This window comes from Hymenobacter sp. IS2118, from assembly GCF_000715495.1.
Taxonomy (GTDB): Bacteria; Bacteroidota; Bacteroidia; order Cytophagales; family Hymenobacteraceae; genus Hymenobacter.
The window spans coordinates 1-54321 of the sequence record NZ_JNLX01000197.1 but is presented as its reverse complement, the minus strand read 5'-3'; the positions used below and the strand labels follow the sequence as shown (position 1 = coordinate 54321).

The following is a 54321-nucleotide window of genomic DNA, read 5'->3' as shown; positions in this document are numbered from 1 at the left end:
TCATGCGCTGCACTTCGCCCGCCGTGATGGTGGTTTTGTTGCCCATGGTATCCTCGTGGCTCACCTCCCCTTCGAGCACCAAGGTCACAATCTCCATTTCCGAATGCGGATGCTGCGGAAAACCCGACTGCGCGGCCACACTGTCGTCGTTGAAAACCCGCAGCGGGCCAAAATGCATGTTGTCGCGGTCCAGATAATCGGCGAACGAAAACAAGAAATAGCTGCTAAGCCAGGAAGCCGGCGCAGCGTGGTGACGGTCGGCGGAGGAAATATATTTGAGCATAAAGCGAGAGCAAAAAGGTGGTCGTGCTTCGCATACGCGGTTGTGCGCGCCTTAGTTAGTGAAAACCCAAAAGGAAAGCCCTTCCGCTACCGCAGAAGGGCTTCATAAAAACAGGGCCTTAGCCAAACACGGTGGCTAATTTGCCCGGCGGCACGCTACGCTTTTCTCAGGAGCGCCACTTGCTGCTGCAAGTCGAGCACGAGGCTGGCCACGCGCTCCAGCGAAAGCTCCGCGATGGGGAACGTGCTGCTAATGTAGCTTTTGGCTTCCCAGATTTCGAGCACATCGTCCACGTTAATGTCGTAGGGCGAGAAGTGGGGGTTATCGGAATGCAGCACCAGCATGCCGCCCGAGCGCACTTTGTTGAACACGCGTTTGAACACGATGCCGTCTTTGCTGCTCACCACTACGCACGGCGTGCCATCCTTCACAGTAGCCCATTCCTCCACGTAGCGACCCACGATGACGGTGCCGCTGGCAATGGGAAGCATGGAATCGCCGGCAATTTCGAAGGCCCGGTAGGTGCCCGTTTGCGAGAGCATGGGCAGGCGGAACTTGGGCAGCACCTCCAGGTATTCGCGGTCGGCGTAGCCGTTGAGGTAGCCGGCAGCGGCTTTCTGGGGCACCAGCTCGATGTTCTCGTTCTGGTCCTTGTCCACGGTGAAGGCCAGCACGCGAAGCTGGCCGCCGGCGGGCGTGGTGGGCGGCTCGGTGTCGTCGTCGGCCGGGGCATCGGCCGCGGCCGCCTCCTGCGCGCGCATGCTGCCAATGGCCTTGGCGTTTTTGCGCTTGCTAAAGTCGGTGGTCACCAGCTGGTCGAGGGTGATGCCGAACAGCCGGGACATGTTAACGAGTGTAGCAAGGCGGGGCTCGGCGCGGCCTTCTTCGTAGGCGCCCACCAACGAGCGTTTGATGCCGAGCTTTTCGGCCATCTGGGCCTGCGTGAGGGCAAGCTCGCGCCGGCAGAATTTGAGGTTGGTATTAATCATCGGGAGAAGCAGCAGTCGGGAATAGCGTTTGGTTCAACGCAGATTCGGCTGGTGAAGTTAGCAACGCAGGCGCAAAGTTACTAATTCATTTAGCTAATAATTTTATGCCCACTACTTTAGCGCAGAGCTATTTGAGTTTCGGCGGGGTATTCATTCTTTTTTCGGAAGTTATTCCGGCCGGAGGGCTACTGCCCTCCCGTTTTTTGCAGGTAGAGCAGCTTGGTTTGGTAAGGGCGTTGCGGCGTGTACTTGTCGTTCATCACAAAATAACCCTGCTTGTAAGCAGTCAATCCCTCCCAATTGTAGCCCATGTACTGGGCCGGAAACTCCCACAGCGGCTGCCAGCTGAAACCGTCATCCCGCAGTTCCAAGTCAATCAGGCGGCAGTAGTTTTGATAGCCCGCTTTGGTCTTGATGAGGCTGGCGTTGGCCGCTTCCCGAGCGGGCGCCCTGTAAATCGAGTCGGCGCCGCCGCCCTTGAAGAAGTAGTTGACGGCCGTGAAATGGTTTTTGCCCGTGGGCGTGATGTCGGTAATTCGGAAAGGAACCTTGGCTATTGGTACTTGGCTGAGCGCAGTTTTACCGGACAGCGCCTGACTATCAAATTCATAGACGCTATTGGCGCCGGGGAAATAGTTGTACTCGAAGAATGCCAGAATGCGGTTGTTACTAATTGCCAGCGCCTCGAAGCCCGCGTTGTAGATGTGGGCGCCATTGGCCGCTACCGGCTTGGGCAGAGGCATCAAAAAATCGGGGTCCAGCACCACGGCCGTATCGCGCAGGCTGCCCTTGAGCAGGTAGCAGCTGGTGGAAGGCGTAGCGGTTTCCACGGAAAAATAGACCGTATTCTGGTCCACCACCAGGGCTTCGAGCCCTTCGTAGCTTTGGCCAGCAGCCTTCATTTTCACCCGCACAATATCGAGATTGTAGATGGGCAACTTTTTGAAGGGCAGCACATAAGCCGTGTCAGCCAGCTTGCGGTCCAGGTCGGCGGTGGCTATCTGGTAGAGCTTGGCGGGCGCTTTGTCCTGCAGCCGGCTTTCGGAAAGCAGCAGCAAGCTCGCGCCGCTTAGGCAGAGTCCGGAAAACTGGTTGTCGTAAAATTTCAGCTCTGCCGGTAGCGAAAGCTCCCGTACTATAAACTGAGGATTTTGCGCCCAGACGGTAGTTGAAAAGAGGCTTAAGAAAAACAGTGTCAGGCACTTCATACCACTTAACAACGACGCGTTTATAAACTGAATTTTCCAGATAATTCAGTTTTACTGGCCGCGCAACCGCTTGTGATACAGCGCAGCCATACGCAGCTGGAAGTAGTCGTACTTCTCGCGCAGGTGGTCGAAGAGGTCGCGCAGGGTGGGCTCGCCGCCGAGTTGGGCGCGGGCGGTGAAGATTTCGGCCAGCTCGGCGTCGGTGATAAAATCGTGGATGCGCAGCTCGCGGCCTTTGGCGTAGGCGTTGTAGAGATGGGTTTTCACAGTGCTCAGGGCCAGGCCGCGGCGCTCGGAAATATCCTCCGGCGTGAGGCCCATCTGGTGGAACTGGATGGTAGCGTCCTCGGAGTCGCTCACGGGCTTTTCGGCCACGGCCACGCGGGGGCGCGGCTCGCTGAACATGTTGTCGGAATCGGCGGGAATAGCGCCGCCGCCGTCCTCCAGAATGAGGCGAATGAAGCTCTCGCCGTAGGTCTCGAATTTCTTCATGCCTACGCCTGAAATGCCCAGCATGCCCACGCGGTTGACGGGTCGCTCGTTGGCCATTTCCTGGAGGGTGGCATCCGAAAACACCACGTAGGGCGGTACGCCCTGCTCGTCAGCAATCTGCTTGCGGAGCTTGCGCAGCTTGTCGAACAGCTGGGCTTCGGGAGTGCCGAAAGCGGCGGTAGCGGCGGCGTTGGCGGCTTTTTTGCCGGCGCGGGTGGGGCGCTCGGCCTTCTCACTGGGCTGAAATTTCTTGAGCGGCAGGGCGAGCTGGCCCTTGAGTACTTCGTGGCCGCGCTCGGTGATTTTCAAGGCGTAGCCTTCCTCGTAGGCGATGTAAAACAGGCCGTCGTTGAGCATCTGATGCACGTAGCTGTACCAGTCGAGGTAGGGCAAATCGGAGCCCGCGCCGTAGGTTTTTATCTGGTCGTAGCCGCCTTGCAGCACGGCTTGGTTGCGCATGCCGCGCAGCACGTCAATCAGCAGATTGATAGCCACTTTCTCGCGGCTGCGAAACACGGCCGAGAGGGCTTTCTGGGCAATAAGCGTCCCGTCGAACGTGGTGGGCGGGTTGCGGCAGATGTCGCAGTTGCCACAGTCCTGGGGCAGGGTTTCGGAGAAATAGTTGAGCAGAATTTTGCGGCGGCAGCTGGCGGCTTCCGCAAATTGCTGCATGCGTTCGAGCTTGGCGGTGTTGAGCTGGGCCTGACGGGCGGGCACGTCCTTGGTCACCATCTCGCGCATCTGCATCACGTCGGCGAAGCTGTAGAACAGGATGGCCGTTGATGGCGCGCCGTCGCGCCCGGCCCGGCCGATTTCCTGGTAGTAGCCCTCGATGTTTTTGGGCAAATTATAGTGCATTACCCAGCGCACGTTGCTTTTGTCGATGCCCATGCCGAAGGCGATGGTGGCCACAATTACCTGAATATCATCCTGCAAGAAGGCTTCCTGAGCCTTACCTCGCTGCAAGGGCGTGAGGCCGGCGTGGTAGTGCGCGGCCTTGATGCCCTTGGCCACGAGCTTGCCCGAAATGGTTTCGCAGGTTTTGCGCGAGAGGCAGTAGATGATGCCGGGGTCCTCGGGGTGGCGGCCGATGTAGTCGATAACCGAGCCCACCCGGTCCTGGCCCGGCCGCACGTTGAGGTTGATGTTGGGCCGGTCGAAGCTGGAGAGGAATACCCTGGGCTCGCGCAGGTTGAGCTGCGTGATGATGTCGCGCTTGGTGAGGCGGTCGGCCGTGGCTGTGAGGGCGATGATGGGCGTTTGGGGAAAGTGCGTACGCAAGGTTCCCAGCTTGGTGTACTCGGGCCGGAAGTCGTGGCCCCAGCTCGAAATACAGTGCGCCTCATCAATGGCAAACAGGCTGATATTGACCCGCGTGAGAAACTGCAGAAATCCGTCGCTCAGCAGCTTTTCGGGACTCACGTAGAGCAGCTTGAGGTAGCCACCCGTGGCGGCGCGGGCAATGTCGTTGGCCTCGCTTTGGCCCACGCTGCTGTTGATGTAAGCCGCCGCGATGCCGTTGGCTTTCAGGGCTTCCACCTGGTCTTTCATCAGGGCGATGAGCGGCGAAACCACGATGCAGGTACCCTCCGACACCACAGCTGGAATCTGAAAGCAGACCGACTTGCCGCCGCCGGTGGGCATGAGCACCACCGTGTCTTTGCCGGCCAGAATGTGCTGGATGATGTCGCCCTGCATGGGGCGAAAATTGTCGTAGCCGTAATACCGTTTCAGGGCCTGGCGGGCGGCTTGCAGTTGCGGGGCAGGGGCTAGTTCGGGCATATTGGTCGGACGGGTCACCTCACCCCCCGGCCCCCTCTCCAAAAAAGAGGGGGAGCCTGACGGCTGGTCTAAGTGGTTTTCTTTCAGGAATTGAGCTATTGTGGCTAATACTTCGTCTAAGCTGGTTAGCACTTGCTGGTTGGTGAAACGCAATTCGCGGTAGCCTAATTCCGTTAGCGTGAAGGTACGGCCGGTGTCGTATTCGGCGTTCTCGGGGACAAGGTGGATTTCGCCATCAACTTCAACAATGAGCTTGGCCTCAATGCAAATGAAATCGACGATAAAAAAGTCGATGGCGTGCTGGCGACGGAATTTCGCGCCCTGTTTTGAACCGCGTAGTTGCTGCCAAAGTCGGTTTTCAGCGGGCGTAGGGGCTTTGCGGTTTTCGCGGGCGTAGGTCTTCAGCCGCTTTTCCCAAGTGTGCCGGTCAGTGGTATAGATGTGCTCTTGCGGCCCGCTGAGTTTGGGCGGGACTTCCATACGGGGAAGGTAGCTTCGCCGGGCGCCACCTCACCCCCCGGCCCCCTCTCCAAAAAAGAGGGGGAGCCAACCGTATACGCTATGACATGTCGAAGCTCGACTAAATAATGTCTGGCTCCCCCTCTTTTTTGGAGAGGGGGCCGGGGGGTGAGGTGGCGCCCGGGGAGTGAGGTGCCGCCCGCCGGCTCCCCCCGTACAGCTCATACTTCAGCAGCCGGCAGTCAATCGGCCCGTTGAACAGCGGCACGCGCCGCGCCGGCTTCAGCCCAATGCGCTTGGCCGCCTCCAGATTTCCAGTGAACACGAACGCCTCGTAGCCCTGAAAACCGGTTTTCAGCGTGTCCCCAATTGTCTTATACAAAGCGTCCATTTCGGCCTCCTCCCCTATTCGCTCGCCGTAGGGCGGGTTCATCAGCACGATGCCGGGCGCCTCTTTGACCGGAGCCGCGGCGTCCTTCACGTCGCGCACCGAGAGACGAATGAAGTCCTCCAGGCCGGCGGCGGTGATGTTGACCGCCGCCATGTCAATGGTTTTGGGGTCGAGGTCGGAGCCGGCGAGGTAGGCCTGGGGCTCTTCGAGGCGCTGGGCTTTGGCTTCCTCGCGCACTTGGTTCCAGAGCGCGGAGTCGAAGTCGTACCAGTTTTCGAAGCCGAACTTGCCCTGGTGAAACAGGCCGGGCGCAATGCGCTGGCTGATAAGCCCGGCCTCAGTGAGGATGGTGGCCGAGCCGCACATGGGGTCGATGAGGGGCTGCTTGCCATCCCAGCCTGAGAGCAGCACCAGGCCGGCGGCCAGCACCTCGTTCAGGGGGGCCTCGTTGGTGTGCTGGCGGTAGCCGCGGCGGTGCAGCGAGTCGCCGGCCGCGTCGAGGCTCAGGATGACTTCGTTTTCCGTCATGCGCAGGTGCAGGCGGATGTCAGGGGTTCGGGTATCGATGCTGGGCCGCTCGCCGGTGCGCTCCCGGAACTGGTCCACGATGGCATCCTTAGTGAGCTGGGCCACGAAAAGCGAGTGCTCAAATGTGGAGCGGTTCACGACTGGCGTAATGGCAAAGGTTTGGCCGGGGCCGATGAAATCCTGCCAGTCGATGCGGCTTACTTCGCGGTACAGCGCCTTTTCATCGGCGGCGTAAAAGGCGGCGAAGGGCCGCAGCAGGCGCATGGACAGGCGGCTCCACAGCGCCGTTTCATACAGCAGGCGGTGGTCGCCGATGAACTCCACGGCGCGGCTGCCGACGTGGGTGATATCAGCCCCGAGGGCGTAAAGCTCGTCGGCGAGCAGTTCTTCGAGGCCGAACTGGGTGGTGGCGGTGAGGTGCATAAGTAGTGCGGGCGTTGGAGTTCGCAGTGGCAAAGGTCGGGCATAGTGTGCGGGTATGAGCCACCAGCCGTTCCCACAATACCTTGCGGCTACCTTTTCCGCCATACCTCGCGCCTTGGGAGCAGCGAATGACCCTTAGACGCAAGCATTCCTTATCCGCATTCCGACCATCCGCCTTGGCCTGGGTATTCCCTTCGATTTGCTAACCTTGCAACAAACCAAGCTCCTGTAGGTAATCAGCCACAACTATAGCTTCAGGAATACGCAGGCTAACCTGAATGCTGAATGACCATTCAGGCGTTTAACCAATAACTTAATGATGACCAGCAGAATCCCCCGGTTTGCTATGTTGCTAATGGCTGTTACGCTCACAGGTTGCGGCCATTTAACCGGTTCAAAGCCGGAAGAGGTAAGCGCCACCCAAAACCAGGCAGGCAATACCAACGTCGAAGCTAAAAACTCATCAGACAGCTCAATTTCAGCAAATAAGGCACGCACTAAATCCCACGTAAACCCGGACAGTGTTGAACTAACAGCGCTGGTTAAAAACCTATATGATTGGCACGTAACCCAATATCCAAACTACGGATTTCCACTAAAAGTCAACACACCCTCCGACGGCCTGTTTACCGGCATCGATTGGCCCGCATACAACAAAGATTATGCAGCCTTCGAGCAGACCGATTTTTTTCTCCGCTGAGTTTTTGACAAGGCACCGAGCAATTGCCATGACGATTGACTCATCTGTTAGACGAGCAAGTGTTGAATGGCGTAACTCAAACGATGGCATTCCATTGTGGTACAGCAATGCGGATGACTGGTGTAATTGCCAGGACAATCCCGATAATTACTGGCAGCGGCTTACCCTCAACAACCTAAAAATTGGCGACAACACGGCAGCATTTAATTGGACCTGGGACGAAGAAGACAGCATTGAGTTTCCTTTCAAATATGAGATGAAAGCAAAAAAGGTGAATGGCACCTGGAAAATAAGTTACCTGGAAGGGTTTCAGCATTATGGTACAGTTGCCGATTACGACGAAAGAATGAAACCCGCCGAGCGACCAAGCAGTCGCTGACCTAGCCATGCCGCGAGCGGCGGTTCAGCGGTTAATGCAACATGCCTGCTTTGCACTTCCGCCTTCGCCAAACCTCGTTTCGTATGCCGAAACCGTCACTACCTCCCTCCCCTGGCCGGTCCCTATGTGGCCGGTTTTTTTGTACCTTCCGCCGCGTATGGCTATTCCTGTTTCTTCGCCGGCGATGACCGCCGCGCCCGCTCGCTCCTACGCCGGCCCGATGGTGCTGATGACCACCCTGTTCTTCCTGTTTGGGGCGGTCACCAACTTTAATGGCGTACTCATGCCTTATCTTAAGGACGTGTGCCAGCTCACGGATTTGCAGTCGTCGCTGATACCGTTCGCCTTTTTCATTGCCTATTTCCTGATGTCGCTGCCCGCCGGCTACGTGCTGGAACGCATCGGCTACCAGCGCGGCATCGTGCTGGGGCTGGTGATTATGGCCGGCGGGGCCTTGCTGTTTGTACCAGCGGCCGAAGCCCGGGCCTACGGCCTGTTTTTGGCCGGCCTGAGCTTGCTGGGGGCAGGTATTACGCTGCTGCAGGTGGCGGCCAATCCGTACGTTTCGGTGCTGGGGCCGGCCCGGCAGGCGGCCAGCCGCATCAGCATCGTGGGCGTGGCCAACGGCCTGGGCGGCACGCTCTCGCCGCTGGTGGGCGGGCTGCTGCTCTTTGGCAGCGCCGAGGTTCTGAAGAAACAGCTCGCGGCCTTGCCCCTGGGCGAGCGGCTGACCCAGGAAGCGGCTTTAGTGAAAACGCCTTATCTGGGGCTGGCCTGTTTTCTGGCGGCGCTGGCGCTGCTTTTCTTCATCGTGCGCCTGCCCAAGCTCGAAAGCATTCCGGCCGATGAGGAAGCCGTGCAGGCCGACGCCGCTCTGCTGCAAGGCCGCACTTCGGCCCTCGACTTCCGGCACCTGGTATTGGGCGTGGGGGCCATTTTTTTCTACGTAGGCGTCGAAGTAGGGCTGGGCGACTTCCTCATTCGCTACGGCCAGTCGCTTCAGATTTCCCAGCTCAGCCCCTTTACCCAAACCCTGGTGCAGTCCCTGAACGCAGTGACTAACTACGGCCTGCTCGTCATCGGGCAGGCTCCCCTGCCCATCGATACCACGCACGGCTTCACGGCGGCCGTGGGCGCGGTGCTGGTGGCCTCCTACTGGTTTGGGCTGATGCTGGGCCGCCTTGTGGGCATTCCGCTGCTGCGCCGGCTCAACGACCGCCGCCTGCTGGTAGGAGTGTGCGGTGCGGGCATGCTGCTGGTGTTGGGCTCCATTGTGCTGCGCGGCGAGGCCTCGCTCTGGCTTATTGTGCTCTGCGGCTTGTGCAACTCCATTATGTGGCCGGTCATTTTTCCGCTGGCCATTAAGGGGCTCGGCCCCTTCACCAAGAAAGGCTCTTCCTACCTCATCATGGCCATTGTGGGGGGCGCGCTCATACCGCTGCTGATGGGCTGGCTGGCTACCCACGGCGGCGGACTGCGCGTGGCGTTTCTGGTGCCGGTGGCCTGCTACGCCTACTTGCTGCACTACGCCGTGAGCGGCTACCGCGTGCGGTAGAATGGGTTGCGCGGTGAGCCGGAGCTAGGACAATTTATCGGCACGATTCTTCCTTGGTTTTTTTTCAACTTAGCCGAACAACTTTTATTGCGTTATGAAAAACCCGTTAACCTCGCTGAAAACGCTTTCGATTGTCCTGCTTTTCCTACTAGTACTCGTGGGAGCCAGCAGCTGCAAGAAGATTAACGACCTGCTCACGTTTCAGGTCAGCGACTCTTCCAGCTTTGTGGTACCGGGGTCGGGCATTCTGAGCACGGCGGTGCTGGCGCTGCCGGGCACCACGGTTCAGTCCTCGTCGTCGGCCACCTACTCAGCCAATAACACCAGCGCCGACTTCGTGCAGGACGTCACCCTCGACCGCCTGTCGCTGACGGTGACCGACCCGGCCGGACAGAATTTTGACTTCCTGAAAAGCGTCAAAATTTACATTTCCTCTGATAACTCGGGCACCAACAAAACCCTACTGGCATCGCTCAGCCCGGTGCCCACCGGCCAGACTACCATCAACCTGACCCCGGCCGGCAACAAGCTGGATGTGTACCTGAGTTCAGGGTCCTACTCCTTGTTTACGGAGGTGGAATTGGCCCAGGCCCTGCGCCAGAACACCACCCTGCGCGCCGACTCCCGCTTCAACGTGAAGGCCAAGCTAAAGTAGCCGGGGCACGCATTCGGCAGGACCGGGCTGCATCGTCCGTTACCTTTGCGGCCATGATGCCGCTCCTCGAAGAAAACGTTTCCCTCCGCCCCTACAACACCTTTGGCCTCGACGTGCGGGCCCGCTACTTTGCCCGCTTCACCTCGGCCGATGAGCTGCGCCAGCTCCTGCGGCTGCCCGAGGTGCAGGCCGCCGAGAAGCTCGTGCTGGGCGGCGGCTCCAACCTGCTCTTCACCCAGGACTTCGACGGCGTGGTGCTCAAAAACGAGATTTGCGGCCTGCAGATTCTCAGCCAGGATGCCACCGATAACACCGCTTTGGTACGGGCCGGCGCCGGCGAGAGCTGGCACGGCCTCGTGGAATACGCCCTCGACCAGGGCCTGAGCGGCATTGAAAACCTCTCGCTCATTCCCGGCACGGTGGGTGCGGCCCCGCTCCAGAACATTGGCGCCTACGGGGCCGAACTGCGCGACACCTTCGACCACCTCGAAGCTCTAGCGCTGGCTACGGGCGAGGTGCGGGTGTTCAGCGCGGCCGAGTGCGGCTTCGGCTACCGCGAAAGCGTGTTCAAAAACGTGCTCAAAAACCAGTACGTGGTGACGGCCGTGGCGCTGCGCCTGCACCGCATGGGCCAGCCCGCCGGCTATGCGCCCAACGTGCGCTACGGCGCCATTGCCGAGACGCTGGCCGAACTGGGCATTGAGGGCGAGCCCACGCCGCAGGAAGTAAGCCGCGCCGTGGTCCACATCCGCCGCAGCAAGCTGCCCGACCCCGCGCAGGTGGGCAACGCCGGCTCGTTCTTCAAAAACCCGGAGGTATCGCAGGCCAAATTCGACCAGCTCAAAGCCGCGCACCCCGACCTGCCCGGCTACCCCGTGCCCGGCGGCGTGAAGGTGCCCGCCGGCTGGCTCATTGAGCGGGCCGGCTGGAAAGGGCTGCGCCGCGGCCCCGGCGAAGGCACCCACGGCGTGCACGACCGCCAGGCCCTGGTGCTGGTGCACCACGGCGGCGCCACCGGCAACGACCTGCGGCAGTTGGCCCAGGAAATAATCACCTCCGTCAGCCAGCAGTTCGGCATCGAGCTGCACCCGGAAGTTAATATTTTATGATTGGGTAGCACTTTGAATACTTGTGGGTTACCAAATTGAATTCAAGGAAAAGCGGAGGATTTGTAACGAACTTTGCGATGGCAATGCCAGTGCCTTTCTTTCTTTTTTTACAATTCATAAGATGACCAAACTGCTACTATTGGCTGGCCTGTTGGCCGGCACGTCGGCGTCTTTCGTGGCAGCTGCTCCGGTCCCTTTTGAGTCGGTAGTACCCGCCGTGCTCAGCGTGAAAGCGGCCCGGGCCCTGGGCGCGGGCAGCACCGTCACGGTGCGGGCGGTGGTGCTGAATGGCGCCGAGATGGGCAACATCCGCTACGTGCAGGATGCCGAGGCCGGGCTGGCGCTGTACGCGCACCCATCCAAGCTGGCTGGCTACGGCGAGCTGCGGGCCGGCGACAGCATTCAGGTAACCGGCCAGCTGAAAATGTACAACGGCTTGCTGGAAATGGACCCTATCACTTCCTTTCATAAACTGGCCACGGGCCAGCGGCTGCACGCGCTGCAAGTGCCCGTAGCGCAAGCCACCACCGCCTTTATCGAAGCCAACGAAAGCCGGCTGGTAGAAATAACGGGCGTCACAAAACTGCTGACCCCGGCCGGCAACCTGGCCCGGCGGCTGGCCGGCAACGCCAACTACCTGCTCGATGGCACGGCCGGGGCCCTGGTGCGCGTGGCCGCCGCCAGCACCGGCCCCAATGGCCTGGTGGACCTACTCCTGCCCCAAGGCGAAAACTTCGACGTGCGCGGCGTGCTGAGCCAGTTTGCGCCGGGCGGCACCGGGGGCTACCAGCTGCTGCCCCGGCTGGCTACCGACGTAGTGCGCGGCGGCGGCCGGCCCCGCATGCTCGAAGAGGCCGTGGCGGTGGACGTGAGCGCCACGGGTTTCACGGTGGCGTACACTACCCTGAACGCCGGCGACACCCGCGTCCGCTACGGCCTCAACGCCAACGCCCTGAAGGAAACCCGGCGTGAGGCCGTCCCCACCACCCGCCACAGCCTGATGCTGACCAACCTGCGGCCCGCCACCACTTACTACGTGGAGGTGAGCTCACGTAACGCGGCCGGCGTTGAAACGGCGCCGGCTGTGCCCTTTAAAACGGGTGGCAGCCGCCCTGCCAAAAGGTAGCCCCGCGGCCACTGGTTCGGCCGGGAAGCGCCATCTTTGTACTTCCATTACCGTTCGTTTTTCGTAATTAATTCACTTTTAGCGTGTATATGAAGAAGTTTACTTTGTTGGCCTTGCTGGCGCTTGCTACTTCGTGGCAGGCCGTGCAGGCCCAGTCCATCATTACCATTGCGGCGGCCCGGGCTCAGGCCCCCACCGCCAACAACGTGGCCGGGCCCACCGTCACGGTCACCGGCATTGTCACCAACGGCCGGGAGCTGGGCTCCTCGGCCAGCATCATCCGCTACATTCAGGACGGCACAGCCGGCATTGGCGTGTATAGCTTCGGGGGCGCCAGCGCGCCGCTGGTGAGTGCCCTGGTGCCCGGCGACAGCATTATTGTGACGGGCGGGCTGAAGATGTTCCGCGGGCTGCTGGAAGTAGACCCCGTGACGTCGGTGACGGTGGTGGCGGGCAACCGGCCCCTGCCCGAGCCGGTGGTTTTCACTACGGCCAACTTCACGGCCGCCTACGCCGAGCAGTACGAAGGCCAGCTGGTGCGCCTCAATGGGCTGACGTCGGTAAACACCACCAGCGGCGGAGTGGTCACCGCATTTTCGGCTAACACCGTGTACCGCCTCAACAACAGCGCGGCGCTCGCCACCTACGTGCCCACCAACTCCGGCGGCGCCGACGGCCTCATTGGCAAGCCCAGCCCCACCGGCACGTTCGATGCCGTGGGTATCATGAGTCAGTACGCTTCGTCGGCCACTGGCACCACGGGCGGCTACCAGTTGCTGAACCGCAAGTACGCCGACTTTATCCAGGGCAACACGCCCAACCTGACCAGCAGCCCCGTGCCGAGCGCCATCAGCACCACTGGCTTCACGGTGAGCTTTACGACGCAGAATCCCGGCGACACGCAGCTGCGGTTTTCAACCTCGCCCCTGCTACCGGCCGCCAGCACCACCACCCTCACCGATGCCACCCAGGGCACGGCCCACAGCCTGGTCCTCACGGGCCTGCAGCCAGCCACGGTGTACTACGTGCAGGCCGTTTCGGTGAATGCCACGGGCCGGTCGGAGTCGCGCGTGACGCCCATGATTACGGCCTCGCTTTCGGCGGGCACGATGAAAACCTACTTCACCCGCCCGGTGGATAACACCCTGGCCCTGCCCAACAACAACGCTACTTACACGCCCAATGGCAGCATTGCCGACACGCTGGCCAAGTACATGGGCCGCGCCCGACAAACGCTGGACGTAACCATCTACAACTGGAACAACAACGTGATTCTGAACGCCGTGAACGCCGCCTACGACCGCGGCGTGCGGGTGCGCGTCATTTACGAAGACGATAACAACAACTTCAGCGTGCCCAACCTACGGGCCGCCATTCCGCGCGTGTTCCGGCCCGCCGGGGGGGCGGTCAACACCACCAGCATCATGCACAACAAGTTTGTGGTGATTGATGCCAACAGCACCGACCCCAACCTGCCCACCGTGTGGACCGGCTCGACGAACTGGACGGGCGCCCAGCTCAGCACCGACCGCAACAACGCCATTGCGGTGCAGGACCAGAGCCTGGCCCGTGTGTACACCATGGAGTTTGAGGAAATGTGGGGCAGCAGCACGGCCACACCGGGCGCGAGCCTGTTTGGCTCGCGCAAAACTGACAATACCCCGCACTACCTTGTCATTGGCGGCAAAGCCGTGGAATCGTGGTTTTCGCCCACCGACAACGTGAACTCGCGCCTGATTGAGACGATAAAGACAGCCGATTTTGACCTGCACGTGCTCTCGATGCTGGTGACGCGCTCCGACGTGGGCCGCGCCCTGGCCGAGCAAGTGACCCTGCGCAACATCGGCCAGTGCTCCGATGGCCTCACCAACGACACCAGCGGCGTGGCCGGCTTCGTGTTCCGCACCGTTCGGGCGGGCATGGGCACGCGCTACCTGCTCGACAAGCTGCCGGGTATCATGCACCACAAAACCCTGATTGTGGACGCCGGCGCGCCGCAGTCGGACCCCACCGTATTTGTGGGCTCGCACAACTGGACGGCCTCGGCCGATACCGAAAACGACGAGAACACGCTGGTTATTCACGACAACCTCATCACCAACCAGTACTACCAGGAATACGCCGCCCGCATTGCCGAGCAGCCCAACACCGGCTTCACGTTGTGCCGCCTGGCGCTGGCCACCCGCACCGGCACCGTGCAGGCCAGCACCATGCAGGCCTACCCCAACCCCACCCGGGGCAGCTTCCAGCTGCACCTGGCCCGCACTTCGGCCCGCACCGCCACCATCGTGCTGCGCGACGCCACCGGCCGCGTGGTCCTACAACGCACCCAGCCCTACAACGGCACCGACCTAACAGTAGACGCTACGGCACTGAAAGCGGGCCTGTACCTAGTGCAGGTAACCACGCCCGAGGCCACGCAAGTGAGCCGCGTAGTGGTGGAATAATCCTACCTCAGTTCATACAAAAAGGCGGCTCCTGGTTCAGGAGCCGCCTTTTTTGCTTGTGAATAGTCCAAGGTTCTATTAGTAGTTGGTTGGTTCGGGCTTGGGATTTTGCAGGGTGTCGCGGGTGTTCTTTTGCACGGCGATGGCGGCGAACAGGCTCAACAAGAAGGACATGGCGTAAAAGCCTTTCTCGCTCAGGGTGAGGGTGGCATTCCAGAGGCCCACGGTGAGCAGGCCCACTGTGAGGAGCACCGACACCCAGCTGATGCCATAATAGAGGTTGGTAACCGGAATGCCTTCGAGGCGGTCGCGCACGCTTTTCTGGACCGAAATGGCCGAAAACAGACCGTACATCAGCACCGTGAAGTAGTAGCCCTTTTCGTTGAGCGCCATTTCGGCGTTCCACAGGCCGATGTTGAAGGCGGCGAAGCCGGCCAGCAGGGCCACCCAGGAAGCACCTATAAAGGCCGCAGAGGTTTGTTGGACAACGGTTTGGCTGGTGTTTTGCGGGTTCATAGCAGGAGGAAATGAGGGTTGAAGAGGTTTGGGCGGGCTAAGTACCGCCGCCTCCGGTGAGGTTCAGCAAACCTACTGCTTACCAGGATACTTCCCTACCCTAAATCTGAATACTTCAGACTTCTCGCCATTGAATAAAACCCAAGTAAACGCTTCTCAAACCACCTTAAAAACCAAGCCCAGGCCTTATTCAGACCTGGGCTTGGTTCAATTAATGGGACTTTTGAAATATTTTCCCAACCGCTGCCTTCCCTACTTTAGCACGGCAATGGTTACGCCGTCGCCGCCGCGGTCGGCGTGCTCATCGGCCACGCTGGCCACGGCGCGCTGCGAGCGCAGGTAGTCGCGCACCACCTGACGGAGCACGCCATTGCCGCGGCCGTGCAGGAACTTGATTTCGGGCATGCCCAGCATCACGGCGTCGTCCACGAAGCTCATGGTTTTGGTGAGGGCGTCTTCGGCCCGCTCGCCGCGCAGGTCCAGCGTGGGGCTGAAACCGGCCATGCGGTCGGTGATGTTGATGCCGTTGCCGCCGCCGCCGGAGCTGCCGCCGCCGAGGCGGCCGCTTTTGGCCTTGGCCGCCTGCTCCCGCTCGCGGATTTCGGCCCGGCCCAGCTTCTCCAACTGGTTGAGCTTGGTGAGCGTTTTCATGCCGCCGAACATGACTTCGGCGGTGTTGCCTTTCACGCTCACCACCTCGCCGTGCCCGTCCTGACCAAACAGGGCCACTTTGTCGCCGGGCAGCAGGCCGCCGGCCTCGGCGCGCTCGCGGGTGGCCTTGGGCTTGGGCGGCTCAATCTGCAGCTCCTGGCGCACGAAGGTTTCGAGCTTCTCGCGGGCGGCTTTATTGGTCTCCTTCTCGGCATTGCCACGGCGGATTTCGCCAATCGTAGCTTCGATTTGCTGGTTGGTGTTCACCAGCAGCGCTTTGGCCTGCTGCTTAGCGGTGCGCAGGGTTTCGAGCTTGGTGTCTTCGAGGTGCTGCTTGAGGTCGGTGTATTCCTGGGCAGCGCGCTTGAGGCGCTTTTCGGCTTTGGCGGCCTCGGCGGTGCGGATTTCCAGCTCCAGCTTATCCTTTTCCAGCCCTTCGAGCAGACGGTCGTAGCGGATTTTATCCTTGCCCACCAGCTGGGTGGCGCGCTCCACTACCTCCTTTGGCAAACCGATTTTGCGGGCAATTTCAATGGCGAACGACGAACCTGGCTTGCCCACTTCGAGGCGGTAGAGGGGCTGCAGCTTGTCGGGGTCGTAGCGCATGGCGCCGTTCACGAGATGTGGCGTGCGCTCGGCAAAGTTTTTCAGGTTGGTGTAGTGCGTGGTAATTACGCCGTATACCCGCGCCTTATTGAGCCCTTCGAGCACGGCCTCGGCGATGGCGCCGCCCAGGCTGGGCTCGGTGCCGGTGCCGAATTCATCAATCAAAACCAGGCTTTTCTTGCCGGCCAGCAGCAGGAACTGCTTCATGGCCAGCAGGTGCGAGGAGTAGGTACTGAGGTCGTTTTCCAGGCTCTGCTCGTCGCCGATGTCCAGGAAAATATCTTCGAACACGCCGGCTTCGGAGTTGTCGGCGCACGGAATGAGCAGGCCCATTTGCAGCATGAACTGCACGAGGCCCACGGTTTTCAGGCTCACGGATTTGCCGCCCGCGTTGGGACCAGAAATCACCAGAATACGCTGCTCGGCGTTCAGCTCCAGGTCAAGCGGCACCACTTCGCGGGCATCGCCGCTGTCGCGCTTGTGCTGGGCAAAGGCCAGCTGCAGCAGCGGGTGGCGCACGCCGTGCCACTTCAGCAGCGGCTTGTTGTGCAGCACGGGCAGCTGGCAGTCGAGCGAAACGGCCAGTCTGGCCTTCGCCCGAATAAAGTCAATCAGGCCCAGATAAGAGTACGCCCGGCGCAGGTCCGGCAGGTGCGGACGCAGCTGGTCGGTGAGGGCCGTAAGTATGCGAATCAACTCGCGGTGGTAGGCGTTGTCGAGGTCCTTGATGTCGTTATTGAGCTCAAAAACGGCTTCCGGCTCAATATACACGGTTTGGCCCGAGGCCGATTCGTCGTGAATCAGGCCCTTCACCTTGCGCTTGTGCTCGGCAATGACCGGCAGCACCAGCCTCCCGCCGCGAATGGTGGGCTCGGCATCGCCGGGAATCCAGCCCTCGTTTTTGGCGTGGCGCAGGATGCCGGCAATCTGCTTGCGCAGCTGGCCCTGGCGCGCAATCAGCTCCTGCCGAATCTGGCGCAGCAGCGGGCTGGCGTCGTCGCGCACGGCGCCCTCATCGTCCACCACCTTGTCCATCGCGGCCAACAAATTCCGGTCTACCTGCACGCCAATGCCCAGCAGGCGCAGCGTGGGGTACAGGCTGGCATCGGCCTCGCTGAAGAAGGTGAGGGCCTGGCGGATGGTGCGCAGGCTCATCTTCACTTCAAAAAACGCGGCCACGTCGAGGAATGCGCCCGGCAGGGCAGCGCGCTTGAGGTGGGCTTTGGGGTCGTAGTAGTGCGAGGCCGGAAAATCGGCCCCGGAGCGCAGCAGGAAGGTGAATTCGTCGGCCTGCTGCAGCAGCTTCAGCAGCGGCTCGTGCTTGGTCTGGAACTCCATGCGGGCCACGTATTGGCGGCCCAGGGCGCTCAGGCAGTTGGCTTCGAGCTGCTCGCGCAGAGTGGTGAAGCCGATTTTTTGTTCGAAGTGTTGGGGTAAGAGCAAGTAAGTAGTCTTTCGATAGTCAGATTAGGATGCGAAGGTAAACAGCGGGCGGGGCGGGAAAGATTCGCCGGAATCGTTAAGAAATAACTAGACAATCACAATAATGCCCCGCTGCTGTGTCAACAAGGAGCGTTGCGTACGTATTTAACTTCTACGCTGGTTGCGGGTAATCCACCAGGTTGTGGCGTAAGAAACATAGCCGCTATAAGCCAAGAACATACTTCCTTTAATGGGTCTGGAACTTACGAACAATGAACACGTCAGCAGGACCAGCGCCAGTGACATCATTGTCATAACAACTGTGGATATTTTCTTTTCAAAAAAGGCCTTTTCACGAAGGACAGATAGAACATTCCCATCAACTTGCTTATTTTCGACTGCATCACCTACCTTTTCTAAAGCAGTGAGTGAAACGGTTGTTTTTTGTTGATAAAGAGTAATAGCCGTTTCGAATTCTTGAACCATCGCAGCGAATTGTTCGCTTTTATCCGACAGGTTAAAAGATGTGAAATCCTTTCTTTTTATGCGCAAGTTCTTGCCCCCACTATAAACTGAGTACTTGTAGCTGGCAATATCACTGAACAGCACACGACGCTCTTCACCTGAATTTTTGTTTAAGACAATAATTCCATTGACTGCAATGGTTACGAGTGAGGGCTCAATGCTATTTTTTTTTATTGAATTGAGATGAGTTACATAATATAATGCGACAGCTACCGGAAAATACAGAATAAATCCTTCCACTACTGGGCTGAATTCAACATAGGTTAGGCCCACGATAATAGCCAATATGCCAAAAGACGTTGCTAAGACAAACATGGCCGCCAGCCAGCCTAGTTTACGTTGGTTTGTTAGTACTAAATCGAATTGCTTCTCCACAAAATCCGTGATGTAGTAGCTGAGTAATATACTTGTCCACCCCCGCCCCAAACAGCGCGAAGTTATACTTCGCCGGGTCGTCCGCGTCAAACAGACGCAAGGTAGCCGTCAGCTCCTCGGCGGCCCGTTAGTCCACCAGCTTGCGGACGGGCATATCGCTCTACGGGGTGCGCCGCTGGTGCAACAATTTCGACCGGATGAGCGCAGCCTTGGCCATGCGTGCGAATGCTCCGGCCGTTTAGGGCACGTACACCGGCACCGAAAAGGCAAAGCACGCCCCCTGGCCCAGCGTGCTGCTCACGGTGAGCTCGCCGCCGTGCAGCTCCACTATTTTAGAGGCAATGGCCAGGCCCAAGCCCGTGCCGCCCCGCGACTTGCGGCGCACCTGGTCGGTGTGGTAGAACCGGTCGAAGAGGTGGGGTAGGTCGGGCGGAGCGATGCCCGAGCCGGTGTCGCGCACCTGCAGGGTGAGGCGGCCGGCGCTGGGGGCCAGGTGCACGCAGACCTGGCCACCCGCCGGGGTGTAGTTCAGGGCATTGTCGAGCAGGTTTTGCAGCACCCGCTCCAGCAGGCCCACATCGGCGTAGGCGAAGGGCAAGGCCACGGGGCTGGGCTCGGCCCGGAGCGTGACGGCGCGGGCCCGGGCGGTGGGCTCCAGCTGCTGCACCACATCGTGCACCAGCTCGGGGAGCGAAAAGGGTTCGGGCTGGGGCACGGTCTGCCGGGCTTCGAGCTTTGAGAGCTCAAAGAGCTCGGTTATCAGGCGTTTGAGGCTGTGGGTGTTTTTGAGAATGGTTTCCAGGTACTGCTGCTGCTCGGCCGGACTCAGCAGGTGCCGGCGCAGCAGCACAGTTTCGGTGTAGCCCTCAATGCTGGCCAGCGGCGTGCGCAAATCGTGGGAGATGTTGGCCACCAGCTCGCGGCGCAGCTCGTCGGTGGTGCGCAGCTCGTCGAGGGCCTGCTCGGTGCGGGCCGACATGTCGTTGAAGGCCGCGGCCAGCTCGCCCAGCTCGCTGTTGGCCCCAATGCCGGTGGCCCGTGCCGCGTAGTCGCCGGCGTGCAGGCGGCGTACGGTGGCCACCAGGCGCTTCAAATCGCGGGTGAGCAGCGAAATAAGTATCAGCCCCACGACCAGCACCGCCGCGCCGGCCACCAGCAGCGTGCGCAGCAGCATGCCCAGCAGGTGGCCCTGGCGTAGCATGGCCGGCTCGGAACCGGCGGCGGCCGGCCCGCCAAGGGTGATGTAGAGGTAGCAGTGCACGGTGCCGCCGGCGCCGTGCAGCGGGGCCACCGAAAAAGGCCGGGGCTGGCCGGGGTGGCGCGGGTCGGTGCCGTAGAGGGGCAGCGGCTGGCGGCCGTCCAGCAGCGCCCGCACCGGGGCCATGGCCACCGTTTGCGCCCGGAGCTCGTTGGGCTCGGCGGAGGCAGCCAGCAGGTGCCCATCAAGCCCGATGAGGTAGAGCTTGATGTTGGGGTTGATGACCATGGCCGCGTGGAAGGTCTCCGTGATGGCGGCGGGCGGAATTTCGTTGGTCGCCGAGTCGATGCTGAGCACCTTGGCCACCGACGCGGCCAGGTCCAGGTTGCGCCGCTGCATGTCCTCGGCCAGGTAGTCGTCGGCGCTGCGCGAGAGCAGCAGCAGGTACACGCCGCTCACGGCCACCAGCAACACCACAAACAGCAGCGAGAGGCGCAGCTGCAGGCTCCGGGGGCGGGGCCAGCTTAGCATGGCAGCGTGTCGGCCAGCTTGTAGCCCACGCCCCACACGGTCAGCACGTAGGTGGGTTGAGCGGGGTCGGCCTCGATTTTGAGGCGCAGGCGGTTGATGTGCGAGTTCACCGTGTGCTCGTAGCCCGAGTAAGAATAACCCCACACCTGGTCGAGCAATTGGGTGCGCGAGTACGTGCGGCCGGGGTGGCGCATGAACTGAGCCAGCAGCGCAAACTCCTTGGCCGTCAGCTCCAGGGGCTGGCCCCGCAGGCTCACGCGGTGCAGCTCAATGTCCAGCTCCAGCGCCCCGCAGCGAAAGCGCGACGGCGCGACTTCCCCCGCGAAGCCGGGCTCTTTGTCCGGAACCGAGCGGCGCAGGCGGGCTTTCACCCGGGCCAGCAGCTCGCGCACGCTGAAGGGCTTGGTCAGGTAATCGTCGGCGCCCAGGTCCAGGGCCAGCACTTTGTCGATTTCCTCGGCCTTGCTGGTGAGCATCAGAATGGGGGTGCGCACGTGCTGCTCCCGAATGCGGCGGCACACCTCAATGCCGTTGAGGCCGGGCAGCATAATATCGAGAATGATGACGTCGTACTCGCCCTCCGTGGCCTGGCGCAGGCCGTCGAGGCCGTTCACCGCCACCGTCGCGCCGCAGTCGATGTCGCGCAGGTTCACCGCCACCAGCGCGGCAATGTCGGCGTCGTCTTCCACGATGAGGGCGTGTTTGCTAGGCATGTTGGAAGGTAGGGCTTTTTGTGATTTAGCTGTTAGCCGTTAGCTGTTAGCCGTTAGCTTTTGAGCGAACAGTGCCGTACCTACCACTTTCAGACGCTAGGCACGGCATTAAACCAGGGGCAAACGGGAAGGCAATATTCAGCACGAAAGCTAACAGCTAACAGCCAACACTTACTTCCACTCCCAGGCCACGCCCACCGTGAACTGGCTGCCGGCGTACACGTTGCGCAGCTTGCCGAAGCCGGTGGCCCATTCGGCGGTCAGCCAGAGGTGGTCGGTGGCGGCGTAGTTGGCCCCCAGCGCGGCCGTGGAGTAGGCAACACCCTCGCCGATGCCAATGCTGGCCAGGCCACCGGGCCGGGGCGCGCGCACGTTGTCGAGGGTGCGCACCGTGCCCGTGAGCCAGGCTTTGCCCAGCAGTTGGTAACCCAGCTGCCCGCTGTAGCTGTACTGGTTGGTGAAGCCCTCGGTGCGGGCATTATAGCCCGCCTCCACCGTTGCGTACAGCTTGGGGGAGAAGCTGTGCGAGAGGGCCACCTGGGTCCAGACGTTGAACTCGCCGTCGCCGGTGGGCAGGGCAATTTCCAGCTGGGAATTGTTGGTGTTCGTGCCACGGGCCTTGGGGTTGCCGGTGGGCAGCTCGGCACTCACGCTCAGGGCCATCGGCCAGGCCCCGCGCAGCACCCCGTAGCGCAGCCCGAGTTGAACATCGCCCACGCCCTGGGTGGCCGTGGACGTGCTGAACTTGGCCCGCCGATAGGCCGGGAAGTTCAGCACGGCTTCGAGGTGGTGGCCCAGGCCAGCTTCGGCGTAGAGGCTGACTACCTGCTGGCTGAAGGGGTTGGTGGTGAGCTCGGTGCCGGAAAGCGTGTAGTAGCGGGAGGTGTTCACGGCGGTGAGGCCGACTTTCGCATATGCCCCGCCGGCAGGTCGAATCCAGCCGCCCCCAGCGCAGGCGGGCTGGGCCGCGCCCAGCAGCCAGCCAGCAGTGAGTACCCCCAACCCGGTACGGGCGGCCACGCGCATTATTGCAGCGGGGCCGCCCCGAAATTAATGGCGGCCGTTTCGCAGTAAAACACCACGGTGGAGAAAGATTCCAGGCCGCGGTCAATCAAAAAAGCCTGTTTGCCGTCCTTGTTTACGAGGCCCACTACTTTCACGCTGGTGGCATCGGCCCGGCGCTGGGCGCCGATGTTGGTGGTGGCTTTGGCCAGGTAGATGGTGACGGTGCCCGTATGAAAGTCCGATTTGAAGTTATCGGCCAGCTGCACGAACTCGCGGTTGTCGGCGTCGCGCACGATGGTGAGCATGCCCGTGGTGGGGGTCCCGCTCTGGGGCGCAATGGTGCCGGTTTTGAGCGTGCTCACGGCACCGTTGGGCGTCACGGTGCTCGTGGTTGGCGCCTGGGGAGCCGGGTCGTTATCGCTGTCGGAGCAGGAAATCAGCAAGGCCGGGGCGGCGAGCAAGACGGCGAATAGAAGGGGGAAAGTGCGGTTTTTCATGAGCAGTAGGAACTACGTGAGGAACGAAACGAATTTCGCCTTTACATCTCACAGAAGTATCACGGCCAGATTACATGTTCGTAACCGCCGCCAATGAAGCCCACCAACCCGGTTCGCCGCCCTGCAAATCCAGCAAGTGCCCGACCGGTGGGTCCGGAGGGCACCTGAACTTTCCCGAGAAAAGCGCACTGACTACCCCACGACGCTGTCCTACTTATCCACCCCCGCCCCAAACAGCGCGAAGTCGTACTTCACCGGGTCGTCCGCGTCCAGCAGGCGCAGGTTGGCGGTCAGTTCCTCGGCGGCTTGCCAGTCCACCAGCTTGCGGGTAAGCAGGCCCAGCGGACGGGCTTGGCGCTCGACGTGCAGGTCGATGGGCATTATTAAATCGGCCATGGAGAGGCGGGTCCAGAGGCCGAAGTCCACGCCGTGGGCATCGCGGCGCACCAGCCAGCGCAGGTACATATTCACCCGCTTGCAGGCCGATTTGCGGGCCGGCGTGGCCACGTGCTTGCGGGTGCGGCCGGGCGCATCAGGCAGGCTGAAGAAGGTATTGTGGAAGTTGATGAGCCGCTCGCGCTGCGTGTGACCCTCCAGAAACGCGGTTTCCAGCGACTCGTGCTGCCCGTACCAGTGGCGCAGGAAATGCACAAAGTACAGCAGGTCGGTATCGCAGAAGGTGCGGTGGCAGAAGCCCAGCAGCCGCTTCAAATCCTCGTCCTGATGCTGGGTGATGAACTGGTGCGGCGCGTCGTCCATGCGGCGCAGCAGCTCGTTGCATTTGTTGATGATGGTGGGCCGTTGCCCCCAGGCCAGCAGCGCCGCAAACAGGGCGCTGATTTCAATATCCGACTGCTGCGTGAAGCGGTGCGGAATCTGAATAGGGTCGTTTTTAATGAATTCCGGCCGGTTGTAGCGCTCATACTGAGCGTCTAGCTGGCGGCGGAGCTGGGCGATGTTCAAAGTGAGGTAAGCTTTAGCTTGCCGTAATGTCTTTCAAGTTTGTTCCACGACGGCAAGCTAAAGCTTACCTCACAAGGCTACTGCGGAATGTAGTTCGTCTCGACCCGGAAGCGGGAATCACCCGTGCCCAGCTTCTGCATGGCGCGGGGCGAGAGGCGCACCAGAATGTTGTTATTTTCGCCGGTATCGGGCAGCTTGCCGATAACGCGCACGTACACCGACTGGCCGTTCATGTTGTTTTTCACCTGCATGATGGTGCCCACGGGCGCGGTTTTATGCAGCGCTAAATACTTGTCGGTCACGCTCTTGTCGATGGGCGCGCCCAGGCCGGCTTCGGTTACGCGGGCGAGCAGCTCGGCGGCGCGGTTGGGCGTCCGCTCCTCGTTCTCGGTTTCCTGCTTCTCCTTTTCCGTCATGGCCGGGGTCACGGTTGCAATCTGGGCGGGCTTGTCGGGGGCGGCGGGCGTTTTGGGCGTAGGCACGTCTTCTACCTCCGCGGCGCGCACGGGCTTGGGCGCGGCGGCGCTGGCAGCGGGTGCGCCGGCTTCGGCCGCACGCAGCATCAATTCCTGGCCAACGCGCACGGCGCCGCCGGCAGGCAGCTTGTTGAGCTTAATGAGTTCGTCGGGGGTGAGCTGAAAGCGGCGCGCGATGCCAAACAGCGTTTCGCCCTTCGCCACAGTATAGCTGGCGGGCATAGCGCTGGCAGCGGGCGAAGCTGCGGCCGGGCGACTGGGAGCCGCAGCGGCGGTGCGGCCCGTCAGGGGGCGGGGCACGTACACAATCTGGCCGATGCCCAGGCCGCTTTTAACCTGTGGATTGGCGGCCATAAGCTGGTCGAGGGAAACCCGGTAGCGGCGCGTGAGGGCCGAGAGTGTTTCGCCAGCGGCTACCCGGTGCTTCACGAAACGCTGGCCGCCGCGCATTTCTACGCCAATAGAGTCGCTGGGAGCGGCGGGCAAGGGTGGAAGGTTGTCGGAACCGGGGCCACCCAGGGCCAGCAGCGTAATGAGCGAAAGTATTGTAGTCATAAAATCAACCTTGCGAAATCCATACCAGCCCCGCCCGGAGCGCCAGCCCAGTGGCTAACAATGACAAAATAACGCAAAAACCGGCGGGGAATTCGCTTCTATTTTCTCTGGCCGCGGCCAAAGCGCTTTATTTGAAGCCGGATTCCTTGTTTCGCTCCGCTTTCCGTTCCGCTTCTCTTGCCCGCTCCGATGGTTATTGGTCTCATTCCCGCCCGTTTTGCTTCCACGCGCCTCCCTGGCAAACCTTTGGTTGACTTGGGCGGCATGAGCATGATTCAGCGGGTGGTGGCGCAGGCCCGGCAGGCCAATCTGACGCGCGTGGTGGTGGCTACTGACGACGAGCGCATCCGCCAGCACGTGCAGGATTTTGGGGGCGAGGCCGTGCTCACCCGCCCCGACCACCCTAGCGGCACCGACCGGCTGTGGGAAGCCTTCCAGCAGCTGGGCAGCCCGACCGGGGTGCGTTGCATCGTCAACATTCAGGGCGATGAGCCCTTCATTCACCCGGCTCAAATCAACGCGCTGGTCGATTTATTTGCCGACGAAGCCACCGCGCCTGGCATCGCCACGCTGGTGAAACCCGTGGTTTCGGAGGAGGAATTATTCAGCCCGCACCTGCCCAAAGTGGTGCTCGACCAGCAGAACCACGCCCTGTATTTCAGCCGGCACCCCCTGCCCTACCAGCGCGGCCGGGCGCCCGCCGAGTGGCTGGCCCACCACCGCTACCTGCGCCACCTGGGCCTCTATGCCTACCAGCCGGCCGTACTGGAGCAGCTCACCCGGCTGCCCGTTTCGGCCCTCGAAGCGGCCGAGAGCCTGGAGCAGCTGCGGTGGCTGGAGGCCGGTTTCCGCATCCGCTGCGCAGAAACCGGGCTGGACGCTTTCGGCATTGACACGCCGGAGGACGTGGCCAAGGCGCGGGCCCGACTCGGCGTTTAAACGTCGGCGCGGTTCACAACTTCGTGTTCGGGGGTGGCTTCCCGGCGCTCCTCGTGCATTTCCCGCGACAGGAAGTAGTTGAGCGCCGTGCGGATGACGGCAATGGCGCCAAGCTTGCCAATCTGCTCCCAGCTGGGCGCGATGGCCGTGGAGAGAATGTCGGCCCCGAGCTGGAACTCGAGCGCCAGCGCCAAGTAACGCGCCAAAGTGAGACGGATGGCCGTAAAGTCGGCGGTTTGGTGCTTAGCCAGGGCCTTGAGCAGCAGCCAGCCCGCGCTGAGAATGCCCAGCGCGATAATGGCCGCCCCTACTGTTTCGATTCCGAGCTTGAGCCACAGTACGGCGTCGATGACACCGCTTTCGGCCCGGCCGTGCAGGGAGGCCACGTCGCGGACGGCTTCAGGAAGGGCGGGAAACGGAATCATGGAACGGGGGCGAAATCAACGGAAAACGAATAAAAAGCAGCTCAGAGGCAGTTTCTAGGCCCAGCGCTGGCAATCAGCCGCCAGCTTTTTTGGCTTTGTAGCCCGCTTTCAGCAGCACTTCCAGCACCTTGTCGCGGAAGTCGCCCTGAACCACTACTTCGCCGTCTTTGGCGCTGCCGCCCACGCCGCACTTGGTTTTGAGCAGCTTGCCCAGAGCCTGCAAATCAGCATCGGTGCCCACAAAACCCGTAACGAGCGTTACCTGCTTGCCGCCGCGCTGCTTCTTGTCGAGCTGCACCCGCAGCTGCTGCTGCTGGGGCGGCAGTGTAACGGTGGCGGCCGCCTCATCGGTTTGGTAGGAAAAATCAGGGTTGGTGGAGTAGACCACGCCCTGCCGTTGGTTTTTATCAGCTTTCATACAGAATACACACAGTTGTCATTGCCCTCGATTACACGGCCACGGCCAGGGCCAGAGGGAGCAGCTCAATCGTAAATTCGGTGGCGTGCCCCAGGTAGTCGCCATCGACGTGAAAGCCGATAGGGGCCTTCGCCGTTACCCGCCCTCGCGGCACCCGAAAGTACTCGGCCGCTTTGGATTGCGGCAAGTTGCCCAGCGCCATGCCCAGGCTCACCTTAATGGCGCGGCCCACCGGCAGGGCATCAATCAGGCACACGTCGAGCAGGCCGTCGCGTAGGTCGGCCAGTGGGGCAATGTAGGCGTTGTTGCCATATTGCGAGGCATTGGCGAAGGCCAGCACGTAGCAATTAGTTTGGGTAATCTGGCCGTCCAGGTCCACGCGCACGGGCACGGGCTGGAAGTGGCGGTACTCGCGCAGCGTCACGCGCAGGTAGGTGCTCAGGCCGCGCGAGCCGGCTTGGGCAAAGTGCTGGCTCACGTGGGCATCAAACCCCAGCCCGGCGGTGCAAAAAAACGGGTGGTCATTTATTACCCCCACATCCATGCGGCTGAAGGTGGGCGCGGCCAGCTGCTGCAATGCCGCCGGTAGCGCCAACGGCACTTTCAGGTGGCGCGCCAAGCCATTTCCCGAGCCCTGGGGCACAATGCCCAGCGCGGCAGCGGTGCCCAGCAGGCCCCGGCCCACTTCGTTCACGGTACCATCGCCGCCCACAGCGGCCACCACCCGAAAGCCCTCGGCCGCAGCCGTGCGCGCCAATTCCACGGCGTGCCCGGCGTATTCGGTGGGGCGAATTTCGTAGTCGGGTTCCAGCGCGCCGAAGTGCCGGGCAATCAGCGCCGGCATGTCGAGGCGGCGGCTGGGACCGGCCTTGGGATTCAAAATAAAACAGGTTTTGGGCATCACTGATTTACGCTGATTAACCGTGATTCCGAATCGTTGATTTTCACTGATTAACCGTGATTTCGCTGATTCGCAGGTCAGGTTAACGCGAGTTTATTTGTTTACGAATGTTTGGATTTACGGATGGAACAGCCGAAAAAAGAGAAAGCCCACCTTACGGCAGGCTTCCTCACTAGCGCTTTCAATCTAAGTATCTCGCCGTATGAAATCAGCGAAATCATGGCTAATCCGCGAAAATCAGCGATTCATCTGCTCGCCGAGCTTCTGAATCAAATCAGCCGTGCGAGTGGAGTAGCCGGTTTCGTTGTCGTACCAGCCAATAACCTTCACCAGCGTGCCGTTGGCCGAGGTCAGCTCCGAATCGAAGATGCAGCTGTGGGGGTTGCCCACGATGTCGATGCTTACAATCGGGTCGGTGGTGTACTCGATGATGCCTTTCATGGGGCCTTCAGCGGCCGCCTTCAGCACGGCGTTGATTTCCTCCTTGGTGGCTTCCTTTTTGAGGATAACCGTCAAGTCGGTCATCGAGCCGTTTGGAATGGGCACGCGCATGGCGAGGCCGTCGAGCTTGCCCTTGAGGTGGGGCAACACCAGCCCCACGGCCTTAGCGGCGCCGGTGCTGGTGGGGATGATGCTGTAGGCGGCAGCGCGGGCGCGGCGCAGGTCTTTGTGGGGCGCGTCCTGCAGGTTCTGGTCCGAAGTGTAGGCATGCACCGTGGTGATGTAGCCTTTCTCAATGCCAAAGGCATCGTCCAGCACCTTGGCCATGGGGGCCAGGCAGTTGGTGGTGCAGCTGGCGTTGCTGAGAATGGTTTCCGAGCCGGTGAGGATTTCCTCGTTCACACCCAGCACAACGGTTGGGATGTTGCCGGTGGCGGGAGCCGAAATCACTACTTTTTTGGCACCAGCGGTGAGGTGCTGGCCAGCGCCGGCCTCGTCCACGAAGCGGCCGGTGGATTCGAGAACCACGTCAACGCCCATTTTGCCCCAGGGGAGCAGCTTGGGGTCACGCTCGGCCAGGGCAGCGATGCGTACCCCGTTCACGGTGATGCTCTCCTCGTCGTAGGTCACGGTGCCATCGAAACGGCCGTGCACGGAATCATACTTCAGCAGGTGGGCCAACGTCTTGTTGTCGGTCAGGTCGTTGATAGCGACAATTTCCACGTTGTCGCGGCTCAGCAGCGACTTGAAAGTGAGACGGCCAATACGGCCGAAGCCGTTGATGGCGACTTTGATTTTTGCCATAGCAAAACAAGAAAAAAAGGTGACTGACTGCCCCAGTGGTAGCCAGTTGAAACGCGGGGCGAAGATAGTAGGTCCGCGTTGGGGAAGCTAATGCCCGGCCCTTTGTTGAGAGACGTTGTGGTTTCCGGGCAGTTTTCACCGAGCGCCGGCCGCCAGAGCGTGCATCGCCCGGCTATTTTGAGGACAGATTAGACAGCTTGAAAATCTTTCAGCCTGAAAAACAAGGTGGTTTGCTTCTTTGAGCACTTTTTTTTCGCCTTTTCACTTGCACGGAAAGGCGCACGCCGTACCTTTGCATCACCAAAACAAAAAACGGTCCGTTCGTCTAGGGGTTAGGACAGTAGATTTTCATTCTACCAACAGGGGTTCGATTCCCCTACGGACTACAATAAAGCCACCTCCAAAGGGTGGCTTTTTCTTTTTCTAACCTGTCAGCAACGCGGAGTTTAACACCGAAATACCGGGCCGTATTTTACTAGCTGGCACTGGCTTTCAGTTATAATTCAGCGCTACAGCCGAAACGCACTCTTTTCCGCTTGCCGTATTCGGCGGCCTCCAAACGACGCAAGCGCCGCCACTACATCATCACGGACAGAGCAAATTCCGGATTTAGAATTCCGCCGTTTTTGCCCGGCGGAGTTTGGTAAAGCGTGCTGGCGTCGGGCTGCCGTAGCGGTATGCTTACTCCACGCGCCGCACCCGCAGGTAGTCCAGCAGGGCCTGGTTTACGTCGCCGCTCATGTTCTCATTGGCCGGCTCGAAGCTCAAAACCAGCAGGTGGCCGCCCTTTCCCAGACGCGCCAGCACCGGATTCGAGAAGCCCCAGTTCGACCATTCACCCTCGCCGCGCTGGGGCAATACCACGGTACCCAACAGCTCCGGCCCGCGGCGCAGCGTGCGGAGGGCGCACTTGTTATTGGTATTGATGGGCCCGTTGCCGTTGGCGTAGCGGAAATCCAGGGCGTAAAGGCCGGCTTCGGCCACGGTCACGGGAATGGTGAGAGTTGGGTTCTTGGTTTTGGTGATTTCCACGTAGCCCTGACCACTGAAGCCCTTGTAAACCAGCTTCTCTTTGGGCGCTACGGCTTCGAGCTGCACTTGCCGGTTGGTAGTTTCGGCCCCGGTTTCCACAGGTTCGCTAGCGAAGGATTCGAGGCCGGCGGCGGCCACGGCCACCACTTGGTAGGCGGCGAAGGGCCCGGCCGGAATGGCAAACGCGAGGCTGCTGCTAGTGGTGAGCGGGGCCCCGTTTTTCAGTACTTTGTATTCCTTCGCTCCTGCTACCGCAGCCCAGCTCAGAAGGTTATTCGCCAGACTCACTTCCGGGGCCGGGGGCGCAAACGCATTGGCCACGCGGTTTAAGGACTGCATGGCCGGGGCCTTGCTGCTGAGTACGATGCGTACGGCATGGCGACCGCTGAGGCTGGCCGGAATGGCGGCATCCGGCAGCGGCTGGCCATCAAGCGTGATGCTGCTGATTTCGTTGCCGAAGCCTTCCATCGCTATATCGAGCACGGCACGCCGGTACGGGAAGTTGGTGAGGCGGCGGCGGCCCTGAAAAGCCTGCGGCACAAAGGGACGAAACACCAGCCGCTCGGCCTGCCAATCCATCCCAAACAATACCTTATACACAAGACCCAGGCTACCCGACAAGCTCCACAGCATGTTGCTGGAATTGATTTGGGTACCGGCAAAATCCCCGTTGCCAGCCGCGAAATTCTCCTTGTTGGTGAGAAACAGCGCGGCGGGCCGGTAGATGGCGGCCATGCTTTCCAGCACCGCCTGCTCGTTGCCGGCCCGGGCGGCAGCCAGCGTCCAGAAACTTTGCACAAAAGGCCAAACGGCGTCGTTGTGGTAGGCCGGAATTCCCGGAATCTGGGGGTAGATGCAGGGAATACCGAAAGGCACGGTGGGGGTTTTGGCCACCACTTCCCGCGCCCGCTCGCCCTCGGCCACGCCGTAAAGCACGCTCAGGGCCTCGCCCAGCGCCTCGGCTTTGGGCGAGAGCATGAGGGCGGTGCGGCCGTAGCGGTACTGGCCGTAGTAGCCTTTTTCGGGCTGCCAGAGGTGGGTGTTGATGGCGGACTTGATGGCTGCGGCCTGGCGCTGGCCCTCGGCCGCCGCGCCAGGGTCGCCCAGCCTGGCCGCCATCTGGGCCAGCACTACGTTGGCCTGGTAGTGCAGCACATTGGTGCCCAGGTTTTGTGATTGGTAGATGTCGGCCGGCTGCATCCAGCGCGGGTAGGTTTGCTCGCGCCAGTCCAGAAACGACGACTCGCCGCGCACCAGCCCGGTGGCGGGGTCGTAAGCATTCTGGCGGTCGTCGGCCAGGGATTTTTTGATGATGGGATACACCTGCCGCAGCCAGGCCTCGTCGCCGGTTACCTGGTAGATTTCCCAGGCGGCCACGGCCCACACCACGCGGTCGGTCGAAACGGGGTAGGCGCCGCCGGTACCGGTGTCCTGAATGATGCGGCCTTCGGGGCTCACCTTGCGCAGCAGGCTTTTTATGGCCGACCGGGGTTGCAGGGCGGCCTGCGCCAGAATAATGCTGTAGCTGATGTCGCGCGTCCACACGCCGGCCCACTCCTTGCCGGTGCGGAAGGTGCTGTCGGGCTCCACGGCGCGGCGGGCTTCCTCCAGGGCCAGATTGTAGAGCGCATCGGCCAGCGGGTAATCAGAGGAATATTGCGGAAAATCGGCCGTGTTGATGGTTTGTTTCCACTGCTGGGCGGTGGTTTTGGTGGCCGCGGGCTGGTTCAGCACCAGCGTTGCCTCGTAGATGCCGTCGCCGTCGGGGTCCTGCATTTCCAGCTCGGGCCGGTTCACCAAGCTGTCGAAATCCCAGCTCAGCGGGGCCGCGCCGCCAGCTACGTGCACGTGCTTGAAATCCTGCTGGTAAATTTTTTCACCCTTGAAGGTGGTGAAATAGCCCTGCTTTTTGAACGCCGCCAGCACCGCCCGCAAGTCGAGCCGGATTTTCACTGCGGTATTCGGCGCCAGGTACGCGGTAGCCGCCGCCGGCGTGGCATCCTCGTAGCGCTGCCCAAACACAATGGGTGGCGTTTCGAGCGCGGCCCCGCCGGGCCGGGGCACGGCCACGAGCAGGTGGTTCAGGCCCGGCGCCATCTCGTTGTCCTTGCCGTTGAGGCTGAACTTGAACTCGATGCGGGGGCTCTGCGCCTCGTTGGCCGGGCTCTGGTAGTTCGAAACCAGCTCGATGGCCGACAAAGCCCGGGCCTCGTGCGGGCCCTGCACCACCCGGTCGCGGTACAGAGTGTAGGCATCGGATTGCCAAATCGGCGTCATGGCGGCAGCGGTAGTGGTTTCGGCCGTGGGGCGGGCGCTCTGGCAAGCCGTGAGCAGGCCCAGCGTAAGCAGGAAACCGGTGGAAAAAAGGCGGGAATTCATCACGAGCAAGCAAGGAGCGAAAGAGGCGTGGGCCCGCAAAGTACGGCCGCACGAATGTTACCATTAGCACCTCCGATGGCTGGCTGCGTATATGAACCCCATGCCTCAACCTGCCACCCATCGCCCCCGCTTCCGGGCCCCGCTCCTGCTGCTGGGCCTACTGTGGCTGCTCAGCGCCCAAACCCCGAAACCCATGCCCCTGGAACAGACCCTGCGCGCCAGCCGCTGGCAGCACCGCGTGCTCCTGCTGGCCGCCCCCACAGCTGCGCACCCCGATTTCAAAGCCCAAAAAGCCCTGCTGGCCACCCAAAAAGCCGAGTTAGCCGACCGCGATTTTGTAGTGGTGGAAGCGCTCTATGACCAATTATCGGCCGCCGACCTGGCCTTTCTCAAGCAGAAAACCGGGGCCCAGCCGCCGCAGTTTGCCGCCGTGCTCATCGGCAAAGACGGCGGCGTGAAGGAGCGTCGCGCCCGCCCCATTCCGCCCGCCGACCTGTTTGGCACGGTGGATAAAATGCCCATGCGGCGGCAGGAAATGCGCCGGAAATAGTAGCCAAGACGCAAGCCCCAACGGTCATGCTGAGCTTGTCGAAGCATCTCTACCGCACCGTTGAAACTGTCCAACGGTACGGTAGAGATGCTTCGACAAGCTCAGCATGACCGTTTTTATTAATTCAAACAACTGCTCAGCAATTAGCCCAGGCTTTTAGTAAAGCCCACCTTAATCTTGAGCTGGAAATCGGCAATGACCTTGAAGATTTCCTTTAGCGTGACCTGCTCCACTTTAGTCATACTCTTGGGGTCCAGATAGTTATCGGGCGTTGCGTTGTCGTTGATAATCTGGGCAGCCTGCTTTTTCAGGCGCACGCCCATGAGGTAGTAGTAGGACTGCAGCAGCTCCTGCGCCTCGCGCTCCGTGAACACGCCCAGTTCTTTGAGCGCTTCCAGCCGCTCGCCGGTGTTGGTGGCAAAAATGCGGTGCTTGAGGGCGTACATGCGCACCAAATCCACGATGGGCGACATGGTTTTCTTGAGGTTGAAAACCTGTTGCGTACCGTGGGCGAAGGTGCGGATGTTGTTGAAAAACGTGAGCGGCGGCTCGTACTGCAGCGCGTTCACGGCCATGTAGTGGAAAAACCGGTCCACGGGTTTCTGCAGCTCTACGGCCAGGAAGTCGTGCAGCTCGTCCATGATGGTGGGGTCACCGTAGAGGTAGCGGCAGTCGAAGGACGCGGCGAACTGCATGCCGGTTTCGGGGTTCGAATCGGTCATCCACTGCACGTAGTTGCGCTTCCAGTGCGAGAGCGAGTGCGTCCATTTCGGGTTTTTGGCCATGAAGCCGCCCTCGCAGTAGCTGAACCCAATTTCGTGGAGGCGGTCCGACACGATTTCTGCGAAGCGCAGGAAGTAGGCGCGCACCAGCTCGCGCTGCTCGTTGGCCTTGTCTTCGTAAATAATGGCGTTGTCCTGGTCCGTGAGCAGGGTTTGCTCCTTGCGGCCCTCGCTGCCCAGCACCATGTACACGAACTTGGCCGGCGGCGGGCCCAGCTCGCCTATCGTGTCCTCAATCACGCGCAGGGCAATGGTATCGGACACGGTGGTGATGACCTGGTTCACGATTTCGGGCTTCACGCCGCGGTTTAGCAGCTGGTACACCATTTCCGGCACCTGTTCCCAGCGGCGCTTCAGCTCGGGCACGGCCTGGGCCTGCTTCACGGATTGGATGAAGATGAACGGCGACTGCGCCTGGTCGTCGGTCAGCAGCTTGTTGCGGCTTAGCATGCCCACGTACTCGCCGTCGGTTTCCACGAGCAAATAGCGGGTTTTAGTTCTGAACATCAGCAGAATGGCCTCGTACACAAAGGCCCGCGAGCTGATGCTGACCACCGGCGCGTCCACGATGGTTTCGACCGGCAGCCGGGCATCCACCAGGCCGGCCACTACCTTGTCGCGCAGCGTGATGTCGGTGACGTAGCCGATGATGTGGCCGTTTTCGTCGGCATTGGTGATGAAGTAGCAGCTGGTGCGGGCGGCGGCCATGCGCCGGGCTACTTCGTGAATGGGCGTGTAGGCCGCGCACAGCACCACGGGCCGCATCTCAAGGGTTTCGAGGCGCCGCGAAAACAACTGGTCCGACGCCAAATAGCTGGAGCCGGCGCCGGTGGCGGGCCGCACAAAGTGGGCGTATTCCTCGTTCAGCATGCGCTGCCCGTAGCGCGCCGTGAAGAAGTGAAAGAAGCTTTCGTAGCCCTGGCACAGGGCCAGAAAATCGCGGCGGTGCAGGAAATACACGCGGGTATCGCGCCGGGCCAGCACCGTACGGAGGGACTTTTTCTTGTTCAGCAGCAACGAAATCCCGCCGTAGCAGTCGCCCCGGCGGCTGTGCTCCACCACGCGGCGGTGCTGCTGGCTGTCGTAGAAAAAAGTCTCGTATTCACCCTCCACAATGATGTCGAGGCCGCGCAGCTTGGTGGTATCCTGGTGGTAAATGATGTGCTCACGGGGGTGATGCACTTCCTGCAGGCCCTCGGCTACTTCGGCCAGCACGTCTTCGGGCAGCCGGTCGAAGGGCTTCACGGTGCGGAGGAAATCGAGTTTTTCGGACATGGGATTTATAATTGTCAAAGCCCGTCATGCTCAGCATGACGGACTAGTTTGTGGTTTTTTTCTGCTTTCCCTTCATCCAATCAAGAAAAAAGCCAGCAAAACCAACGCTAAGCCAGTGATGAGCAGCCACGCCCCCACCCCCACCTTGATTCGTCGTTTACGCAACTTAGAACCACTGGTGTTTTGCAGTCCCACAGGTCCTTGCAGGGCCACGGTTTCGGGGGTGATGGTGCCCTGACGGCGCAGCTCGAAAAAGCAGCGGGCAGTGGCGTAGGCATCGGCCAGGGCGTCGTGCTCCTGGGGCTGGGGCTCGTGAAAAAGGCGCTGGTACAGCTCGGTCAGGCGCAGGAAGCTTTGGTTGGAATGGCGCACCAGCGGCCCGGTGGCGCGCATGGTGCAGAACAGCGGCAAGTGTTCCAAAGGGTTTTGCAGGCCGGCGCGGTAAAACCCCACGCCCACCATGTGGAAATCGAGCTGCATAAAATGCGCCACCACCAGCGGGTGGTATTGCAGCAAGTCGCGGTGCAGGCGCTGCATCACGGCGTGGCGGGGCTTGCCGTGCTGCCGCAAAAAACCAAGTGTGAGCCCGTGCACGCTGCCCGAAGCGGGATTGATGTCGTAATCGCTGGGCTGGATGTAGTGGTTTTCGGCCTTCACTTCCTGCCCGTCTTTGGTATAAACCACCCAGGCCAGCTGCGCGATGTGCGGCCAGTTTTCGCGGCTGGAATACGGCTTGGCCCAGTCCTGCGGAATGCCCGACGTTTCGGTATCGACGAATAGCAGGTACTCTCTCACGGGGCGGGTATTAGCTCAGCGGCTGGGGGTTAGGGTTGGTACGGGCGGTGCCACCGGTTCGCCTGCTCCCCGGCGCGACGACTCCCGGACTATCAGCCGCGGCTGCAGCACGACTTTGCGGGGCGTGGGCGGGGTGCTGCGCTCCTGCACCATTTCCAGGAGCAGGCGCACGGCGGCGCCGCCCATTTCCTCGCAGTGCTGGTCTACGGAAGTGAGCATGGGCTCGGTGAGGGAAGCGAAGGTTTCGTTGCTGAAGCCGACCAGCGCGATATCCTGGGGAATGCGCAGCCGGTGCTGCTTGAGCACCTGCAGGGCCCCCACGGCCGAAAAGTCGCTGGCCGAAAACACCGCGTCCGGGCGCTGGGGCAGCTCCAGCAGCTGGCTCATGCCCCGCATGCCGTCTTCCAGCGTCATATCGCCGAATACCACCAGCTCCTTTTCGAAGGGAATCTCGTGGTCGTGCAGCGCCTGGCAGTAGCCGGCGTAGCGGTTTTTGTAGATATTGAGGTGCTGCGGCCCGCCAAAATGGGCGATGCGCCGACAGCCCTGGTCCAGCAGGTGCTTCACCGACTGGTAGCCGCCCTGGTAATCGTCCAGTACCACGGCACTCACATCGACGCCATCCAGAATACGGTCGAAAAAAACCAGCGGAGTCCCGCGTGCGCGTACTTTCTCAAAGTGCCCAAAGTCGCGCGTGGTGCGGGCCAACGACACCAGAATACCATCGACCTGAGCGTTGATGAGCGTTTCGATGTTCTTCTGCTCGTGCACGTAGTCTTCGTTCGACTGGCAGAGCATCACGTTGTAGCCCGCCCGGTTGGCCACGGCTTCCACCCCTTTTATCACCAGCGCAAAAAAGTGGCCGTCGATGTGCGGCACAATCACGCCCAGCGTGTTGCTACGGCCCTTGCGCAGGGCCGCCGCCAAGTGGTTGGGCTGGTAGTTAAGCTCCTCGGCCAGCTTCCACACCCGCTTGCGCGTGGCTTCGCTGATGCGGGAATGGCTGCTCAATGCCCGCGAAACCGTAGAAACGGCTAGGTTCAACTCCCTGGCAATGTCCGAAATAGAAGCGCGTTTTGCAGCCAAGGCGTTGGGGATGAAAGGACGGGTTGGAGCCGCAAAAGTACCGGCCGGCAAACTCCCCTCCTTTTTTAAGGAGGGGATGTTTGAGCCAACGGCTCAAACGGGAGTGGTTGCGGCCGTTGGGTAACTACTGAAAACCTTGCTGCCCGACCATTCAGACGTTATTCAACGGACGCAACCACCCCAATTTTCACTGCGTGAAAATGTCCCCTCCTTAAAAAAGGAGTGAGGTTTTTGTTTACTCGGCTTCCTTGTAGTGCGTTTCCGACACTTCGCGCAGACGGCCGGCGCTGAACTCGGGCGTGATGTCGCGTTGCGGGTCGCCCAGCAGCTCGTAACCCACCATGAACTTGCGCACCGTGGCCGAGCGCAGCAGCGGCGGGTAGAAGTGCATATGCAAGTGCCACTCAGGGTGCGCCTGGCCGTCGGTGGGGCGCTGGTGCAGGCCCGAAGAGTACGGAAAGGAGATGTTGAACAGGTTGTCGTAGCGAATGGTGAGGCGGCGGAGGGCATCGGCCAGGGCGTCACGCTCGTCGTCGGTGAGTTGGGTAAGGTCCTGCACCGGGCGGCGCGATACCAGCAGCGTTTCGAAGGGCCACACGGCCCAGAAGGGCACGAGCACCACAAAATACTCGTTTTCGAGCACCACCCGCTCTTTTTTCTCCAGCTCCAGGGCCAGGTAGTCGGTCAGCAGCGTGCGGCCGTGCTCCTGGAAGTAGGCCAGCTGCTGCCCGCCTTCCTTGGCGGGCTCGCCGGGCACGGTGCGCTGGGCCCAAATCTGGCCGTGCGGGTGCGGGTTCGAGCAGCCCATCATCGGGCCTTTGTTCTCAAAAATCTGCACGTAGTTGATATCGGGACGGGCGCCGAGGGCCTGATATTCTGCCGCCCACAAATCCACCACCTTGCGAATGGCCGGCACCGTCATCTGGGGCAGGGTCAGGTCGTGCTGCGGCGAGAAGCAGATGACGCGGCAGATGCCCGATTCCGCCTCGGCCCGCAGCAGCCCGCCCTCGTTGATGCCCCCGGTGGGCACATCGGCTTGCAGCGCCCCAAAGTCGTTGTTGAACACGAATGTGGACTCGTACGCGGGGTTCACCTCGCCGCCCACGCGGGTGTTGCCGGGGCAGAGGTAGCAGGCAGGGTCGTAGGCGGGGCGGTTGTCCTGCTCGGTTTCTTCCTCCTGGCCCTGCCAGGGGCGCTTAGACCGATGTGGCGATACCAGCACCCATTCGCCCGAAAGCGGATTGAAACGACGGTGCGGGTGTTCAGTAGAATCGAAGGAAGCCATGAGAATTCAGTTATCAGTGAGCAGTTGAAGGCAAGCGGCAGTAATGACAGCGAAGTAAGGGTACTGAAGCAGCAGTTTGTTTTCTACAGGACTCTTACGCAGCCAGGCGCTGGCGCGCGGGGTTGACGCGACCAGACGGTGCGAACGGTGGCGTTCGGAAAAGCCAAGCCAGGAAGCCACGCCTCAGAGACGCGCGCTAGCGGCTGGCGCGTAGGTCCTGTTTCTATTAACTGTTAACGATTAACTGCTTACTCCCAACCAGCCCCACGCCGTCCACGATGGTGGTCTGGTAGGTTTCAAGTGCCAGCCCGAACTTCGCTTTATACGCCGCGCTCACGCTGGCAATGAATTCCTCCACCCGCGCCGGCGCCACCAGATTGATGGTGCAGCCGCCGAAGCCGCCCCCCATCATGCGGGCGCCGAACACACCGGGGACGGCCCGGGCAGCTTCCACCAAGGCGTCGAGCTCGGCGCAGCTCACTTCGTAGTCGTCGCGCAGGCCGGCGTGCGAGGCGTACATCTCTTGGCCAAAAGCGGCCAGGTTGCCGGCTTCGAGGTGGCGGCAGGCGGCTTCCACACGCCCATTTTCCCTCACTATATACGCGCAGCGGCGGAACACCACATCGCCCAGCTCGGCGTGGTGGGCTTCGAGCTGCGCCAAGGTGGCATCGCGCAGGCTTTGCACGGCGGGGAAATACTGCCGCAATACCGCTACGCCGCGCTCGCACTCCTGGCGGCGGGTGTTATATTCGGAGCTGGCCAGGCTGTGCTTCACGCCCGAGTTGCAGAGCACAATGCGGCTGGCCGTGGTGTCGAAGGGGAAGTATTCGTAGTCGAGGGTGCGGCAGTCGAGGCGCACCACCTGGCCCGTACGCCCAAACAGGCTGGCAAACTGGTCCATGATGCCGCAATGGACGCCGGCGTAGGTGTGTTCGGCTTTTTGGGCGGCCTGGGCCAACGCCATTTTATCGAGGCCCGCGCCCAGCAGGTGGTTGAGGGCGAAGGCGAGCCCGCATTCCAGCGCGGCCGACGACGACATGCCCGAGCCCAGCGGCACGTTGCCGCCAAACACGCAGTCAAACCCCTGAATTACGATGCCCCGCTGTTGCAGCTGGGCCACCACTCCCAGCAGGTAATTAGCCCAATGCGCGGCGCTGGGGCACACTTCGGCCGGACTGGCCAACTCAAACGCCTCGTTCAGGTCGTAGGCGACGAGTCGAATTGCTGTGCCGCCGTTCAGGCCCACCGCAAACAGCATTTCCTTATCGACGGCGGCCGGCAGCACAAAACCACCGTTGTAGTCGGTGTGCTCCCCAATCAGGTTCACGCGGCCGGGCGCCCGCACCAGCAGGGGCTCGTAGCCAAAGCGCAGCAGGAAATCGGACTGAACGGCGTGCAAAAGGGAGGCGGACATGGGCGGAAGTGCTGATTTGGACAGGAATAAGGCGGGAAGAGCCCCTAAAAGAGGGGAGAAGACTGGATTCGAAATACCAGCCTACTCCAGTTGACACCGGAAAAGTAGTGACTAACTTCAAGAGTTGTGCAAACGTTTGCCATTTAATTTACCTGCCTTACTTTCGAGGCATTGAATTTTACTTTGCCGTTCGGCTGGTCACAAAGTGAAGTTGCAGCCTATTCACAGGGGTGAATTTGGCCACCGCTTCCATGCTGAGTCTACTCGTCAAATTACAAAACCCTGGTTCTTCGATTCATTTCTCCCTTACTAACTGCCATTTCCGCTTTGCCCCTACCCCAAACATTCGCTGTCGCCTACGTTGCTGGTCGGTGGCGTCTTCTTGCCTTGCTTATGCTCACTCGCTGTAAATCTTTGCTGCTTCTTGCTCTTTTATATCATTCGATTGTGTTCACGCCGGCCGTGGCTCAGTCTGTGCGCAAGGAGCCGAGCGGGGACGTATTCGTGGATAAGAAAGGGGTGTTGCGCTGGCAGTGGGGCAAGCAGGAAGTGGCCCTGTTTGGGGTGAACTACACCACCCCGTTTGCCCATGCCTACCGCGCCCACCAACGCCTGGGCGTAGACCATGAGCAAGCCATCCGACAGGACGTGTACCATCTCTCACGCCTGGGCATCGACGCGTTTCGGGTGCACGTCTGGGACGTTGAAATCACGGATACCATAGGCAACCTGCAGGAAAACGAGCACCTGAAGCTGCTGGATTTCCTAGTGAACGAGCTCAAACAGCGCGGCATCAAAATCATCCTCACGCCCATTGCCTACTGGAACAACGGCTACCCGGAGCAGGACAGCGGCACCGGCTTTTCCAGCATCTATTCCAAAACCCAGGCCTATACCAACCCGCGCGCCATTGCGGCCCAGGAGCGCTACCTCACGCAGTTCCTCAACCACCGCAACCCCTACACCAAGCAGCTCAACCGCGAAGACCCGGACATCATTGCCTACGAGGTGTGCAACGAGCCCAGGTACGGCCGGTCCGAAGCCCCCATTACCGCTTTTGCCGACCGCATGGCGGCGGCCATTCGGGCCACGGGCTGCCGCAAGCCAGTGTTTTATAACGTGTCGGAAAACCCCGATGTGTACGAGGCCGTGCTCAACGCCAAGGTCGACGGCCTCACCTACCAGTGGTACCCGCAGGGGCTGGTGAGCGGGCACACGCTACAGGGTAATTTCCTGCCCTACGTGGACCAGTACCCCATTCCCTACCGCCAGGACCCACGCTTCACGACGCGGGCAAAAATGGTGTATGAGTTTGAGTCGGCCGACATTATCCAACCAATAATGTACCCGTTTATGGCGCGCAGCTTCCGCGAGGCGGGGTTTCAGTGGGCCACGCAGTTTGCCTACGACCCGCTGGCCATGGCCGCCACCAACACCGAGTACCAGACCCACTACCTTAACCTGGCCTACACGCCGGCCAAGGCCATCAGCCTGCTCATTGCCGGCCAGGTTTTCCGCGCTGTGAAGCGCGGGCAGTCGTTCGGCCGCTACCCGCAGGACTCGGTGTTTGGCAATTTCCGCGTCAGCTACCGGCAGCAGCTGAGCGAGCTGAACTCGCCGGAGGAATTCTACTACACCGCCTCGACCACCACGGCCCCGAAGCAGCCGGCTAAACTGCAGCGCCTGGCCGGCGTGGGCTCGTCCTCGGTGGTGAACTACGGCGGCACCGGCGCGTATTTTCTGGACAAGCTCGCGCCCGGCGTGTGGCGCCTGGAGGTGATGCCCGACGCCGTGCCCATCCGCGACCCGTTCGAAAAGGCATCGCCGAGCAAGCCCGTAACCCAGATTTTGTGGAATGAGCAGCCGCTGCGGGTTTCGCTGAATGACCTGGGCCCCGGCTTTTCCATTAAAGGGCTGAATGCGGGCAACACCGCGCAGGCGCAGGCCACCGAGGCGCGCACCACCGTGCGGCCCGGCGTGTACCTGCTGGCCGCCGCGGGCAAATCGACGGCGGCCTTCACCGGGCAGTCGGCTTACCGCCACATCCGGCTGGGCGAATTTGTGGTCCCGGCGCCTACGGCACTGGGCCCGCAGGTGCGGCACACGCCGCCGGCCCAGGCCGTGGCGGGCCAGCCGTTGCGCATTGCGGCCACCCTCACCGGCCTCGCTCCCGGCGACAGCGTGTTTCTGGTGGCCCAGCACTACTATGGCCGCACCCGCACCCTGCCCATGAGCACCACTACCTACGCCACGGTAGCGGCCACCGTGCCCGCCGAGCTGCTTTACCCCGGCGAGCTGCGCTATTGGCTGGTGCTGCGCAAGGGCGGCCAGTCGCTCACGTTTCCCGGCGGCTTCGGCGGCGAGCCCCGCGACTGGGACTACGCCCACGCCGAGCATTTTGCCGTGCCCATCGTGGCGGCCGGCACGCCGCTGCCCTTGTTCCGGGCCCACCTCGACCAAGAGCGCATCGAAGCGCGGGGCATCTCCCCGACGGCCTGGACGGATTACGTAACGATGCCCAGCGGCACCCTGGCGCTGCGCCTGGTGCAGGGCCCGCCCCGCAACGGCCAAAGCCCGGCCCCCGGCCCCGCCGCCACCCTGCGCGCCTACTTCGGCGACCGGCTGGCCAGTCGCCAGTCCGATATGGCTGGCTTTACGGCCGTAGTGGTGCGGGCCCGCAGCAGCCAGCCCGGCGCCCAGGCCAAGGTGACGCTGATGACCCGAGACGCCGTGGCCTACTCCGCGTCGCTGCCGCTGAGCACTGATTTGCAGGACATTCGCATTCCCCTCAGCGCCTTCCAGCCCGACGCGCTGCTGCTGGTGCCCCGGCCCTACCCCAGCTTTTTGCCCCTGCAATACGAGTCGGGCAGCCGGGTTCCTTTGAAGCTCGCGGAGGCCGAAGTGCTGCAGGTAATGTGGGAGGCGACGGCCGTTGCCGGCAGCCCGACGAGCGTAGATATTGAGTCGGTTTTTCTGCAATAAATCCAGGGCCAAAACACCGCGCTTCGGCTCATGGGTTTGCCTCGCCCCGTACCAGTCCGTTTCCATCCCCGATAACAACCAGACCGTATGCCTTTGCCTTTCCTATCCTGTAATTCTGCCCGCTGCCTCAGTGGTCTGCTGCTGCTGGCGGGACTGAGCCAGTGCAACGGCCCGGTGAACTCGACGGCCCAAACGCGGGTGGCGCCCGCCGTGGCGGATTTCAACCAGGACTGGCAGTTTGTGAAGGATGTGGACACGACCATCGTTGCCAGCTATTTCAACCAGGCCGGCAGCGCCGCGCAATGGGCGCCGGTTTCGTTGCCGCACACGCCGCGCATCGAGCCCGTGGCCCCCGACCAGCCGCAGTGGCAGGGCATCAGCTTCTACCGGAAGTTTTTCAGGGTGCCGACGGCCGGGCCAGGCGGGCGCGTGGCCATAGCGTTTGGCGCGGCCATGCACACGGCCGACGTGTACCTGAACGGCCAGCGGCTGCAGCGGCACGTGGGCGGCTACCTGCCTTTCACTGTCGATATATCGCGGCAGGTGAAGCCCGGCGCGGAAAACACCCTGCTGGTGCGCCTCGACAACCGGGACAGTCCCGTGGTGCCGCCCGGCAAGCCACTCAAAGGGCTGGATTTTAATTTTTACGGAGGCCTGTACCGGCCGGCCCGCCTCATTCTTTCCGACCCGCTGCACATTGCCGACGCCGTGCAGGCCAACCGCGTGGCGGGCGGCGGCCTGCTGCTGCACTACGAAAACGTGAGCGCCCAAAGCGCCACCCTACACCTGCAAACCGACGTGCAGAACGACGCCACCCAGGCCCAAACCGCCCAGCTGCGCACGGTATTGCTCGATGAAAAGGGCCGGGAAGTGGCCCGCGCCACCAGCGTGGCTACCAGTATTGCGCCGGGCGCTTTTGCCCAGATAAAGCAGCAGCTCGCTATTGCACGGCCGCAGCTGTGGTCGCCCGACCAGCCCTACCGCTACCGCGCCGTGGTGGAGGTGCTGCGCGACGGCAAAGTCATCGACCGCCAGGAAACCAGCACCGGCGTGCGCAGCATCGGTTTCGCTGCGGAGTCGTTCACCCTCAACGGCCAGCCGCTGCGCCTGCGCGGCACCAATCGCCACCAGGAATACCCCTACTTGGGCTACGCCATTTCGGACAATGCCCAGTACCGCGACGCCTGGAAAATCAAGGACGCGGGCTTCAACTTCGTGCGCTGCTCGCACTACCCCCCTTCCGAGGCGTTTTTGCAGGCCTGCGATGAGCTGGGAATTCTGGTGATGGATTCCGCGCCGGGCTGGCAGTTTTTTGGCAACGCCGAGTTTCAGCAGAACAGTTTGCAGGACATCCGCGACATGGTGCGGCGCGACCGCAACCACCCCAGCATCGTGCTGTGGGAAGCCGCTCTGAATGAGTCGGACATGGCCAAGCCCTTTATGGAAGCGGCGCACCGGGCCGTGCACGAGGAGCTGCCCTTTGCCGAAGGCGTGTACAGCTGCGGCTGGCTCGACTACGCCTACGACGTCTTTATTCCGGCCCGCCAACACCTGCGGGCACCCAATTATTTCAACAAGTACGCCAAAGACAAACCACTGTTAATCTGCGAATACGGGGACTGGGAATACTACGCTCACAACGCCGGCTTCAACCAAACCAGCTTTGCGGGCCTGAAGGAATCGGAGCGCACCTCGCGGCAGCTGCGCGGGCAGGGCGAACGGGCGCTGACCCAGCAGGCGCTCAACTTCCAGGAGGCCCACAACGACAACTTCCGCGGGCCGGCCGTGGGCGATGCCAACTGGCTGATGTTCGACTACAAGCGCGGCTACGCGCCGGACATTGAGTCGTCGGGCGTGTCCGATATTTTCCGGCTGCCCAAGTTTGCCTACTACTTCTACCAGAGCCAGAGCGGCCCGGTGGCCGGCCGCAACGGCTTCGGCCAGCCCATGGTGTACATCGCCAGCTTTTGGCAGCCCACTTCAGCCAAACGGGTGGTAGTGTACAGCAACTGCGACGAAGTAGAGCTGCTGCTCAACGGCCAAGTCGTGGCCCGGCAGCGGCCCGACACTGGCCCGGCGGCCGACCGGCTAGCCCACGCCCCGTTCACGTTTGCGGTGCCGGCCTTTGTACCCGGCACCCTGCGGGCCGTGGCCTACCGGGGCGGCAAGGCGGCGGCTACTGCTGAGCGGCGCACGCCCGGCGCGGCCCACCACCTGCAGCTGCGCTACGACCGCAGCGGCCGCGACGCGGGCCCGCAGGACGTGCTGCTGGTGTACGCCGACGTGGTAGATGCCAACGGCACGGTACTGCCCGAGGCCACCAACGCAATCCGTTTCGCGCTCAAAGGCGGCGGCGAAATTATCGGCAACAACCCCGGGCGGGCCGAAGCCGGCATTGCCACGGTGCTGCTGAAAACCGGCCTCGCCAAAGAAACCGTGCAGCTCACGGCCACGGCCGAAGGGCTGGCCGACGCGGCCCTGAAAATTGACATCCGCTAACCCAAGCGTGGCCGTGGCGGGCCGCATTTTTCCTGACTTTACACCATCGTTTGCGCAGCAAATTTGGTGGGCGCAATTATTTTTTTCATTCCCGACCCGGTTCAAAGGGTCTTTACTCAGTGAAGAAGCCCGATGAAGCACCTTCTACTATTTGCCCTGCTCCTGGGCTTGCTGCTCGGGCTGGCCAAGCGGGCGCAGGCCCAGACGCCGGCCCCGTTTGCCAAGGGCGCCGACGTGAGCTGGGTAACCCAAATGGAGCAGGCCAACTACCGGTTCTACAACCCGGCCGGCACCGAGCAGGACCTGTTTCAGCTGCTGCGCGACTACGACCTGAACACCATCCGGCTGCGGGTGTGGGTGAATCCGGCCGGCGGCTGGAACGGCAAAAACGACGTCATCGCCAAAGCCATTCGGGCGCGTAATCTGGGCTTTCGGGTGATGATTGACTTTCATTACAGCGACGAGTTTGCCGACCCCGGCCGGCAGAATAAGCCCGTGGCCTGGCAGAATTTCACCTTCCCGCAGCTCAAAACCGCCGTTTACGACCACACCGTTGACGTGCTGAGCAGCCTCAAAAGCAACAACGTGGTGCCCGAATGGGTGCAGGTGGGCAACGAGACGCCCGATGGCCTGCTCTGGCCCGATGGCCGCATCAGCACCAACGCCCACAACTTTGCCGAGCTGGTGGACCAGGGCTACGCGGCCGTGAAAGCCGTGAACCCAACCACCAAAGTCATCGTGCACGTCGACAACGGCTTCGACAACGCGCGTTCGCGCTACATGGTCGACGCCCTCACGCAGAACGGGGGGCGGTTTGATGTTATCGGCCTGTCGCTGTACCCCACGGTGACCAACTGGCCCACCCTCACGGCGCAGTGCCTGGCCAACATGAACGACCTGGTGGCCCGCTACCCCGGCAAGGAAGTGATGGTGGTGGAAACCGGCATGCCCGCCAACGCCCCCATTCCCACCCAGCAAATGCTGCTCGACCTCATGGCCAAAGTGCGCGCAGTGCCGGGCAACAAGGGCCTGGGCGTGCTCTATTGGGAGCCGCAGGCCTACAATTGGATGAGCTACGGCCTGAGTATGTGGAACACCACCGGCCGCCCTACCGTGGCCATTGATGCCTTTCTGGACACCCCGCCCACCACTGGCCTCGTCGCCAACCCCAGCTTCGAGGACACCGGCGCTACCCAAACCCCGCTGGGCTGGGCCACCACGTCCCCGACCGGCGATGCCGATGCGGATTTCACGGATTTCTACGGCTACACCACGCCTTACCAGCTGGTGCACCAGCAGGCCACGGCCTACCAGGTGCGCACGTTCCAGCTGCTCGCCAACGTGCCCAACGGCACCTACACGCTGCGGGCCTGGGCGCAAAGCACGGGCACCCAAAGCCAGCTCTACGCCACCGGTTTTGGTGGGGCCGAGCTGGCGGCCACGCTGCCCGTGGCCGCCAACTGGGTGCGGGTGCAGGTGCCGGGCATCGTGGTCGCAAACGGGCAGTGCGAAATTGGCCTGCGCTCCGTTGCCGCCGCCGGGGAGCGGGCCAGCATCGACGACGTGGAGTTTACGGCTACCGCCGTGACGGCCGGCCGGCCGGCCGCGCCCGGCTTCACGGCCGACGTTTTCCCCAACCCCAGCGCCGGCCCCCGCACCCTAACGCTCAGCCTGGCGCACGAGGCCCCCGTGGAGCTGGCGCTGTTCAGCCTCACCGGGCAGCGGGTGCGCACCCTGGCCGCGCCGCCGCGCCTGGGCCGGGGCACGCACACCCTGCCGTGCGCCGCGCCGGGGCTGGCGCCGGGTACCTACCTCCTGAAAATCAGCCACGGCCCGCACGTCGCAGTACGTAAGTTCGTGCAGCTGTAATGGCCCGCTTTGGAGCCTTATTGGGTCTGTTTGCTTCCTCACTCGTTTATTTTTGATTCGTATAAAAGCATTTTACAGCCTTGTGGCACTAGAACGGCTGGCGACTGCGCCGCTCACTAGCCGCGCCTGGTTCATTGTAGATGGCCAGGCCAGCCGCTCCGAAATCGGGGCCACCCTGGGCACGTACTAACCGGTGGCAACCTACACTGGCAACCACTTCGACCCCAATCCGGGCCTAAAAACCCTGTACGTGGGCTACACCGCCAGCACGCTCAACAGCATGCTGGCAGACTCGGCTAAGTCGGCCACGGCGGGAGCGTACCGCGCGTACGTTATTTACCTCAACACGCCCGGCCCGGCAGGTGCTCCGGCCGGGGCACCGCTGAGCGGCAGCGACGCCAACTTGCCGCTGCAGCACCGGCCTGTGCTCGACATGCAGGCCGCCTACGGCTTTTGCGTGGTAGTGAAGCCGGGGCCCAACAAGGCCTACATCAGCCGAGTATTGTATGTGGCTGGCACAGCCGTTGCGCCCGGCACCGACACCGACATTGGACTCATTGATAAGATGGGCACGGTCCTCACCGCGCCCGGTAGCCTGGACCTGACAGGTACCCGCTTCGCCTACCGCGACTAAGCCAGCCTCACGGCCAATACCAGCACTTCGGGGTTCGAGATTGAGATTCCGCTAATGGGCTTTAGCACAGCCACCGCGCCGGCTGGGGCAACATTCCCATCGAGCTGTTCGCGGCGTTTGTGAAAAGCAACGGCACGTTTTTGAGCGCGGTGCTGCCTCAGATTCCCGGCCGCACCACCGCACCAGGCCCCAACCCCGACTTCACGACCATTGACGGCAACCAGTTTGCGTCGTAGTTGGGTGCCTGAGTACTAGCCAGCCGGTCGGCTGTGGCCGCAGGCTTCGGTTTTCAAATGTTTTTTAACCTCGCCTAAACCCCAGCCACTGTGGTCTACATCGTGCCCAACAAACCACAAGCAATTTTGCTAACCTCGTACAGCGGCTTTGGGTAGCAGATGCACACCCTGGCCAGCGCCCGGCAAACCGGCCTGCGGCATTGCCAGCTCAAGCTGGTGCACTTGCAGGTTTTGCACCAGCTATTGGGCCTCGGCGGGCAAGAGTGGGGGCGCCACTGCCGTGGCCAGGCGACGGCGCTCGTGGGCGCGGGCGCGCCGGCTCAGCAGGGCGGCCTGCGGGTTGGGCGGCGGCAAGCTGGCAGCATCGGGCGAAAGATTATTGGGCGGCAACATAAAGCAGGATGGCAGGAGCTTAGTAAATGGACAGCACCGGGAACGCGGAGGCGCAAAAAAACGCTACCTTCCGCCCGCCGAGTGGCGCCGTTTACCTCATCTTTTTTGCTTACGTTCTACTTTATGCCCAACGAGTTCCACACCGATGTGCCCGCCTCCGTACTGGCCGACGTTCAGCAGCACCTCGACGCCATTAAGGTCGCGCTGGCGCCCTATCTCATCTCCCTCACTCCCGACGAGCGCCGCACCATGCTGCGCATGGCCGACAAGACGGTGGCCTTCGTAACCAAAGCCACCGATTACGCGACGTCCAACCCTGCTTTTGTGCCCTCCTTCGTGGATCTGGCCGAGCTGAAGCAGGACGTGGCCGGCGTGGCGGCCCTCACGCCCCTGCGCCAGCAGTTCGAGCAGCTGGCTCTCGACACCGACAGCACCGTGATGGTGGCCGGCTCCGAAGCCTACGGCAACGCCCTCACCGTGTACAACAACATCAAGTTCATGGCCAAAAACCGGCAGCCCGGCGCTCAGGCTGCCTACGACGACCTGAGCCAGCGCTTTTCCAGCGGTGCCAGCGCCGCCCGCAAGGCGCTCAAGGCGGCCAAGGAATAAGCAGACGGAGGATATAAGGGGACGTAGCTTCTTTCCCCTGGCCCCAGCGTTGATACGTTGTAGCTTGCCGGGCGTGCACCCCGTCCCCTAGCCCCTTCCCCTCCGAGGGAAGGGGGACTAGTTACGGTACTTAATATTCTGATGTTTAATCTTCTATAGCTAAAACCTAGCTCCCCTTCCCCCGCAGGGGAAGGGGCTGGGCAATGGGGTTTGTGAGCGGCGAGCTAGAACATATCAAGGCTGAGGCTAAAAGGTGAGTCGCAACGTAACGCGCATCACCTTTCTCCCGCAAGGCCCGGTCCCGAGGAAAAAACCTTCGCGGCCGGGCCTTTTTGGGTCTAATTTGAGCCAAAGAGGCTCCAATTCCTGGGTCGGACCTAAGAATTGGAGCCTCTTTGGCTCAAATTGGAGCCGTGATAGTAAAAAGTTGGGCCAGATTGGGTCAAAATCCTGGGTCGGACCCAGGATTTGGGGCCTTTTCAGGAAGAATCGGGGCCAACGTGGGGTGCGAGCGGGGCGGGCGGGAGCGGTTTTGAGCCTTGGCGGGGCTGAGTTGGCCTAGTTTGGTTGCAGCCAGGCTACGGCTTCGGCCTCGGCAATAAAAATGGCTGCCTCGTAGGGCTGGGTGGCGGCCAGGGCGGCCTGCACACCCGAGGCCACAGCGGCATCGATACGCATTTGCTCGAGGCGTGGCAAGGAGCTGAACACCGCCATTCGGAGCGGGCGCGGGGCCAGCTGCGCCACGGCCGCCGGAAAAAACGTGTTGGTAAGCCAGGCGGTTTCGACGGGGTCGATGGGCCCGCAGCGGCGCGAGTCGAGCAGCCAGTTGCCGCAGCGGTGGGCCAGCGCCAGCACCAGGGCAGCCTGGTAGGAAGCTTGCGCCTGAGGCAGCGTTTCGGGAGTCAGCCAGCGTAAAAACACAATATCAAGGTCGGGCCGATAGGTAAGAGTGTAGGTATCCAAGGGCGTAGCATTAATGATAAAGCCATTAAAACCCGGCGGCGGCGGCCAGGTTTTGGGCTTTTTACGAACCTTAGCGACAAATGGTAGCCAAAAGACCTGCAAGCGACGGCAAACGGCGAAAAAAACTCTAACCGCGCCAGCTCAGTGGCGAAGGTGGCCGGCCGCTAGCACAGGTGTACGGCCCTATCCAGAGCGGCGCGGGCCCGCACCAGCGCCGGGGGCATGGTGAGGGGGTTTTAGCGGGTGGCCAGGTTTTCAGTAGAGAATTCGGCGGAGCCGCACCAGCAGCGGCTTGTTCGCGTACTCCAGCTGCTCGGCGGGCAGCATGCAGTCTACGAATTCGGTGGCCAGCGCCGCGCGCGGCCTTGCGTCGTACTCGGCCAGCGCGGGGGTCTGCACCATCACCATGCCAACGTTTTCCATCACCATTTTCAGGCCAATAGTGCCGTCGGAACCCATGCCCGAGCAGCTGACGCACACCCCACGCTCGCGGGCATCCTTGACCATGCGGATTTGGGCCGGCGAGGCAGCGCCATTGTGCCCCTGGTCTTCGAGCGGCACCACCACCGGGGCGGGCCCATCGGCCGGGGCGTCGGCCGGAAATGGATTCACAAGGAATGAGCCGTTAGCTTTCGGCCCGCTGCGGTGGAAACACCTGCACCGAAAGCCGCTTCAAGCTACAGTTGACAACTTGCCAAAGTGGCGCCACAAAACCACCTGGGAAATACAGCGGCGGACTTTCAAAAACAGCTAGAAATGCAGCCGGGGCCGAACCGCCGCGCCACCGGCCGCCCCTTGCGCGCCTTGCCGTGCGCCCCACACGCATAGTTGCCCAGATAGCACGACCTTGTCCCCACATCTCGGGCCGCACGCCCCGGCCTGGCTTTTTTTCTTTCGCTGTTTTCACCCCCTTCATCAATGAGCCCTTCCATACGCAACATCATCGCCTGGATTCTGCAAGTCATCCTGGCCCTTCTTTTCATTAAAGCCGGCTTCGACAAGCTTAGCAACCTCGACGGCACCGTGAAGATGTTTGAGGGCCTGGGGTTGCCGGCAGTGCTGGGCACCGTGGTGGGCGCGGCCGAGCTGCTGGGCGGCATTTGCCTGCTCGTTCCGCGCACGGTGCGGTTGGCGGCCATTGGCCTGGCCATCATCATGGTGGGCGCGCTGCTGATGCACGCCACCAAAATTCCCGGCGGCCTGGCGGGCGGCACCTTCGCCGGGGCGCTACTCCTGGCCCTCATCGCGATACTGCTCTTGCGCCGCCCTGCCCGCGTGCTGGTGTAGCACGTAGCCGCTGGCTCCGCCCAAGGCGCCGGCCCGGCCCGAACCATTGGCGTGCGCCGGAGTTGCAACCCCGGCGTGCCAATAGTTCGGGCCTTTACTTTGCTTCATGAAAATCCTTTATAGCTACCTGCGCAACTACTGGGGCCTGCTGGTGCTGGCCCTGGTGCTGGCCACCGTCAACCAGGTATTCTCGCTGCTCGACCCCTACATTTTCCGCAAGCTGGTCGATAAGTTCGTGCCCAAAAACGGCGACCTCGGCGGCATTTTGCAGGTGCCGTTCTGGCCGTTTTTCCGGGAGGCCATCCCCTACATCGGCCTGATGCTGGGCGTGGCCATGGTGTCGCGCATCGCCAAAAACTTCCAGGACTACTACGTCAACGTCATCACCCAGCGCCTGGGCGCCAAAATGTATTCCGACGGCCTGCGCCACTCCCTGGAGCTGCCCTACCAGGTGTTCGAGGACCAGCGCTCGGGCGAAACCCTGGGCAAGCTCCAAAAGGTGCGCCTCGACGTCGAAAAGCTGATTCAAAGCTTCGTGAATGTGCTGTTCACGGCGCTGGTGGGCATCATTTTCGTCATGTGGTACGCCCTCACGGTGTACTGGCCCATTGCGGCGGGCTACTTCATCACCATTCCGCTGCTGGGCATTCTGAGCTTTGCGCTCAGCAAGCGCATCAAGGTCATTCAGAAGACCATTGTGGCCGAAACCACGGCCCTGGCCGGCTCCACCACCGAAAGCCTGCGCAACATCGAGCTTATCAAAAGCCTGGGCCTGGCCCAGCAGGAAACCGAGCGCCTGAACGCCACTACCACCAAAATCCTCAAGCTGGAGCTGCGCAAGGTGCGCTACCTGCGCTCGCTCTCTTTCGTGCAGGGCACGTTCGTGAATCTGCTGCGCAACACCATCGTGCTGCTGCTGCTGTACCTGCGGGTGCAGAACCACATCAGCCTGGGCGAGTTCTTCTCGTTCTTCATCTACTCGTTTTCCATCTTCGGCCCGCTGCAGGAATTCGGTACCATCATCGGCATCTACCGTGAAACCGAAATTTCGCTGGCCAACTTCCAGGCAATTCTCGATACGCCCAAGGACAAGAAGCCGGACCATCCCAAATCGGTAGCGCACATCGAAAACCTGGCCTTCGATAACGTTACCTTCAAGCACCTCACGGCCAACGCCCCGGCGCTGAGCAGCATCTCCTTCACCACTAAGCTCGGCGAAACCATTGCCTTCGTGGGCCCCTCGGGCTCGGGCAAAACCACGCTCGTGAAGCTGCTGGTGGGCCTCTACCCCCCCCTCTCGGGCCAGATTCGCTACAACGGCATCCCCGGCGCCGAAATCGACCTCGACGAGCTACGCGAACAAATCGGCTTCGTCACCCAGGACACCCAGCTGTTTTCCGGCACCATCCGCGAAAACCTGCGCTTTGTGGCCCCCAACGCCACCGACGAGGAATGCCTGCGGGCGCTGCATCAGGCGGCGGCCACCACGCTCCTGGCCCGCGCCCCGCAGGGCCTGGATTCAGTCATCGGCGAAGGCGGCGTAAAAGTCTCGGGCGGCGAAAAGCAGCGCCTCAGCATAGCCCGCGCCCTGCTGCGCAAGCCCACCCTCATGGTATTCGACGAAGCCACCTCGGCCCTCGACTCCCTCACCGAGGAAGAAATCGGCAAAACGGTGCGGGAGCTGTCCGGCTCGCGCCAGCACATGACCATCCTCATCGCCCACCGCCTCAGCACCATCCTCCACGCCGACCGCATCTTCGTGCTCGAGCGCGGCCACATCGCCGAGCAGGGCCGCCACGAAGAGCTGCTCCAGCAAAAGGGCCTCTACTACGCCATGTGGCGCCAGCAAATCGGCGAGCGCAAGGAAACGTCGGCGGTATTGGCGTAATTGAGTTTGCGTTGCGGGAAGCATGCCGATTTGGTGTGCTTCCCGCTACTAACTTGCATTGTGGCAAGTCGCGTGAGGTGAAATATTGGTGGCAAACTTAAACCGACAGTATCATTAGATTAACCGGTAAACAACATTTGGCAAATGAGAATATTTGATTTTTGGTTTAAAAACAAGCTCAACATGGCCAACGCGAACAATCAGCCTCATAACAATTCTGACAAATCATCTGAAGTACTCAGAGAAGTTCAAGAAGATGAGCCGAAGCAACTAAATTATTCAGAGGAACGAATAAAGTTTTTTTATGAACACCCAGAAACATTGGTTGATATAGAATTCTCCAACCGGACAAATATTTTTATAAATATTTGGGTAGAGCCACTTTGCTTATCAATTGATTTAGACAAAGACACTGAATATAAAGTTGTTTCTCACGATAGGTTTTTTAGAATAGAGTTCGATAAAGACAACCAAATTGTTTTTTATTTACAACACAGTTTCGGCTTTAAACTTTACAAAAGAGCAAGTAGTGCAGACATTCTAAATGAAAATGAATGGCTTCTTGACTATGACTGCTCTGACATTAATTAGCTCCCACAAGACAGAAGGCAATATTGCACTGGCATTCTAGCGGCTAACGCAAACACGTTGAACATGGGTGTAATTCAAAAATACGTGGGAATACTGCTTCTCCCGGATGCTGGTATTTGCTTAAGCCACTTAGAGAAGCTTTTGAAGCAGCGGCAGAAAGCCCAGCGCGTAGTTTTGAATTACACCCTTATGTTACCGTAAGCGGCTAACACCTAAAAATTGTGCAGAATTTTGAAGCATCAGGATGGTACTCAAAAAATACACTTCAGATTGGATTGGAAATTTCACGAATATAAAATGCGAAATAGAAACCGTCCTCAGCGGAATTCACTGCCTTATTGAGCACGTAGGAAGTACTTCGGTACCGCAATTGGATTCTAAGCCGGTCATAGACATTGATGTCATTTATTATGACCCATCTGACTTTGAAATAATAAAATCACAACTAGAAGGGCTTGGATACTACCATAATGGGAATCAAGGAATTCAGGGCCGTGATGTATTCAAGCGGGATGGGTGCAATTCAAATTGTCGCTAGGCCTCTCTTGCGGGATTGAAGGGTTCAATTTGCTGTCGCACCAGTTGCCATCGGTTACTCATGGCGCAGACGCGCAGGGTCAAGACGCGTTGGGCGCCGTTTTTGCCCCAGCGTTGGCCCGCCCGCTTCATGCGGCGTTGCATCACCGTGCGGTGGGCGGCCTCAATGGCACCCGAGCCAATCAACAAGCCGCGTTTGCGGTAGGCTTTGTAATCCATCCGGTCGCGGTTGGCTTCGAGGTAAGCACAGACCGATTCGCACAGGGCCGGGGCGATGGCGAGCTGCTTTAGATGGGCTAAGACATGGTCTAATTTACTGTCCAGCAGTAGCTTGCGTTGTTCTTTAAACCAGCCGGAAGCCGCTTTTCCGCTCCCCCAACACGCCTTGCCGGCCTGGCCAATGTGTTCCATGGCATGGTAGAAGTCCAAAATCAGCGTGGCCCGGGGACAGGTTTTTTCGATGAACTGGCGCAGCCAAATGGCCCCGTCGCTGATAAAAACCAGGTCGCGCCCCTGGTCTTTGTAGGGGGCGAGTTGCGCCGCAAATTTGTCCCCAAACGCGGCTGCCGTCCCCAGATGGCCCACAAAAATCGACGCGGCAATGTGCCCGCCGCGCTCCTCGACCACGCTCGTTTGCAAGGCCGTCGCGGCAAAAATGCGGCCCAACTTGGCTTCCTTGTACCCCTCGTCGGTGAGCAGCATCGCCCCGTCGGCCTGCGCATAGACGATGCCCGCTGGGGCGGCTTCA

General features: G+C 61.2%; 45 protein-coding genes, 1 tRNA gene and 2 pseudogenes. 19 read left to right on the top strand and 29 right to left on the bottom strand.

Features of this window, described 5'->3' with window-relative positions; genetic code table 11:
* From GM79_RS22495 to GM79_RS22475, 5 genes are all read right to left on the bottom strand, one after another.
* A partial coding sequence (locus tag GM79_RS22495; RefSeq protein ID WP_035568231.1) for a pirin family protein occupies window positions 1–283 on the bottom strand: 283 nt, incomplete at its 3' end.
* 155 nt (window positions 284–438) lie between these two features.
* On the bottom strand, window positions 439–1272 hold the full coding sequence (locus tag GM79_RS22490) for a LexA family transcriptional regulator (protein WP_035568228.1): 834 nt from the start codon (window positions 1270–1272) through the stop codon (window positions 439–441).
* 185 nt (window positions 1273–1457) lie between these two features.
* The gene (locus GM79_RS22485; protein ID WP_035568224.1) at window positions 1458–2480 is read right to left on the bottom strand and encodes an esterase-like activity of phytase family protein; all 1023 of its coding nucleotides are present in this window, start codon (window positions 2478–2480) and stop codon (window positions 1458–1460) included.
* A 51-nt stretch (window positions 2481–2531) separates the two neighbouring features.
* A complete protein-coding gene (gene recQ / locus GM79_RS22480; RefSeq protein WP_081867947.1) occupies window positions 2532–5234 on the bottom strand; it encodes a DNA helicase RecQ in 2703 nt (900 codons plus the stop codon).
* A 100-nt stretch (window positions 5235–5334) separates the two neighbouring features.
* Complete coding sequence (locus GM79_RS22475) at window positions 5335–6555, bottom strand: class I SAM-dependent RNA methyltransferase (protein WP_081867946.1); 1221 nt, start codon at window positions 6553–6555, stop codon at window positions 5335–5337.
* Window positions 6556–6910: 355 nt separating this feature from the next.
* Between GM79_RS22475 and GM79_RS25195 the strand changes: the two genes are divergently transcribed.
* From GM79_RS25195 to GM79_RS22445, 7 genes are all read left to right on the top strand, one after another.
* Window positions 6911–7255 carry a hypothetical protein gene (locus tag GM79_RS25195; RefSeq protein ID WP_152560152.1) on the top strand — a complete coding sequence of 115 codons (345 nt, stop codon included), beginning with the start codon at window positions 6911–6913 and terminating at the stop codon, window positions 7253–7255.
* Window positions 7256–7283: 28 nt separating this feature from the next.
* The gene (locus tag GM79_RS22470; RefSeq protein ID WP_152560151.1) at window positions 7284–7634 is read left to right on the top strand and encodes a hypothetical protein; all 351 of its coding nucleotides are present in this window, start codon (window positions 7284–7286) and stop codon (window positions 7632–7634) included.
* A 157-nt stretch (window positions 7635–7791) separates the two neighbouring features.
* Window positions 7792–9189, top strand: coding sequence for a sugar MFS transporter (locus tag GM79_RS22465; protein ID WP_161787237.1), 1398 nt, complete (start codon window positions 7792–7794; stop codon window positions 9187–9189).
* 94 nt (window positions 9190–9283) lie between these two features.
* Window positions 9284–9844 (top strand): hypothetical protein, encoded by a 561-nt coding sequence (locus GM79_RS22460; RefSeq protein WP_035568218.1) that lies wholly within the window; start codon window positions 9284–9286, stop codon window positions 9842–9844.
* Between the two features lie 53 nt (window positions 9845–9897).
* Window positions 9898–10953: a UDP-N-acetylmuramate dehydrogenase gene (gene murB, locus GM79_RS22455; RefSeq protein ID WP_316930148.1), complete on the top strand. Its 1056-nt coding sequence runs from the start codon at window positions 9898–9900 to the stop codon at window positions 10951–10953.
* A 121-nt stretch (window positions 10954–11074) separates the two neighbouring features.
* A complete protein-coding gene (locus tag GM79_RS22450) occupies window positions 11075–12079 on the top strand; it encodes a fibronectin type III domain-containing protein (RefSeq protein ID WP_035568215.1) in 1005 nt (334 codons plus the stop codon).
* Between the two features lie 89 nt (window positions 12080–12168).
* The gene (locus GM79_RS22445; RefSeq protein WP_035568212.1) at window positions 12169–14526 is read left to right on the top strand and encodes a phospholipase D-like domain-containing protein; all 2358 of its coding nucleotides are present in this window, start codon (window positions 12169–12171) and stop codon (window positions 14524–14526) included.
* 78 nt (window positions 14527–14604) lie between these two features.
* On the opposite strand, the gene yiaA is transcribed toward GM79_RS22445, so the two are convergent.
* From yiaA to GM79_RS22400, 10 genes and pseudogenes are all read right to left on the bottom strand, one after another.
* Window positions 14605–15042, bottom strand: coding sequence for an inner membrane protein YiaA (yiaA, locus tag GM79_RS22440; RefSeq protein ID WP_035568210.1), 438 nt, complete (start codon window positions 15040–15042; stop codon window positions 14605–14607).
* A 252-nt stretch (window positions 15043–15294) separates the two neighbouring features.
* Window positions 15295–17742, bottom strand: a complete 2448-nt coding sequence (locus GM79_RS22435; protein WP_035568208.1) for an endonuclease MutS2 — start codon at window positions 17740–17742, stop codon at window positions 15295–15297.
* Between the two features lie 144 nt (window positions 17743–17886).
* The gene (locus tag GM79_RS22430; RefSeq protein WP_152560150.1) at window positions 17887–18621 is read right to left on the bottom strand and encodes a hypothetical protein; all 735 of its coding nucleotides are present in this window, start codon (window positions 18619–18621) and stop codon (window positions 17887–17889) included.
* Window positions 18581–18736, bottom strand: a pseudogene (locus GM79_RS25190) (DUF2400 family protein); the annotation flags it as partial. The gene GM79_RS22430 and the pseudogene GM79_RS25190, both read right to left, overlap by 41 nt.
* Window positions 18737–18859: 123 nt before the next feature.
* Window positions 18860–20350 carry a sensor histidine kinase gene (locus GM79_RS22425; RefSeq protein ID WP_051719203.1) on the bottom strand — a complete coding sequence of 497 codons (1491 nt, stop codon included), beginning with the start codon at window positions 20348–20350 and terminating at the stop codon, window positions 18860–18862.
* The gene (locus GM79_RS22420) at window positions 20344–21063 is read right to left on the bottom strand and encodes a response regulator transcription factor (protein ID WP_035568203.1); all 720 of its coding nucleotides are present in this window, start codon (window positions 21061–21063) and stop codon (window positions 20344–20346) included. Before GM79_RS22420 ends, GM79_RS22425 begins: the two co-directional genes overlap by 7 nt.
* 171 nt (window positions 21064–21234) lie before the next feature.
* On the bottom strand, window positions 21235–22083 hold the full coding sequence (locus GM79_RS22415) for a hypothetical protein (RefSeq protein ID WP_152560149.1): 849 nt from the start codon (window positions 22081–22083) through the stop codon (window positions 21235–21237).
* Between the two features lie 5 nt (window positions 22084–22088).
* Window positions 22089–22565 carry a DM13 domain-containing protein gene (locus GM79_RS22410; protein WP_035568198.1) on the bottom strand — a complete coding sequence of 159 codons (477 nt, stop codon included), beginning with the start codon at window positions 22563–22565 and terminating at the stop codon, window positions 22089–22091.
* 210 nt (window positions 22566–22775) lie between these two features.
* The gene (locus GM79_RS22405) at window positions 22776–23528 is read right to left on the bottom strand and encodes a TIGR02757 family protein (protein WP_035568196.1); all 753 of its coding nucleotides are present in this window, start codon (window positions 23526–23528) and stop codon (window positions 22776–22778) included.
* A gap of 77 nt (window positions 23529–23605) precedes the next feature.
* A complete protein-coding gene (locus tag GM79_RS22400; protein WP_035568194.1) occupies window positions 23606–24559 on the bottom strand; it encodes a LysM peptidoglycan-binding domain-containing protein in 954 nt (317 codons plus the stop codon).
* Window positions 24560–24748: 189 nt separating this feature from the next.
* On the opposite strand from GM79_RS22400, the gene kdsB reads away from it, so the two are divergent.
* Window positions 24749–25498 carry a 3-deoxy-manno-octulosonate cytidylyltransferase gene (gene kdsB / locus GM79_RS22395; RefSeq protein ID WP_035568192.1) on the top strand — a complete coding sequence of 250 codons (750 nt, stop codon included), beginning with the start codon at window positions 24749–24751 and terminating at the stop codon, window positions 25496–25498.
* On the opposite strand, the gene GM79_RS22390 is transcribed toward kdsB, so the two are convergent.
* From GM79_RS22390 to gap, 4 genes are all read right to left on the bottom strand, one after another.
* The gene (locus GM79_RS22390; RefSeq protein ID WP_081867944.1) at window positions 25495–25923 is read right to left on the bottom strand and encodes a DUF1622 domain-containing protein; all 429 of its coding nucleotides are present in this window, start codon (window positions 25921–25923) and stop codon (window positions 25495–25497) included. The genes kdsB and GM79_RS22390 overlap by 4 nt on opposite strands.
* 73 nt (window positions 25924–25996) lie before the next feature.
* Window positions 25997–26341, bottom strand: coding sequence for a translation initiation factor (locus GM79_RS22385; RefSeq protein WP_035568190.1), 345 nt, complete (start codon window positions 26339–26341; stop codon window positions 25997–25999).
* A gap of 31 nt (window positions 26342–26372) precedes the next feature.
* Window positions 26373–27242 carry a diacylglycerol/lipid kinase family protein gene (locus GM79_RS22380; RefSeq protein WP_035568188.1) on the bottom strand — a complete coding sequence of 290 codons (870 nt, stop codon included), beginning with the start codon at window positions 27240–27242 and terminating at the stop codon, window positions 26373–26375.
* 237 nt (window positions 27243–27479) lie between these two features.
* Window positions 27480–28487 carry a type I glyceraldehyde-3-phosphate dehydrogenase gene (gene gap, locus GM79_RS22375; RefSeq protein ID WP_035568185.1) on the bottom strand — a complete coding sequence of 336 codons (1008 nt, stop codon included), beginning with the start codon at window positions 28485–28487 and terminating at the stop codon, window positions 27480–27482.
* Between the two features lie 314 nt (window positions 28488–28801).
* Here gap and GM79_RS22370 point away from each other — a divergent pair.
* Window positions 28802–28873, top strand: a tRNA-Glu gene (locus GM79_RS22370).
* A gap of 295 nt (window positions 28874–29168) precedes the next feature.
* Here GM79_RS22370 and GM79_RS22365 read toward each other — a convergent pair.
* The gene (locus GM79_RS22365; protein ID WP_035568184.1) at window positions 29169–31898 is read right to left on the bottom strand and encodes an MGH1-like glycoside hydrolase domain-containing protein; all 2730 of its coding nucleotides are present in this window, start codon (window positions 31896–31898) and stop codon (window positions 29169–29171) included.
* A gap of 100 nt (window positions 31899–31998) precedes the next feature.
* Here GM79_RS22365 and GM79_RS22360 point away from each other — a divergent pair, with 100 nt between their 5' ends.
* Window positions 31999–32448 carry a DUF4174 domain-containing protein gene (locus GM79_RS22360; RefSeq protein ID WP_161787236.1) on the top strand — a complete coding sequence of 150 codons (450 nt, stop codon included), beginning with the start codon at window positions 31999–32001 and terminating at the stop codon, window positions 32446–32448.
* A gap of 143 nt (window positions 32449–32591) precedes the next feature.
* On the opposite strand, the gene GM79_RS22355 is transcribed toward GM79_RS22360, so the two are convergent.
* From GM79_RS22355 to galK, 5 genes are all read right to left on the bottom strand, one after another.
* Window positions 32592–34505 (bottom strand): DUF294 nucleotidyltransferase-like domain-containing protein, encoded by a 1914-nt coding sequence (locus GM79_RS22355; RefSeq protein WP_035568182.1) that lies wholly within the window; start codon window positions 34503–34505, stop codon window positions 32592–32594.
* A 72-nt stretch (window positions 34506–34577) separates the two neighbouring features.
* The gene (locus GM79_RS22350) at window positions 34578–35300 is read right to left on the bottom strand and encodes a 3'-5' exonuclease (RefSeq protein WP_035568179.1); all 723 of its coding nucleotides are present in this window, start codon (window positions 35298–35300) and stop codon (window positions 34578–34580) included.
* 15 nt (window positions 35301–35315) lie between these two features.
* On the bottom strand, window positions 35316–36386 hold the full coding sequence (locus tag GM79_RS22345) for a LacI family DNA-binding transcriptional regulator (protein ID WP_051719201.1): 1071 nt from the start codon (window positions 36384–36386) through the stop codon (window positions 35316–35318).
* Window positions 36387–36621: 235 nt separating this feature from the next.
* Window positions 36622–37671: a UDP-glucose--hexose-1-phosphate uridylyltransferase gene (locus GM79_RS22340; protein WP_035568176.1), complete on the bottom strand. Its 1050-nt coding sequence runs from the start codon at window positions 37669–37671 to the stop codon at window positions 36622–36624.
* 226 nt (window positions 37672–37897) lie between these two features.
* Window positions 37898–39085 carry a galactokinase gene (galK, locus tag GM79_RS22335; protein ID WP_035568174.1) on the bottom strand — a complete coding sequence of 396 codons (1188 nt, stop codon included), beginning with the start codon at window positions 39083–39085 and terminating at the stop codon, window positions 37898–37900.
* A 393-nt stretch (window positions 39086–39478) separates the two neighbouring features.
* Between galK and GM79_RS22330 the strand changes: the two genes are divergently transcribed.
* From GM79_RS22330 to GM79_RS22315, 4 genes are all read left to right on the top strand, one after another.
* Window positions 39479–42067 (top strand): cellulase family glycosylhydrolase, encoded by a 2589-nt coding sequence (locus GM79_RS22330; protein ID WP_035568172.1) that lies wholly within the window; start codon window positions 39479–39481, stop codon window positions 42065–42067.
* Window positions 42068–42154: 87 nt separating this feature from the next.
* Complete coding sequence (locus GM79_RS22325) at window positions 42155–44566, top strand: glycoside hydrolase family 2 protein (protein ID WP_035568170.1); 2412 nt, start codon at window positions 42155–42157, stop codon at window positions 44564–44566.
* A gap of 132 nt (window positions 44567–44698) precedes the next feature.
* Window positions 44699–46435, top strand: a complete 1737-nt coding sequence (locus tag GM79_RS24015) for a glycosyl hydrolase 53 family protein (RefSeq protein WP_072008706.1) — start codon at window positions 44699–44701, stop codon at window positions 46433–46435.
* A 193-nt stretch (window positions 46436–46628) separates the two neighbouring features.
* Window positions 46629–47069 (top strand): hypothetical protein, encoded by a 441-nt coding sequence (locus tag GM79_RS22315; protein WP_035568168.1) that lies wholly within the window; start codon window positions 46629–46631, stop codon window positions 47067–47069.
* A 476-nt stretch (window positions 47070–47545) separates the two neighbouring features.
* On the opposite strand, the gene GM79_RS25680 is transcribed toward GM79_RS22315, so the two are convergent.
* On the bottom strand, window positions 47546–47698 hold the full coding sequence (locus GM79_RS25680) for a hypothetical protein (RefSeq protein WP_161787235.1): 153 nt from the start codon (window positions 47696–47698) through the stop codon (window positions 47546–47548).
* A gap of 105 nt (window positions 47699–47803) precedes the next feature.
* Here GM79_RS25680 and GM79_RS22310 point away from each other — a divergent pair, with 105 nt between their 5' ends.
* The gene (locus tag GM79_RS22310) at window positions 47804–48307 is read left to right on the top strand and encodes a hypothetical protein (RefSeq protein WP_152560148.1); all 504 of its coding nucleotides are present in this window, start codon (window positions 47804–47806) and stop codon (window positions 48305–48307) included.
* A gap of 558 nt (window positions 48308–48865) precedes the next feature.
* Here the strand turns inward: GM79_RS22310 and GM79_RS22305 are convergent.
* Both GM79_RS22305 and GM79_RS22300 read right to left on the bottom strand, forming a co-directional pair.
* Window positions 48866–49270 (bottom strand): hypothetical protein, encoded by a 405-nt coding sequence (locus GM79_RS22305; protein ID WP_152560147.1) that lies wholly within the window; start codon window positions 49268–49270, stop codon window positions 48866–48868.
* Window positions 49271–49525: 255 nt separating this feature from the next.
* Window positions 49526–49882 (bottom strand): chemotaxis protein CheB, encoded by a 357-nt coding sequence (locus GM79_RS22300; protein ID WP_035568163.1) that lies wholly within the window; start codon window positions 49880–49882, stop codon window positions 49526–49528.
* Window positions 49883–50188: 306 nt separating this feature from the next.
* Between GM79_RS22300 and GM79_RS22295 the strand changes: the two genes are divergently transcribed.
* The 4 genes from GM79_RS22295 to GM79_RS26615 all read left to right on the top strand — a co-directional run bounded on the left by GM79_RS22295 (window position 50189) and on the right by GM79_RS26615 (window position 53574).
* Entirely contained in the window at window positions 50189–50557 is a 369-nt protein-coding gene (locus tag GM79_RS22295) for a DoxX family protein (protein ID WP_035568161.1), read from the top strand.
* Between the two features lie 106 nt (window positions 50558–50663).
* Window positions 50664–52445, top strand: a complete 1782-nt coding sequence (locus tag GM79_RS22290; RefSeq protein WP_035568159.1) for an ABC transporter ATP-binding protein — start codon at window positions 50664–50666, stop codon at window positions 52443–52445.
* 144 nt (window positions 52446–52589) lie between these two features.
* Entirely contained in the window at window positions 52590–53036 is a 447-nt protein-coding gene (locus tag GM79_RS25185; protein WP_152560146.1) for a hypothetical protein, read from the top strand.
* A gap of 244 nt (window positions 53037–53280) precedes the next feature.
* Window positions 53281–53574, top strand: coding sequence for a GrpB family protein (locus GM79_RS26615; RefSeq protein ID WP_072008705.1), 294 nt, complete (start codon window positions 53281–53283; stop codon window positions 53572–53574).
* Here the strand turns inward: GM79_RS26615 and GM79_RS25675 are convergent.
* Window positions 53571–54321 (bottom strand): annotated as a pseudogene (locus GM79_RS25675) (ISLre2 family transposase); the annotation flags it as partial. The gene GM79_RS26615 and the pseudogene GM79_RS25675 overlap by 4 nt on opposite strands.

Coding starts and splice junctions, on each gene's coding strand:
- GM79_RS24015 (WP_072008706.1), top strand. CDS start 44,699: ATGAAGCACCTTCTACTATTTGCCCTGCTCCTGGGCTTGCTGCTCGGG.
- galK (WP_035568174.1), bottom strand. CDS start 39,085: ATGTCCGCCTCCCTTTTGCACGCCGTTCAGTCCGATTTCCTGCTGCGC.
- kdsB (WP_035568192.1), top strand. CDS start 24,749: ATGGTTATTGGTCTCATTCCCGCCCGTTTTGCTTCCACGCGCCTCCCT.
- GM79_RS22340 (WP_035568176.1), bottom strand. CDS start 37,671: ATGGCTTCCTTCGATTCTACTGAACACCCGCACCGTCGTTTCAATCCG.
- GM79_RS25185 (WP_152560146.1), top strand. CDS start 52,590: ATGAGAATATTTGATTTTTGGTTTAAAAACAAGCTCAACATGGCCAAC.
- GM79_RS22460 (WP_035568218.1), top strand. CDS start 9,284: ATGAAAAACCCGTTAACCTCGCTGAAAACGCTTTCGATTGTCCTGCTT.
- gap (WP_035568185.1), bottom strand. CDS start 28,487: ATGGCAAAAATCAAAGTCGCCATCAACGGCTTCGGCCGTATTGGCCGT.
- GM79_RS22465 (WP_161787237.1), top strand. CDS start 7,792: ATGGCTATTCCTGTTTCTTCGCCGGCGATGACCGCCGCGCCCGCTCGC.
- GM79_RS22470 (WP_152560151.1), top strand. CDS start 7,284: ATGACGATTGACTCATCTGTTAGACGAGCAAGTGTTGAATGGCGTAAC.
- GM79_RS22380 (WP_035568188.1), bottom strand. CDS start 27,242: ATGCCCAAAACCTGTTTTATTTTGAATCCCAAGGCCGGTCCCAGCCGC.
- GM79_RS22445 (WP_035568212.1), top strand. CDS start 12,169: ATGAAGAAGTTTACTTTGTTGGCCTTGCTGGCGCTTGCTACTTCGTGG.
- GM79_RS22425 (WP_051719203.1), bottom strand. CDS start 20,350: ATGCTAAGCTGGCCCCGCCCCCGGAGCCTGCAGCTGCGCCTCTCGCTG.
- GM79_RS22450 (WP_035568215.1), top strand. CDS start 11,075: ATGACCAAACTGCTACTATTGGCTGGCCTGTTGGCCGGCACGTCGGCG.
- GM79_RS22360 (WP_161787236.1), top strand. CDS start 31,999: ATGCCTCAACCTGCCACCCATCGCCCCCGCTTCCGGGCCCCGCTCCTG.
- GM79_RS22490 (WP_035568228.1), bottom strand. CDS start 1,272: ATGATTAATACCAACCTCAAATTCTGCCGGCGCGAGCTTGCCCTCACG.
- GM79_RS22385 (WP_035568190.1), bottom strand. CDS start 26,341: ATGAAAGCTGATAAAAACCAACGGCAGGGCGTGGTCTACTCCACCAAC.
- GM79_RS26615 (WP_072008705.1), top strand. CDS start 53,281: ATGGTACTCAAAAAATACACTTCAGATTGGATTGGAAATTTCACGAAT.
- GM79_RS22355 (WP_035568182.1), bottom strand. CDS start 34,505: ATGTCCGAAAAACTCGATTTCCTCCGCACCGTGAAGCCCTTCGACCGG.
- GM79_RS22400 (WP_035568194.1), bottom strand. CDS start 24,559: ATGACTACAATACTTTCGCTCATTACGCTGCTGGCCCTGGGTGGCCCC.
- GM79_RS22410 (WP_035568198.1), bottom strand. CDS start 22,565: ATGAAAAACCGCACTTTCCCCCTTCTATTCGCCGTCTTGCTCGCCGCC.
- yiaA (WP_035568210.1), bottom strand. CDS start 15,042: ATGAACCCGCAAAACACCAGCCAAACCGTTGTCCAACAAACCTCTGCG.
- GM79_RS25195 (WP_152560152.1), top strand. CDS start 6,911: ATGGCTGTTACGCTCACAGGTTGCGGCCATTTAACCGGTTCAAAGCCG.
- GM79_RS22295 (WP_035568161.1), top strand. CDS start 50,189: ATGAGCCCTTCCATACGCAACATCATCGCCTGGATTCTGCAAGTCATC.
- GM79_RS22290 (WP_035568159.1), top strand. CDS start 50,664: ATGAAAATCCTTTATAGCTACCTGCGCAACTACTGGGGCCTGCTGGTG.
- GM79_RS22325 (WP_035568170.1), top strand. CDS start 42,155: ATGCCTTTGCCTTTCCTATCCTGTAATTCTGCCCGCTGCCTCAGTGGT.
- murB (WP_316930148.1), top strand. CDS start 9,898: ATGATGCCGCTCCTCGAAGAAAACGTTTCCCTCCGCCCCTACAACACC.
- recQ (WP_081867947.1), bottom strand. CDS start 5,234: ATGGAAGTCCCGCCCAAACTCAGCGGGCCGCAAGAGCACATCTATACC.
- GM79_RS22420 (WP_035568203.1), bottom strand. CDS start 21,063: ATGCCTAGCAAACACGCCCTCATCGTGGAAGACGACGCCGACATTGCC.
- GM79_RS22475 (WP_081867946.1), bottom strand. CDS start 6,555: ATGCACCTCACCGCCACCACCCAGTTCGGCCTCGAAGAACTGCTCGCC.
- GM79_RS25680 (WP_161787235.1), bottom strand. CDS start 47,698: ATGTTGCCGCCCAATAATCTTTCGCCCGATGCTGCCAGCTTGCCGCCG.
- GM79_RS22365 (WP_035568184.1), bottom strand. CDS start 31,898: ATGAATTCCCGCCTTTTTTCCACCGGTTTCCTGCTTACGCTGGGCCTG.
- GM79_RS22330 (WP_035568172.1), top strand. CDS start 39,479: ATGCTCACTCGCTGTAAATCTTTGCTGCTTCTTGCTCTTTTATATCAT.
- GM79_RS22390 (WP_081867944.1), bottom strand. CDS start 25,923: ATGATTCCGTTTCCCGCCCTTCCTGAAGCCGTCCGCGACGTGGCCTCC.
- GM79_RS22485 (WP_035568224.1), bottom strand. CDS start 2,480: ATGAAGTGCCTGACACTGTTTTTCTTAAGCCTCTTTTCAACTACCGTC.